The organism is Xanthomonas sp. LF06-19 (genome assembly GCF_034105425.1).
Lineage (GTDB): Bacteria > Pseudomonadota > Gammaproteobacteria > Xanthomonadales > Xanthomonadaceae > Xanthomonas_A > Xanthomonas_A sontii.
On the sequence record NZ_JAXGGH010000011.1, the window covers coordinates 1 to 56,555 of the forward strand.

At 67.3% G+C, this 56,555-nt stretch carries 50 protein-coding genes and 2 tRNA genes (1 of these 52 running past the window's edge); 34 read left to right on the plus strand and 18 right to left on the minus strand.

Annotated features, from left to right (window positions below):
- Nucleotides 1–530 precede the first annotated feature (530 nt).
- From SLW55_RS18635 to SLW55_RS18675, 9 genes are all read left to right on the plus strand, one after another.
- The gene (locus tag SLW55_RS18635; RefSeq protein ID WP_320745538.1) at nucleotides 531–1,895 is read left to right on the plus strand and encodes an aspartate aminotransferase family protein; all 1,365 of its coding nucleotides are present in this window, start codon (nucleotides 531–533) and stop codon (nucleotides 1,893–1,895) included.
- Between the two features lie 91 nt (nucleotides 1,896–1,986).
- Complete coding sequence (locus SLW55_RS18640; RefSeq protein WP_152236413.1) at nucleotides 1,987–3,108, plus strand: polyamine ABC transporter substrate-binding protein; 1,122 nt, start codon at nucleotides 1,987–1,989, stop codon at nucleotides 3,106–3,108.
- A 561-nt stretch (nucleotides 3,109–3,669) separates the two neighbouring features.
- On the plus strand, nucleotides 3,670–4,938 hold the full coding sequence (locus SLW55_RS18645) for an HlyD family secretion protein (protein ID WP_320745539.1): 1,269 nt from the start codon (nucleotides 3,670–3,672) through the stop codon (nucleotides 4,936–4,938).
- Nucleotides 4,935–6,512, plus strand: coding sequence for a DHA2 family efflux MFS transporter permease subunit (locus SLW55_RS18650; protein ID WP_152236415.1), 1,578 nt, complete (start codon nucleotides 4,935–4,937; stop codon nucleotides 6,510–6,512). The genes SLW55_RS18645 and SLW55_RS18650 overlap by 4 nt, the downstream gene beginning before the upstream one ends.
- A gap of 13 nt (nucleotides 6,513–6,525) precedes the next feature.
- Nucleotides 6,526–8,028: an efflux transporter outer membrane subunit gene (locus SLW55_RS18655; protein ID WP_295937872.1), complete on the plus strand. Its 1,503-nt coding sequence runs from the start codon at nucleotides 6,526–6,528 to the stop codon at nucleotides 8,026–8,028.
- 172 nt (nucleotides 8,029–8,200) lie between these two features.
- Nucleotides 8,201–9,343, plus strand: a complete 1,143-nt coding sequence (potA, locus tag SLW55_RS18660) for a polyamine ABC transporter ATP-binding protein (RefSeq protein WP_017912269.1) — start codon at nucleotides 8,201–8,203, stop codon at nucleotides 9,341–9,343.
- 83 nt (nucleotides 9,344–9,426) lie between these two features.
- A complete protein-coding gene (locus tag SLW55_RS18665; RefSeq protein ID WP_267103668.1) occupies nucleotides 9,427–10,302 on the plus strand; it encodes an ABC transporter permease subunit in 876 nt (291 codons plus the stop codon).
- A complete protein-coding gene (locus tag SLW55_RS18670; protein ID WP_150410992.1) occupies nucleotides 10,299–11,150 on the plus strand; it encodes an ABC transporter permease subunit in 852 nt (283 codons plus the stop codon). Before SLW55_RS18665 ends, SLW55_RS18670 begins: the two co-directional genes overlap by 4 nt.
- 302 nt (nucleotides 11,151–11,452) lie before the next feature.
- Entirely contained in the window at nucleotides 11,453–12,817 is a 1,365-nt protein-coding gene (locus SLW55_RS18675) for an NAD-dependent succinate-semialdehyde dehydrogenase (protein WP_295955165.1), read from the plus strand.
- Between the two features lie 173 nt (nucleotides 12,818–12,990).
- Here the strand turns inward: SLW55_RS18675 and SLW55_RS18680 are convergent, their stop codons facing one another.
- The 11 genes from SLW55_RS18680 to SLW55_RS18730 form a co-directional block, all read right to left on the minus strand.
- Nucleotides 12,991–13,986, minus strand: a complete 996-nt coding sequence (locus tag SLW55_RS18680) for a magnesium and cobalt transport protein CorA (protein ID WP_017908178.1) — start codon at nucleotides 13,984–13,986, stop codon at nucleotides 12,991–12,993.
- A 49-nt stretch (nucleotides 13,987–14,035) separates the two neighbouring features.
- On the minus strand, nucleotides 14,036–15,334 hold the full coding sequence (locus tag SLW55_RS18685) for a DUF4105 domain-containing protein (RefSeq protein WP_226980552.1): 1,299 nt from the start codon (nucleotides 15,332–15,334) through the stop codon (nucleotides 14,036–14,038).
- Nucleotides 15,331–16,212, minus strand: a complete 882-nt coding sequence (locus SLW55_RS18690) for a transporter associated domain-containing protein (protein WP_026144230.1) — start codon at nucleotides 16,210–16,212, stop codon at nucleotides 15,331–15,333. Before SLW55_RS18690 ends, SLW55_RS18685 begins: the two co-directional genes overlap by 4 nt.
- 110 nt (nucleotides 16,213–16,322) lie before the next feature.
- Nucleotides 16,323–16,919: a hypothetical protein gene (locus SLW55_RS18695; RefSeq protein ID WP_320740892.1), complete on the minus strand. Its 597-nt coding sequence runs from the start codon at nucleotides 16,917–16,919 to the stop codon at nucleotides 16,323–16,325.
- 192 nt (nucleotides 16,920–17,111) lie between these two features.
- Entirely contained in the window at nucleotides 17,112–17,597 is a 486-nt protein-coding gene (gene ybeY / locus SLW55_RS18700) for an rRNA maturation RNase YbeY (protein ID WP_017908182.1), read from the minus strand.
- A 53-nt stretch (nucleotides 17,598–17,650) separates the two neighbouring features.
- A complete protein-coding gene (locus tag SLW55_RS18705) occupies nucleotides 17,651–18,538 on the minus strand; it encodes a hypothetical protein (protein ID WP_267103466.1) in 888 nt (295 codons plus the stop codon).
- 104 nt (nucleotides 18,539–18,642) lie between these two features.
- On the minus strand, nucleotides 18,643–19,209 hold the full coding sequence (locus tag SLW55_RS18710) for a hypothetical protein (protein WP_267103465.1): 567 nt from the start codon (nucleotides 19,207–19,209) through the stop codon (nucleotides 18,643–18,645).
- Entirely contained in the window at nucleotides 19,206–20,192 is a 987-nt protein-coding gene (locus SLW55_RS18715; protein ID WP_150410997.1) for a PhoH family protein, read from the minus strand. Before SLW55_RS18715 ends, SLW55_RS18710 begins: the two co-directional genes overlap by 4 nt.
- A 400-nt stretch (nucleotides 20,193–20,592) precedes the next feature.
- Nucleotides 20,593–22,653 carry a hypothetical protein gene (locus SLW55_RS18720; RefSeq protein WP_320745540.1) on the minus strand — a complete coding sequence of 687 codons (2,061 nt, stop codon included), beginning with the start codon at nucleotides 22,651–22,653 and terminating at the stop codon, nucleotides 20,593–20,595.
- A gap of 156 nt (nucleotides 22,654–22,809) precedes the next feature.
- A complete protein-coding gene (gene miaB / locus SLW55_RS18725; RefSeq protein WP_320745541.1) occupies nucleotides 22,810–24,219 on the minus strand; it encodes a tRNA (N6-isopentenyl adenosine(37)-C2)-methylthiotransferase MiaB in 1,410 nt (469 codons plus the stop codon).
- 69 nt (nucleotides 24,220–24,288) lie between these two features.
- Nucleotides 24,289–24,906 (minus strand): glutathione S-transferase, encoded by a 618-nt coding sequence (locus tag SLW55_RS18730; protein ID WP_152236425.1) that lies wholly within the window; start codon nucleotides 24,904–24,906, stop codon nucleotides 24,289–24,291.
- Nucleotides 24,907–24,982: 76 nt separating this feature from the next.
- On the opposite strand from SLW55_RS18730, the gene SLW55_RS18735 reads away from it, so the two are divergent.
- From SLW55_RS18735 to SLW55_RS18765, 7 genes are all read left to right on the plus strand, one after another.
- A complete protein-coding gene (locus SLW55_RS18735; protein ID WP_320745542.1) occupies nucleotides 24,983–25,957 on the plus strand; it encodes a WYL domain-containing protein in 975 nt (324 codons plus the stop codon).
- 99 nt (nucleotides 25,958–26,056) lie between these two features.
- Nucleotides 26,057–27,013, plus strand: coding sequence for a lytic transglycosylase domain-containing protein (locus tag SLW55_RS18740; protein WP_152240071.1), 957 nt, complete (start codon nucleotides 26,057–26,059; stop codon nucleotides 27,011–27,013).
- 146 nt (nucleotides 27,014–27,159) lie between these two features.
- Nucleotides 27,160–27,789 carry a ubiquinol-cytochrome c reductase iron-sulfur subunit gene (gene petA / locus SLW55_RS18745; RefSeq protein WP_026143542.1) on the plus strand — a complete coding sequence of 210 codons (630 nt, stop codon included), beginning with the start codon at nucleotides 27,160–27,162 and terminating at the stop codon, nucleotides 27,787–27,789.
- Between the two features lie 3 nt (nucleotides 27,790–27,792).
- Nucleotides 27,793–29,055 carry a cytochrome bc complex cytochrome b subunit gene (locus tag SLW55_RS18750; protein WP_152236428.1) on the plus strand — a complete coding sequence of 421 codons (1,263 nt, stop codon included), beginning with the start codon at nucleotides 27,793–27,795 and terminating at the stop codon, nucleotides 29,053–29,055.
- On the plus strand, nucleotides 29,048–29,794 hold the full coding sequence (locus tag SLW55_RS18755) for a cytochrome c1 (protein WP_026143541.1): 747 nt from the start codon (nucleotides 29,048–29,050) through the stop codon (nucleotides 29,792–29,794). The genes SLW55_RS18750 and SLW55_RS18755 overlap by 8 nt, the downstream gene beginning before the upstream one ends.
- Before the next feature lie 170 nt (nucleotides 29,795–29,964).
- Nucleotides 29,965–30,600 (plus strand): glutathione S-transferase N-terminal domain-containing protein, encoded by a 636-nt coding sequence (locus SLW55_RS18760; protein WP_010342124.1) that lies wholly within the window; start codon nucleotides 29,965–29,967, stop codon nucleotides 30,598–30,600.
- Between the two features lie 73 nt (nucleotides 30,601–30,673).
- Complete coding sequence (locus tag SLW55_RS18765; protein ID WP_152236429.1) at nucleotides 30,674–31,105, plus strand: ClpXP protease specificity-enhancing factor; 432 nt, start codon at nucleotides 30,674–30,676, stop codon at nucleotides 31,103–31,105.
- Nucleotides 31,106–31,404: 299 nt separating this feature from the next.
- Here the strand turns inward: SLW55_RS18765 and SLW55_RS18770 are convergent, their stop codons facing one another.
- The 4 genes from SLW55_RS18770 to SLW55_RS18785 form a co-directional block, all read right to left on the minus strand.
- Nucleotides 31,405–31,749, minus strand: a complete 345-nt coding sequence (locus tag SLW55_RS18770; protein WP_017908204.1) for a DUF3301 domain-containing protein — start codon at nucleotides 31,747–31,749, stop codon at nucleotides 31,405–31,407.
- Nucleotides 31,750–32,028: 279 nt separating this feature from the next.
- Nucleotides 32,029–33,177, minus strand: coding sequence for a DUF2272 domain-containing protein (locus tag SLW55_RS18775; protein ID WP_320745543.1), 1,149 nt, complete (start codon nucleotides 33,175–33,177; stop codon nucleotides 32,029–32,031).
- Between the two features lie 296 nt (nucleotides 33,178–33,473).
- Nucleotides 33,474–34,352 carry a carboxylating nicotinate-nucleotide diphosphorylase gene (gene nadC, locus SLW55_RS18780; protein ID WP_152182725.1) on the minus strand — a complete coding sequence of 293 codons (879 nt, stop codon included), beginning with the start codon at nucleotides 34,350–34,352 and terminating at the stop codon, nucleotides 33,474–33,476.
- Nucleotides 34,349–34,618 (minus strand): Trm112 family protein, encoded by a 270-nt coding sequence (locus SLW55_RS18785; protein ID WP_010342118.1) that lies wholly within the window; start codon nucleotides 34,616–34,618, stop codon nucleotides 34,349–34,351. Before SLW55_RS18785 ends, nadC begins: the two co-directional genes overlap by 4 nt.
- Before the next feature lie 58 nt (nucleotides 34,619–34,676).
- On the opposite strand from SLW55_RS18785, the gene purE reads away from it, so the two are divergent.
- Both purE and SLW55_RS18795 read left to right on the plus strand, forming a co-directional pair.
- Nucleotides 34,677–35,180, plus strand: a complete 504-nt coding sequence (purE, locus tag SLW55_RS18790) for a 5-(carboxyamino)imidazole ribonucleotide mutase (protein WP_152182726.1) — start codon at nucleotides 34,677–34,679, stop codon at nucleotides 35,178–35,180.
- Nucleotides 35,177–36,325: a 5-(carboxyamino)imidazole ribonucleotide synthase gene (locus SLW55_RS18795; RefSeq protein ID WP_152235956.1), complete on the plus strand. Its 1,149-nt coding sequence runs from the start codon at nucleotides 35,177–35,179 to the stop codon at nucleotides 36,323–36,325. Before purE ends, SLW55_RS18795 begins: the two co-directional genes overlap by 4 nt.
- Before the next feature lie 97 nt (nucleotides 36,326–36,422).
- Here SLW55_RS18795 and SLW55_RS18800 read toward each other — a convergent pair whose 3' ends face one another.
- Nucleotides 36,423–37,001: a Fe-Mn family superoxide dismutase gene (locus SLW55_RS18800; RefSeq protein ID WP_152182728.1), complete on the minus strand. Its 579-nt coding sequence runs from the start codon at nucleotides 36,999–37,001 to the stop codon at nucleotides 36,423–36,425.
- Between the two features lie 125 nt (nucleotides 37,002–37,126).
- Here SLW55_RS18800 and grxD point away from each other — a divergent pair, with 125 nt between their 5' ends.
- The 5 genes from grxD (at nucleotide 37,127) to ppnN (ending at nucleotide 43,914) form a co-directional block, all read left to right on the plus strand.
- On the plus strand, nucleotides 37,127–37,447 hold the full coding sequence (gene grxD, locus SLW55_RS18805) for a Grx4 family monothiol glutaredoxin (protein ID WP_010342114.1): 321 nt from the start codon (nucleotides 37,127–37,129) through the stop codon (nucleotides 37,445–37,447).
- On the plus strand, nucleotides 37,444–38,184 hold the full coding sequence (locus SLW55_RS18810) for an SDR family NAD(P)-dependent oxidoreductase (protein ID WP_150409470.1): 741 nt from the start codon (nucleotides 37,444–37,446) through the stop codon (nucleotides 38,182–38,184). Before grxD ends, SLW55_RS18810 begins: the two co-directional genes overlap by 4 nt.
- On the plus strand, nucleotides 38,181–38,780 hold the full coding sequence (locus tag SLW55_RS18815; protein ID WP_017907241.1) for a MarC family protein: 600 nt from the start codon (nucleotides 38,181–38,183) through the stop codon (nucleotides 38,778–38,780). Before SLW55_RS18810 ends, SLW55_RS18815 begins: the two co-directional genes overlap by 4 nt.
- Nucleotides 38,781–39,187: 407 nt before the next feature.
- A complete protein-coding gene (locus SLW55_RS18820; RefSeq protein ID WP_267092471.1) occupies nucleotides 39,188–42,412 on the plus strand; it encodes a TonB-dependent receptor in 3,225 nt (1,074 codons plus the stop codon).
- Between the two features lie 113 nt (nucleotides 42,413–42,525).
- Nucleotides 42,526–43,914 carry a nucleotide 5'-monophosphate nucleosidase PpnN gene (ppnN, locus tag SLW55_RS18825; RefSeq protein ID WP_152182731.1) on the plus strand — a complete coding sequence of 463 codons (1,389 nt, stop codon included), beginning with the start codon at nucleotides 42,526–42,528 and terminating at the stop codon, nucleotides 43,912–43,914.
- Here the strand turns inward: ppnN and SLW55_RS18830 are convergent.
- A complete protein-coding gene (locus SLW55_RS18830; protein WP_193314145.1) occupies nucleotides 43,907–45,013 on the minus strand; it encodes a histidine kinase in 1,107 nt (368 codons plus the stop codon). The two genes, ppnN and SLW55_RS18830, sit on opposite strands and share 8 nt — an antisense overlap.
- 100 nt (nucleotides 45,014–45,113) lie before the next feature.
- Between SLW55_RS18830 and SLW55_RS18835 the strand changes: the two genes are divergently transcribed.
- From SLW55_RS18835 to SLW55_RS18865, 7 genes are all read left to right on the plus strand, one after another.
- Entirely contained in the window at nucleotides 45,114–45,647 is a 534-nt protein-coding gene (locus SLW55_RS18835) for a GspH/FimT family pseudopilin (RefSeq protein WP_226980654.1), read from the plus strand.
- An 11-nt stretch (nucleotides 45,648–45,658) separates the two neighbouring features.
- Nucleotides 45,659–46,153: a type IV pilus modification protein PilV gene (gene pilV, locus SLW55_RS18840; RefSeq protein WP_320745552.1), complete on the plus strand. Its 495-nt coding sequence runs from the start codon at nucleotides 45,659–45,661 to the stop codon at nucleotides 46,151–46,153.
- Nucleotides 46,150–47,106 carry a PilW family protein gene (locus SLW55_RS18845; protein WP_295915971.1) on the plus strand — a complete coding sequence of 319 codons (957 nt, stop codon included), beginning with the start codon at nucleotides 46,150–46,152 and terminating at the stop codon, nucleotides 47,104–47,106. Before pilV ends, SLW55_RS18845 begins: the two co-directional genes overlap by 4 nt.
- Nucleotides 47,103–47,663, plus strand: coding sequence for a PilX N-terminal domain-containing pilus assembly protein (locus SLW55_RS18850; protein WP_152182735.1), 561 nt, complete (start codon nucleotides 47,103–47,105; stop codon nucleotides 47,661–47,663). Before SLW55_RS18845 ends, SLW55_RS18850 begins: the two co-directional genes overlap by 4 nt.
- Nucleotides 47,660–51,337: a PilC/PilY family type IV pilus protein gene (locus SLW55_RS18855; RefSeq protein WP_320745544.1), complete on the plus strand. Its 3,678-nt coding sequence runs from the start codon at nucleotides 47,660–47,662 to the stop codon at nucleotides 51,335–51,337. The genes SLW55_RS18850 and SLW55_RS18855 overlap by 4 nt, the downstream gene beginning before the upstream one ends.
- The gene (locus SLW55_RS18860) at nucleotides 51,330–51,779 is read left to right on the plus strand and encodes a type IV pilin protein (RefSeq protein ID WP_320745545.1); all 450 of its coding nucleotides are present in this window, start codon (nucleotides 51,330–51,332) and stop codon (nucleotides 51,777–51,779) included. Before SLW55_RS18855 ends, SLW55_RS18860 begins: the two co-directional genes overlap by 8 nt.
- A 109-nt stretch (nucleotides 51,780–51,888) precedes the next feature.
- Nucleotides 51,889–51,965, plus strand: a tRNA-Asn gene (locus SLW55_RS18865).
- Between the two features lie 44 nt (nucleotides 51,966–52,009).
- On the opposite strand, the gene SLW55_RS18870 is transcribed toward SLW55_RS18865, so the two are convergent.
- Complete coding sequence (locus SLW55_RS18870) at nucleotides 52,010–52,546, minus strand: Tfp pilus assembly protein FimT/FimU (protein WP_320745546.1); 537 nt, start codon at nucleotides 52,544–52,546, stop codon at nucleotides 52,010–52,012.
- A gap of 147 nt (nucleotides 52,547–52,693) precedes the next feature.
- On the opposite strand from SLW55_RS18870, the gene uvrB reads away from it, so the two are divergent.
- From uvrB to SLW55_RS18890, 4 genes are all read left to right on the plus strand, one after another.
- Complete coding sequence (gene uvrB / locus SLW55_RS18875) at nucleotides 52,694–54,724, plus strand: excinuclease ABC subunit UvrB (RefSeq protein ID WP_017916129.1); 2,031 nt, start codon at nucleotides 52,694–52,696, stop codon at nucleotides 54,722–54,724.
- A gap of 98 nt (nucleotides 54,725–54,822) precedes the next feature.
- Nucleotides 54,823–54,897, plus strand: a tRNA-Val gene (locus SLW55_RS18880).
- 152 nt (nucleotides 54,898–55,049) lie between these two features.
- Nucleotides 55,050–55,307 carry a hypothetical protein gene (locus tag SLW55_RS18885; RefSeq protein ID WP_017907229.1) on the plus strand — a complete coding sequence of 86 codons (258 nt, stop codon included), beginning with the start codon at nucleotides 55,050–55,052 and terminating at the stop codon, nucleotides 55,305–55,307.
- Between the two features lie 254 nt (nucleotides 55,308–55,561).
- Nucleotides 55,562–56,555, plus strand: the 5' portion of a protein-coding gene (locus SLW55_RS18890) for a type IV secretory system conjugative DNA transfer family protein (RefSeq protein WP_026143628.1). It continues 680 nt past the right edge of the window; the window shows 994 of its 1,674 coding nt (coding positions 1–994); its start codon is at nucleotides 55,562–55,564; its stop codon lies beyond the right edge, outside the window.

A 56,555-nucleotide genomic window follows, 5' to 3' on the forward strand; every position in this document is an offset into this window, starting at 1 on the left:
AAAGGGCGAAAGCCTTTAAAGCTTTTGCTGTTGCTTCAAGCTTGAGTGTCAGACGAGAAGAACTGTAGGAGCGGCGTCAGCCGCGACAGACACGGCTGATCGCCTCGGTCGCGGCTGACGCCGCTCCTACAGTTCAGCCACGGCGGGAGCATCTTCAAGAGCAAAGCTTTCGCCTGGCGGCGAGTCACTTTTCTTTGCTTGTGCAAAGAAAAGTAACCAAAAGAAAGCACACCCTGCCTCGCGCCCTCCGCGCTAACGCGCTCCGGGTCCGCGTCCAACCCGGGGATTCGCGGAAGGGGCATCCTGCCCCTGCCGCGAACGGCGCACGTCCATGTGCGCCGCCCCTTCGGGGTTTTTCCCCGGGCCGGCCGCCGCTTCGGAAGGGAACCCGTTAAAGCAAAAGCAACGGCAAAAGCAAAGGCAAAGGCAAGGGCAGCAACAGCAAGCGCAACAGCAACAGCAACAGCAACAGCAACAGCAACAGCAAAGCCTGGCCGCGTTGCGGCCTTGGTACCGACATTGGAGTGGATATGGACCGGATCGACACGCGCGCCCTGCAGGACCTGGATGCCGCGCACCACCTGCACCCGTTCAACGACAACGGCGCCCTGGCGCAGAAAGGCACCCGCATCCTCACCCGCGGCGATGGCGCGTACGTCTGGGATGCCGACGGCAACCAGTTGCTGGACGCCTTCGCCGGCCTGTGGTGCGTCAACGTCGGCTACGGGCGCAAGGAACTCGGCCAGGCCGCCGCGCGGCAGATGGAACAGCTGGCGTACTACAACAGCTTCTTCCAGTGCACCACCGAACCCACCATCCGCCTGGCCGCCAAGCTCGCCGAACTGGCGCCGGGCGACCTCGATCATGCCTTCTTCACCAATTCCGGCTCCGAGGCCAACGACACCATCCTGCGCCTGGTGCGGCACTTCTGGGCCGTGCAGCACCAGCCGCAGAAGACCATCTTCATCGGTCGCCACGACGGCTACCACGGCACCACCATGGCCGGCGCCAGCCTCGGCGGGATGAAGGGCATGCACCGCCAGGGCGGCCTGCCGATCCCCGACATCCACCACATCGATCCGCCGTACTGGTTCGGTGACGGCGGCGACATGGATCCGGAGGAATACGGGCTGCTCGCCGCGCGGCGGCTGGAGGACAAGATCCTGGAACTGGGGCCGGAGCGGGTGGCCGCGTTCATCGGCGAGCCGATCATGGGCGCGATCGGCGTGTACATTCCGCCGCGCAGCTACTGGCCGGAGATCGAGCGCATCTGCCGCCGCTACGACGTGCTGCTGGTCGCCGACGAGGTGATCTGCGGCTTCGGCCGCACCGGCGAATGGTTCGGGTCGCAACACTTCGGCTTCCAGCCGGACGTGATGACCATCGCCAAGGGCATCACCTCCGGCTACATCCCGCTCGGCGCGGCGATGTTCGGCACGCGCGTGGCCACGGTGCTGAAGGAGCAGGGCGGCGAGTTGGCGCATGGCTGCACCTATTCCGGGCACCCGGTGTGCGCGGCGGTGGCGCTGGAGAACCTGCGCCTGCTGCAGGAAGAGGGCATCGTCGAACGCGCGCGCAACGAGATCGCGCCGTACCTGGCGCAACGCTGGGCCGAGCTGGGCGAGCACCGGCTGGTGGGCGAGGCGCGCATCGTCGGCATGATCGGCGCGCTGGAACTGGTGCCGGACAAGCCGCGCCGGCAGTACTTCCCCGAGCGCGGCAAGGTCGGCGCATTGTGCCGCGACAATGCGCTGCGCCGCGGCCTGATCCTGCGCGCCACCAACGACGCGATGCTGCTGTCGCCGCCGCTGATCCTCAGCCGTGCCCAGGTCGACGAACTGTTCGACAAGGCCTGGCTGGCGCTGGAGGATACGGCCCAGGCGCTGGGCAAATAGCCCGGCGCTGGGTAGTCTGGAACGTCCACCCCGGATCCGGCGCGCGGCGCCGATCTTCCCCCTCTTGCCCATGGACCTGCGGAGACCTGCCATGACCTTGCGACTGCTCACTCTTTCCCTGGCCACGGCGCTGCTCGCCGGCTGCGGCGGCTCCGGCGGCGATGCGGACAAGGCAGGGCAGGGCGAGGCGAAGGTGCTCAACGTGTACAACTACTCGGACTACATCGCCGAGAACACGATTCCCGACTTCGAGAAGCAGAGCGGGATCAAGGTCACCTACGACGTCTTCGACAGCGACGAGATGGTGGAGACCAAGCTGCTGGCCGGCGGCAGCGGCTACGACGTGGTGGTGCCGACGCTGAACTTCTTCGGCCGGCAGATCCAGGCCGGCGTGTTCCTGCCGCTGGACAAGAGCAAGATCCCGAACCTGGCCAATCTCGATCCGCAGATCATGCAGCGCATCGCGCAGCAGGATCCGGGCAACAAGTACGGCGTGCCGTACATGGTCGGCACCACCGGCATCGGCTACAACGTGGACAAGGTCAAGGCCGCGTTCGGCAGCACCGACATCGCCAACAGCTGGGACCTGGTGTTCAAGCCGGAGAACCTGTCCAAGCTCAAGGACTGCGGCGTGACCCTGCTGGATACGCCCTCGGACCTGATCCCGATCGCGCTGCACTACCTGGGCGAGGATCCGCACAGCACCGACCCGGCCAAGATCGAGCAGGCCGCGGCGCTGATCAAGCGCATCCGCCCGTACGTGCAGAACTTCCACTCCTCGCAGTACGTGACCTCGCTGGCCAACGGCAGTACCTGCCTGGCGGTGGGCTGGTCCGGCGACATCATCCAGGCGCGCGACCGCGCCGAGGAAGCCAAGAACGGCGTGCACGTGGCCTATTCGATTCCCAAGGAAGGCGCGCCGCAGTGGTTCGACATGCTGGCCATTCCCAAGGACGCCAAGCATCCGGAGAACGCCTACGCGTTCATCAACTACCTGCTGACGCCCAAGGTGGCCGCGGCCAATACCGACTTCATCCACTACGCCAACCCGGTGCCGCAGGCGACCCCGCTGGTGGACGCGGCGATCCGCAACGATCCCACCATCTATCCGCCGCCGGACGTGGCCGCGAAGATGTTCACCTATTCGATCAACCCGCCCGAAGTTGACAAGCTGTACACCCGCCTGTGGACGGAGATCAAGACCGGCCGTTGAGCCGGTGGCGTTGCGGTCCGGGTAAGGCTTTGCCGGTTGCCCAGGACCGCTATCGCGCTGCGCTTGCCCGAGCGGCCAGGGTGAGCGTAAGCGGCTGTTGTGGGAGGGACTTCAGTCCCGACGCGATGCTGCCTGGGACGCATCGCGTCTTCGCCCGCCGCGGCTGAAGCCGCTCTTACCTCTTTGCGGGTGCACGCAGGCACCGCGCCGGCACGCTCTCCCGGTTGAGATCGGAGTCGGCAACACCCTCTCCCGCAGGAGCGGCTTCAGCCGCGACGGGCCGTCCCGATAGCACCTCGTCGCGCGAGTGAAGGTCGCCCCCGACACATCGCTCCCCCCATCGGGATGAGAGACCGGGGACATCGCTCCCTCGGCCAAGCGGCCGGGTCGGGCGCCGCACAGCGTCCGCCATCGCGGCGACGCCGCAGCGCCACCGCCACGCCGCGCTCACGCACTCTGTACTCACCGGTACAAATAATGCGCCGGCTGGCGTACGCTACCGTTTGGTGGCGTCGCCGTTCCGACCCGGCGACGTTCTTCCTCTCCCCAGGAATCAGCGACTTGAGCAACCACGACCCAGACTCCTCACAGGCGCCGCGGCAGGCCGCCGCGCGCGATGCCCACGCCGGCCAGGGCCAGTCCGGCTCGCCCCGGGACGACACGGGCCATGACGGCAAGGGCCAAGACGACGACGGCAAGTCCGACACGCCGTCGCCGCTGAAGAACCCCAAGGTCAAATGGACCCTGCTGCTGATCGGCCTGCTGGTGGTGATCGGCCTGGTAGTGTGGCTGATCTATTACCTCACCACCGGCCGCTACCTGCAGGAGACCAACAACGCCTATCTGCAGGCCGATACGGTGGCGGTGGCGCCGCGGGTCAACGGCTACGTGACCGCGGTGTATGTGCGCGACAACCAGAGCGTGGCCGCCGGGCAGCCGCTGCTGGAGATCGACCCGCGCACCTACCGCGCCACCCTGGAGCAGGCGCAGGCGGCGATCGCGGTGCGCCAGGCCGACATCGCCGCCGCCGAGGCCGGGCTGCAGGCGCAGCGCGCCAGCCTGCTGCAGGCGCGCACCCAGGTCACTGCCGCCGCCGCCAGCCTGCGCTTCGCCCAGGGCGAGGCCAAGCGCTTCGGGCCGTTGGCCGCCTCCGGCGCCGACACCCACGAACATTACGAAAGCATCCTCCACGACCGCGATCGCGCGCAGGCGCAGTTCGACGCGGCCAAGGCCCAGGTCGTCGCTGCGGAGAGCCAGGTGCAGGGCACCAGCGCCAAGCTCGACCAGGCCCGTGCTGGACTGGTGCAGGCGCAGGCCGACGCCGCGCAGGCGGAAGTGGCGGTGGAGGACACCCGCCTGACCGCGCGCATCGCCGGCCGCATCGGCGACAAGACCGTGCAGGTCGGCCAGTTCGTCGCGGCCGGCACCCGGTTGATGAGCGTGGTGCCGGTGGACGCGCTGTACCTGAGCGCCAACTTCAAGGAAACCCAGGTCGGGCTGATGCGGCCGGGGCAGCCGGCGCGGATCGAGGTCGATGCGCTGTCCGGGGTGGAACTGGACGGCGTGGTCGAGAGCATCGCCCCGGGCACCGGGTCTCAGTTCGCGCTGCTGCCGCCGGAGAACGCCACCGGCAACTTCACCAAGGTGGTGCAGCGGGTGCCGGTGCGGATCCGCCTCAAGGCCGGCGCCGAGGCGCGCAAGGTGCTGGTGCCGGGCATGTCGGTGACGGTGACCGTCGATACGCGCAGCGCCAAGGATGCCAAGGAGCGCGTGGAGGAAGAGGACGCGCAGGGCCAGGATGCGGTCGCCCCGCGCGGGCGCACCCCGTGAGCGAAGCGGCCGCGGCGGCTGGCGCGCAGGCGCCGGGCAAGGCCGACACCGGGGCCTGGCTGGCGGTGGCCGCCGGCACCATCGGTTCGTTCATGGCGACGCTGGACATCTCCATCGTCAACGCCGCACTGCCGACCATCCAGGGCGAGGTCGGGGCCAGCGGCACCGAAGGCACCTGGATCTCGACCTCCTACCTGGTCGCCGAGATCGTGATGATCCCGCTGACCGGCTGGTTCGTGCGCACCCTGGGGCTGCGCAACTTCCTGCTGATCTGCGCGCTGCTGTTCACCTTCTTCTCGGTGGTGTGCGGGCTGTCCAGCAGCCTGACCATGATGATCCTCGGCCGGGTCGGCCAGGGCTTCGCCGGCGGCGCGCTGATCCCCACCGCGCTGACCATCGTCGCCACGCGCCTGCCGCCGGCGCAGCAGACTCTGGGCACGGCGCTGTTCGGCATGACCGTGATCCTGGGCCCGGTGATCGGGCCGCTGCTGGGCGGCTGGCTCACCGAGAACGTGAGCTGGCACTACGCGTTCTTCCTCAACGTGCCGGTCTGTGCCGGCCTGGTGGCGCTGCTGCTGCTCGGGCTGCCGCACGAGCGCATGTATCTGCGCGGTCTGCTCGACGCCGACTGGCTCGGCATCTTCGGCCTGACCGCCGGACTGGGCGCGCTCACCGTGGTGCTGGAAGAAGGCCAGCGCGAGCGCTGGTTCGAATCCACCGAGATCGTGCTGCTGAGCGTGGTGTCGCTGGTCGGCTTCATCGCCCTGGTGGGCTCGCAATTCCTCAGCCGGCAGCCGGTGATCCGCCTGTCGATCCTGCTGCAGCGCAGTTTCGGCGCGGTGTTCGTGATGGTGATGGCGGTAGGCATGATCCTGTTCGGGGTCATGTACATGATCCCGCAGTTCCTGGCGGTGATCTCCGGCTACAACACCGAGCAGTCCGGCTACGTGGTGCTGCTGTCGGGCGTCCCCACGGTGCTGCTGATGCCGATGATGCCCAAGCTGCTGACCACGGTGGATGTGCGCGTGCTGGTGCTCGGCGGGTTGAGCTGCTTCGCCGCGGCCTGCTTCGTCAACATGCACCTCACCGCCGAGTCGGTCGGCATGCATTTCGTCGCCGGGCAGCTGCTGCAGGGCTGCGGGCTGGCGCTGGCGATGATGTCGCTCAACCAGGCGGCGATCTCCTCGGTGCCGCCGGACCTGGCCGGCGACGCCTCGGGCCTGTTCAATGCCGCGCGCAACATGGGCGGCTCGATCGGCCTGGCGCTGATCTCCACCTTCCAGGAGCGGCGCATGGTGTTCCATACGCAGATGCTCGGCAGCGGCACCACCGCCAATTCGCCGCTGGCGCAGGACTACCTGCACGGCATCGCCGCGCAACTGCAGTCGGTGTCCGGCGCCGGCGCGGCGATGCAGTCGCTGGCGCAACTGGCGCGGCTGGTGCAGCAGCAGGCCCTGGTGATGACCTACAACGATCTGTTCTGGATCTTCGGGGTGATCGTGGTCTGCACGATCCCGCTGGCGTTCCTGCTCAAGCCGCTGCCCAAGGGCGGCGCTCCGCTCGCGATGCATTGAGGATTCCATGGCCCTGCGTTTCTCCCGCGTTCTCGTCGCCGCCGCGCTGCCCTCGCTGCTGTCGGCCTGCATGCTCGGCCCGGACTACGTGAAGCCGCCGCCGGTGGCCGAGGCGGCGCTGGCGCAGCCGCGGCTGCACCGCGCCGATGCCACGGCCGCGGCCGCCGGCGTGGTGCCGGCACCGCCGCCGCAGCGCTGGTGGGACACCCTGCAGGATCCGCAATTGACCATGCTGGTCGAGCAGGCCCTGCAGCACAGCCCCAACCTGCGGGTGGCGCAGGCGCGCCTGCGCGCCTCGCGCGCGCTGGTCGACCAGCGCCACGCCGAGCAGTTGCCCAGCGTTGGCGCCAACGCGGCCTATCTCAACGCGCGCGCGCCGGATGCGCTGACCGACCGCCTGGGCAGCATCGCCGCCGGCACCGGCCAGCCGGTGGAGATCGATCCGCGCGCGCAGCTCTACAGCGTCGGCATCGATGCCAGCTGGGAACTGGATTTCTTCGGCCGCCGCCGCCGCGCCAGCGAGGGCGCACTGGCCGATGCCCAGGCCGACGAGGCCGACCTCGCCGACACCCAGGTGCAGATTGCCGCCGAAGTGGGGCAGGCCTACCTGGGCTACCGCAGCACGCGTGCGCGCATGGCCGTGGCCCAGCGCAACCTGGAGGCTGCCCGGCAGACCCTGCAGCTGACCCGGCAGCGCCGCGAGCGCGGCGCCGACGCCGACCTGCAGGTGGAACGCGCGCAGGCGCAACTGCAGCAACAGGAAGCGGTACTCCCGGACCTGCAGGCGCAGGCGCAGGTGGCGCTGGACCAGTTGGCGCTGATGATCGGCCGCGAGCCCGGCGCGCTCGATGCCGAACTGGCCGCCGACCGGCCGTTGCCGACGCTGCCGGCGACGGTGCCGGTGGACGACGCCGGCGCGCTGATCCGCCGGCGCCCGGACGTGCGCCGCGCCGAGCGCCAGCTGGCCGCCTCGTCGGCGAAGATCGGCGAAGCGCTGACCGCGTACTTCCCGCAGGTCACGCTGCTGGGCAACATCGGCATGGCCGCGACCTCGCCGGGCGATCTCGGTCGCGACGCCGTCAACAGCGTGGTGGCGCCGTTCCTGCGCTGGTCGATCTTCGATTTCGGCGGCACCCGCGCCAAGGTCGAGCAGGCCCGCGCCGGCAACGCCGCGCGGCTGGCCGCCTACGAAGGCACGGTGCTGGCCGCGCTGCAGGATGCCAACGGCGCCCTGGCGCGGTTCGGCGCCGCGCGCCAGCAGGCGCTGGCCGCGGACAAGGCCGCCGCCTCGGCCGATCGTTCCGCTGCGTTGCTGCAGCAACGCTATGCCGCCGGCGCCTCGTCGCTGATCGATGCGCTGGATGTGCAGCGCCAGCAGGCCTCCGCCCAGGACAGTGCGCTGCAGGCGCATACCCAGGTGCTGCTGCGCTACGTGGCCCTGCAGAAGAGCCTGGGCCTGGGCTGGGGAGAACCGCAGGCATCGGCGTCCGCGCCAGCGCCAGCCACGGCGCAGTAAGCGCGCCGCTTCTGCGAATCCCCAATCCCGACTCCCGAATCCCGCGCCGCCGCGCGGCGTGGCCGCCGCGGTATCGCCGACGCGGTGCCCACGGCTACACTGAGGCTCACCGCGCCGCGGTCGCCGCCGCAGCGGCGCTCCGCACGACGGCGTGCTTCACGGGGAATCACCGATGGCGTTGAGCGAAGCGAGAACCGACCATCTGCCGGCACCGCCGCCGGCCAAGGGCGCCGGCTATGTGTCCATCGCCGGCCTGCGCAAGGAATTCGACGGGTTCGTCGCGCTGGACGACATCGATCTGGACATCGGCCAGGGCGAGATCTTCGCGCTGCTCGGCGGTTCCGGCAGCGGCAAGTCGACGCTGCTGCGCTGCCTGGGCGGGTTCGAGCAGCCCAGCCGCGGCCGCATCGTGCTCGACGGCCAGCCGCTGGATGGGCTGCCGCCGTACCAGCGCCCGCTCAACATGATGTTCCAGTCCTACGCGCTGTTCCCGCACATGAGCGTGGAGCAGAACATCGCCTTCGGGCTGAAGCAGGACGGCCTGTCGCGCAGCGCCATCGCCAGCCGTGTCGGCGAGATGCTGGAGCTGGTGCGGCTGGGCACGCTCGGCAAGCGCAAGCCGCACCAGCTCTCCGGCGGCCAGCAGCAGCGCGTGGCGCTGGCGCGCTCGCTGGCCAAGCGGCCGAAACTGCTGCTGCTGGACGAGCCGATGGGCGCGCTGGACAAGAAGCTGCGCTCGCAGATGCAGCTGGAACTGGTCTCGATCATCGAGACCTCGGGGGTGACCTGCGTGATGGTCACCCACGACCAGGAGGAGGCGATGACCATGGCCACGCGCATCGCGCTGATGGAGCAGGGCCGCATCCGCCAGGTCGGCACGCCGGGCGACATCTACGAGTCGCCGAATAGCCGTTTCGTCGCCGAGTTCATCGGCTCGGTGAACATGTTCGAGGGCCGCATCGGCGAGGACCATCCCGACCACGTGACCGTGCTCTGCCCGCAGTTCCCGGTGCCGATCTACATCAGCCACGGCATCACCGGCGTGGAAGGGCAGGAGGTGGCGTTCGCGGTGCGTCCGGAAAAGGTCTGGATCACCAAGGGCGAACCGGAGCAGACCTACAACAAGGCGCGCGGCACCATCGAGGACATCGCCTATTTCGGCAGCCACTCGATCTTCCACGTGCGCCTGCCCAGCGGCATCCGCGTGCAATCCAACTTCGCCAACCAGAAGCGCTGGGACAGCGAAGGCATGACCTGGGGCGACACGGTGTGGGTGTCGTGGGACGACAACGACGGCGTGGTGCTGACCGCATGAGCGCGCCCGTCGTCCCGGTGCCGCCCGAGCCGACGCCGCGGCTGCGCCTGCGGCAGCGCCTGCGCCTGCACTCGCTGCCGGCCATGCGCTGGCTGGTGATCGCCGCGCCGTACCTGTGGTTGCTGCTGTTCTTCGCGATCCCCTTCCTGATCGTGCTGCGCATCTCCTTCGCCGAGCAGGCCATCCGCAGCCCGCCGTACAGCGAACTGCTCGAAGTCCGCGATGGCGTGCTGACGCTGAAGCTGACCCTGCAGAACTACCTGGCGCTGCTGCGCGACCACCAGTACATCGAGGCCTACTGGGGCTCGATCAAGATCGCCGGCATCTCCACCGTGCTGACCCTGCTGATCGGCTACCCGATGGCCTACGCGATCGCGCGGCTGTCGCCGTCGGCGCGCAACATCGCGATGATGCTGGTGGTGCTGCCGTCGTGGACCTCGTTCCTGATCCGCGTCTACGCCTGGATCGGCATCCTCGACAGCAACGGCGTGCTCAACCGGGCGCTGCTGGCGCTGGGCCTGATCGATGCGCCGCTGCACATCCTCTACACCCCGGTTGCCGCCTACATCGGCATCGTCTACTGCTATCTGCCGTTCATGGTGCTGCCGCTGTACGCGACCCTGGTCAAGCTCGACCAGCGCCTGCTCGAGGCCGCCTACGATCTCGGCGCGCCGCCGTGGAAGGCGTTCCTGACCGTGACCCTGCCGCTGTCGCGGCCGGGCATCGTCGCCGGCTGCATGCTGGTGATGATCCCGGCGGTGGGCGAGTTCGTGATCCCGGAGATGCTCGGCGGCCCGGACACGCTGATGATCGGCCGGGTGCTGTGGGGCGAGTTCTTCAACAACCGCGACTGGCCGACCGCCTCGGCGGTGGCGATCGCGATGCTGGCGCTGCTGATGGTGCCGATCCTGATCTTCAACCGCTACCAGCAGCGCCAGCTCGAAGGCGGTCAGGCATGAGCGGCGCGCGCGGCGGCATGGGCAGGGTATTGCGCTGGACGGTGCTGGGCGCCGGCTTCGCCTTCCTGTACCTGCCGATCCTGCTGTTGATGGTGTATTCGTTCAACGCCTCCAAGCTGGCGACGGTGTGGGCCGGCTTCTCCACCAAGTGGTACGGCGAACTGCTGCGCGACCGGCAGATCCTGCAGGCGGCGTGGATCAGCCTGAAGGTGGCGTTCTGGACCGCCACCGCGTCGATGGTGCTCGGCACGCTGGCGGCGATGGCGATGACCCGCTTCCGCCGCTTCCCCAGCAAGAGCCTGTTCGGCGCGCTGGTGACCGCGCCGCTGGTGATGCCGGAGGTGATCATCGGCCTGTCGATCATGATGATGCTGGTATCGATGGGCGGCGTGCTCGGCATCCCGCCCAAGGGGGTGATGGCGATCTGGGCCGCGCATGTCACCTTCACCCTGTCCTTCGTCACCGTGGTGGTGTCCTCGCGCCTGCAGGAACTGGACCGCTCGCTGGAAGAGGCGGCGATGGACCTTGGCGCCAACCGGCTCAAGGTGTTCTTCCTGATCACCGTGCCGATCATCGCCCCGGCGCTGGTGTCGGGCTGGCTGCTGGCGTTCACCCTGTCGCTGGACGACGTGGTGATCGCCAACTTCGTCGCCGGCCCGGATTCGACCACGCTGCCGATGACCGTGTTCTCCTCGGTGCGCATGGGCCTGAAGCCCAAGATCAACGCGCTGGCCACGCTGATGGTGCTGGCGGTCTCGATCGCCGCGTTTGTTGGCTGGTGGCTGATGGCGCGCAGCGAGAAGCGCCGCCAGCGCGACATGCAGTTGGCGCAACAGCAGGGGGGATGATGTGCGCTGCTTTTCCGTGGAGCGGCGTCAGCCGCGACACGCATTGCCGGTAAGGCCTGTCGCGGCTTAAGCAGCTCCCACGGGATCTTGCGGCGAGCTTGCCTGGTGCACTGTGGGAGGGACTTCAGTCCCGACGCATTGCGCCATCGGAAAGCACGGAGCGTCGCTCCTGGCTGCTGCATGACAGTCGACTCATACAGGCCACGCGGAACACTGTGAGCCATCGCGCTCTCTGGCATCGCCACGTCGCCGCAACGTCCACGGCGCTAGGCTGGCCGGACACTTTTCCAGGAGTCCGCGCGATGCCTTACGACACCGTCAATCCGGCCAACGGCCAGGTCGAATACAGTCTTGAGCTGATGGATGCCGCCGCCGTCGAACAGCGCCTGGCCGCTGCGGCGCAGGCGTTTCCGGGCTGGGCGGCGACGCCGCTGGAGCAGCGCGGCGCGCTGCTGCGCAAGGTCGGTGCGCAACTGCGCGAACAGCGCGACGCGATCCAGCGGGTGATGACCGCGGAAATGGGCAAGCTGCGCAAGGAGGCCCTGGCCGAACTCGACAAGTGCGCCGCGGCCTGCGACTACTACGCCGAGCACGCGGCCGAGTACCTGCGCGAGCAGGCGGTGGTCACCGATGCGCAGCGCAGCTACGTGCGCTACGAACCGCTGGGCTGCGTGCTGGCGGTGATGCCGTGGAACTTCCCGATCTGGCAGGTGTTCCGCTTCCTGGCGCCGGCGCTGATGGCCGGCAACGTCGCCCTGCTCAAGCACGCCAGCAACGTGCCGCGCTGCGCCGACGCCATCCGCAAGGTGCTGGCCGATGCCGGCGTGCCGGACGGGGTGTTCGACGTGCTGCACATCGACAACGACCAGGCCGCCGAGGTGCTGCGCGATGCGCGCGTGGCCGCGGTCACCCTGACCGGCAGCGAGCGCGCCGGCCGCTCCATCGCCGCCAACGCCGGTGGGCAGCTGAAGAAGTGCGTGATGGAACTGGGCGGCAGCGACGCCTTCGTGGTGCTGGACGACGCCGACCTGGACGCTACCGTCGCCGCGGCGGTGAAGTCGCGCTTCGACAACGCCGGGCAGACCTGCATCGCGGCCAAGCGTTTCGTGGTGGTGGAGGCGATCGCCGACGAATTCGTAAGCCGCTTCGCCGCCGCCGCGGCCGAGCGTCGCCTCGGCGACCCGCAGGACGAGGCGACCACGCTGGCGCCGATGGCGCGCCAGGACCTGCGCGACGAACTGCACAAGCAGGTGCAGGCCAGCATCGCCAAGGGCGCAAAGCCATTGCTCGGTTGCGAACCCGAGCGCGGCAGCCACGCCGGCTATCCGGCGTCGATCCTCGACCGCGTGACGCCGGGCATGCCGGCCTACGACGAAGAACTGTTCGGCCCGGTCGCGGCGATCCTGCGCGTGGCCGACGAAGCCGAAGCCGTGCGCGTGGCCAACGACACCACCTTCGGCCTGGGCGGCAGCGTCTGGACCCGTGACCGCGCCCGCGGCGAGCGCGTGGCCTGCCAGCTGCAATGTGGCGCCGCCTTCGTCAACGCCATCGTCAAGAGCGACGTGCGCCTGCCGTTCGGCGGCATCAAGCGCTCCGGCTTCGGCCGCGAACTGGCCGAGCATGGCATCCATGAGTTCATGAACATCAAGTCGGTGTATGTGGCGTAAGGCAGGGAATTGGGAGTAGGGAATGGGGAATGGGAAAAGCGGCGGCGCCCGATGGGCGCCGTCTGTCACGGATGATTGCTGCACGCCGATGGTTACAGCACTGCCTCACGTGAGCGGCGCGCTGTCCATTCCCGATTCCCGTTTCCCCATTCCCGCCGCCGCGACGCGGCGGCTCACAACCACCTCGCCCGCTTGAACGCCACATACAGCGCCACGCATACCGCGGCGACGCCACCGACCATCAGCGGGTAGGCCCAGGGCCATTCCAGTTCCGGCATCTGCTTGAAGTTCATGCCGTACCAGCTGGTGATCAGGGTCGGAGCGGCGAGCAGGGCGGCCCACGCGCCGAGGCGCTTGACCGTCTCGCCCTGGGCCAGGGTGACCAGCGACAGGTTCACGCTCAGCGCGGTGCCCAGCATTTCGCGCAGGGTGTCGATGGCGTCGTTGGTGCGCACCGCATGGTCGAGCACGTCGCGCACGTACAGCCGCACTTCCTCGGCGATCAGCGGGCCGGGGTGGCGCTTGAGGTGCGCCAGCACGTCCTGCAGCGGCGCCACCGCCAGGCGCATCTGGTTGAGTTCGCGCTTGAGTTCGTACAGGCGGATCGCGGTGTCGCGGCGGTACGACTCGGCGAAGATGTCGGCCTCCAGCCGCTCCAGGCTCTGCCGGAAGGCGTCGAGGATCGGCTGGTAGTTGTCCACCACGTAGTCCAGCACCGCGTACAGCGCGTACGAGGGGCCCAGTTTCATCAGCGAGGCCTCGCGTTCCAGCCGCTCGCGCACCGGCGCGTAGGGCAGCGAGGCGCCGTGGCGTACGGTCAGCAGGAAGCGCGCGCCGAGGAAGGCGTGGGTTTCGCCGTAGACGATGCGTTCGTCGATCACCTGCGCGGTGTGCACCGCCAGGAAAAGCGAGTTGCCGAAGGCCTCGACCTTCGGCCGCTGGTGCGCCTTGCGGGTGTCCTCGATCGCCAGTTCGTGCAGCTGGAATTCCTCCTTGAGCTGCTGCAGTACCGCGTCGCCGGGCTCGTACATGCCGACCCAGACGAAGCCGTCGTCGTGGCCGGCCAGCACGTCGCTGATCTGCTCCAGGGCGATGTCGTGGCGGCGGCCATGGCCGTCGTAGTGCACGCAGTTGATGACGCAGGCGGGATTGGCGGTCGCGGAGGCCATGGCGGGAGTGGGTTCGGCGGAGGCGCGCGTGGCGAGTGGCGCGACGGTATCAGGGCTGCGGGCGAGGGCGGGTGAGCGCCCAGGCCAGCGCCGCGTGCACCGGCAGCAGCAATGCGATCCATTGCAGGTTGAATTGCGGCTGCAGCATCGACAGCCAGTGGATCAGCAGCGCGGCACCGGCCAGCGCCACCACCAGCCACAGCAGCACGTCGAACCAGCGTCCGGGGCGGCGCCCGCGCAGCACGGCAATGCCGCCGAACAGCAGCGGCAGGCACAGCGGATCCAGCAGCAACAGGTTGCGGTTGCCCCAGGCGGCACGATGCTCGCTGAAGCCCCACAGGTACAGCAGGACCGTGCCGCCGAGCGCGCATAGCAGCCAGAATGGCAGCGCCAGCGCGGCCAGCCAGCGCGGGCGGCGGCCCAGCGCCAGCACCCCCGCCGCCGCGACCAGCCCGACCAGCAGCCACGGCCACCAGTGCCGCAGCTGTTCCGGCGGTTCCGGCGGCAGCCGCTGCGGCAGCAACTGCTGGCGCGCCTGCACCAGCGGGCGGCCTTCGCTGTTGCGCACCTCGTTCAGGCTCTCGGCCAGGCGCATCGGCACGAACGCCTCTTCCCAGCGCGACAGCGGTTTGTCGGCGTACGGGCCCAGGCCCAGGTCGAAGCCCAGCCACATCCACGGTGCCGGCGAGGCTAGGCGGACCGATTCGCTGCGGTAGGTATTGCCGCGCGAGCGGCCCGACAGCTGCGCGTGCAGCGCGCCGCCCATGGCCCGGTCCAGCGCGTCGCGGACCATCGTGGCGCAGTTGGCGGTGTAGTAGTCGTAGCGGTAGCGCGCGTTTTCCGGGCGCGCGCGCCAAGCCAGCGCCTGCTGCAGCGCGCGTGCCTGCGCCGGGGCCAGGTCCAGCCACTGGATGTCGACGCCGCGGCCGGCTTCGCGGTATTGCTCCAGGTCCTCCTGCAGCGGCAGGGCGACCAGGTAGTAGCGCATGTCGCCGGCGGCGAAGCGGCCGACGAAGCCCGGTTCGCTGGGGTCGAAGAAACCGAAGTTGTACGAGGTGGCCTGGCCCGTGCGCGTGTCGAGCACCACGATGGCGTCGTGGCCGAAGCGCTCGAAGAACACTTCGCCGGGCTGCATCGTCGCCACGCCGATGCGCGGTGCGGGGTCGCTGCTGGCGCTGGCGGCAGTGGTCGCAGCCGCGTCGGGCGCTGCGGGCGCCGCTGCGGCCAGCGGCGGCGGTGCCGCCGGATCCGCAGGCGCGGTCTGCGCGAAGGCCAGCCCGGTCCACAGGGCCAGCAGCATTCCCAGCCAGCAGGCCGCGCGCAAGCGCGGCACGCGGTGCGTGCTCAAGCCCCGTCCTGCGCGGGAGGCGGCAGGATGGTGACGTGGAACGCCTGCACCCGGCGCGCGTCGGCCTTTGCCACGCGGAACGCGAACCGCCCCAGGGTCAGTTCCTCGCCGGTCTCGGGCAGGTGGCCGATCGCCTCGGTGACCAATCCACCGACGGTGTCGTAGTCGTCGTCGGGGAAGTCGGCGCCGAAGCGCTCGTTGAAATCCTCGATCGGGGTCAGCGCATCCACCACGTACTGGCCGTCGGCCTGCGCGGCGATCAGCGAGGCCTCGTCCTCGGCGTCGTCGTGCTCGTCGTCGATGTCGCCGACGATCTGCTCCAGCACGTCCTCGATGGTCACCAGCCCGGCCACGCCGCCGTACTCGTCGACCACGATCGCCATGTGGTTGCGCGAGAGCCGGAACTCCTTGAGCAGCACGTTGAGCTTCTTCGACTCCGGAATCAGCACCGCCGGGCGCAGCAGTTCGCGCACCGTGCCGGGACCGTGGTCGGCGACCACGCCGCGCAGCAGATCCTTGGCCAGCAGGATGCCGAGGATGTCGTCCTTGTTCTCGCCATGCACCGGGAAGCGCGAGTGGCCGGATTCGACCACCTGCTTCATCAGGTCGAGGAAGCGCGACTCCACCGGCAGCGACACCATCTGCGCGCGCGAGACCATCACGTCGCCGACGGTGAGTTCGGAGACCGACAGCGCGCCCTCCATCATGCGCAGCGTGTCGGCGGCGATCAGGCCGTCGTGCTGCGCGTCGCGCAGCACCTCGACCAGATCGTCGCGGGTGTGCGGGTCGCCGGAGAACACCGAGGTCAGGCGTTCCAGCCAGCCGCGACGTTTTTCGTGGGATTCCGGGGAGGTACTACTCGGTCCGTCTTCTGACATGTTCTGTGGGTAGGCGCCCGGTCGAACGGGCGGTAACCGCAAGTCTAGCAGGGCGCTCGCGACAGCATCGCGACGTCGGCGGCCGGTACCGGCGGCCCGCCGGCGCGGGTTCAGCCGCCCTTGGCCGGCGTGTGCAGCGCGTCCGGTGCCGGTTCCGCGCCCGGCTCCTCGGGCAGGTCCAGGCTGTAGCTGCAGCCGGCCAGGGTCTTGCCGGGGTGCGATTTCACCGTGGACACGCTGAGGATGATCGACTCGATCATCGGCTCGCCGGTCTTGGGATCGTGGACGTCGCGGCTGAGCACTTCGCGGCCGAACATGGCCTTCTCCGGGGTGTCCACCGCCGCTTCCAGATTCAGGCGCTTGGCCAGCGGCCGCGGGTCGGGCAGGTCCAGGATCGCCATCACGCTGGCGCCGGAGAAGGCGATGCGCTCGCTGCTGTAGCCGAACACCTGGATCGGCCGGGTCAGCGCGTACTCGGTCATGAACAGGTTGGACTGCGGCAGCGGCCGCCAGCCGTGCGCCACCGCCTTCAGCGGATCGGCCAGCAGCGGCGCCAGTGCAGTGAAGTCGGCCACGTGCTGGCGGCATTCCAGCAGCGCTGGCAGGTCGATGGCCGGATCGGCGGTTGCGGTGGCGGCAGGCGCTGCAGTCGGTGGTGCGGGAGGCGCGGCGACAGCGGCGGGGACGACACAGGCGAGCGCGAGCAGGACGAGCGAGGGACGGATCAACGCACGGAACCTCGAAGGAAAACGGGGCTGCGGCGATCGCCGCGCGGCCACGTTACCGCCGGCGCCCGCGCTTGACCAGCGTGGGATGGTGGGGAACACATTAAGCCCCTCTCCCCCCGGGAGAGGGGTTGGGGTGAGGGTCGGTCGCGACAGCGGGTGTGGGATCTCGGATCAACGCTCGCCGGCGTAGGGGTCGGAGACGCCGAGGTCGGCCAGGATCTCGCGCTCCAGTTGCTCCATCGCCTCGGCTTCCTTGTCGTCCTCGTGGTCCCAGCCGAGCAGGTGCAGCACGCCGTGCACGGTCAGGTGCGCGTAGTGCGCGTTGAGCGGCTTGTCCTGTTCGGCGGCCTCGCGCGCCACCACCGGTGCGCAGATCACGAGATCGCCGAGTAGCGGCAGCTTGACGCCCTTCGGCAACCCCTCGGGCAGTTCGGCCGGGAAGCTGAGCACGTTGGTGGCGTAGTCCTTGCCGCGGTAGTGCTGGTTGAGGGCGCGGCCTTCGCGGTCGTCGACCAGACGGATCGCCAGGTCGGCCTCGCGGATGCGGCCCTTCAGTGCCGCGGCGACCCACTTGCGGAAGCTCGGCGCCGCCGGCAGCCCGGCGCGGGGCAGGGCGTAGCTGACGCCGACATCGAGGCGGACGGGACCTTTGGTCATGGCGGAACGGCCGGGTGCTGCGGTGGGAGCCACAGTATCGCGCTAACGCGCGCTCAGGGCGACGCCCAGTCGCCGGCGTCGTAGGCGATCTCGATCACGGCGGCATTGCCTGCCGCGCGGTCGATGCCAGCGTCTGCGGCGGATTTGCTGCAGTTGAAGCCCTGGTAGAGGGTGCTCTGGCGGACCAGTTGCAGTGCCGCCTGTTCCGGCTTGCCGTTCGGGTCGATCTGGATGGTCGGTGTCGCGCAGCCGCCGACATTGGTCACCTGGATGGCGGGCACGAGCGCGCGCGCCGCCTGGTCGGCGAGGGTGTCGAAGGCATCCGGTCCGATGTCCTGCGCAGCGGCCGACACGCGCACCTTGAAGTAGTAGAGCTGTTTGTAGAACAGATAGCCGTTGGAGCGGGCCGGTGCATCCTCCGGGTCGAGGCGCAGTTCCATCCGCAGCTTTTCTCCGGGCACACGTTGGGCCTCGGCGATCGCCGCGACCAGCGCCTTGTCCAGGGCGCTGGCGGCCTTCGGCGCCGGTTCGACGACGATGCCCAGCTCGAACCGTTGCGCGCCCAGTTCGTGCAGTTCCGCGTAGGTGCCGCCGGAGACCGCTGCGGCCAGATCGGCGCGGAAGCCCGTCATGCCGTCGGCGATGGCCCGCGCCGATTCCTTTTGTCCGGCGGGATAGACGAACACGTTGATGGTCAGTTCCGGATGACCTTTCAGCACGTAGAGGAAGCCGGCGCCGGCGGCCTTGGCGGCCGGGTCGTACTTGCTGCCGCGCAGGCTGAAGTCGCCCACGGTGTCGGGAGCGACCACGTAGCTGGTTTCGACGAAGGGGCGCGCCGGTGTTGCTGCGGGCGGCGCGGCCGTGGCGGCAGCCACTGGCGCGGCGCAAGTGGCCAGGATCGGCCAGAGCAGACAGGCGAACGACGACGATCGCTGGAACATGGCACCTCCCCGTGCACGGCAGCAGCATCGCAGTGTACGTCGGTCACTGCCGCGTGGTGCATGCGGTCGCTACGGAGTGCCGCGACAGGCGCGCAGCAGCAGGTTCAAGTCACGCATGCGACCAGGAACAGCAGCGGGGTCTTTTCGTCGTCGACGCGGTAGGCCAGGCTGCCCATCGGACCTCGCTGGCACTGCGGATTGTCGCGCCGGATGTCCACCGTGGCGGCAAAGCGCCCCGACGTGGGCAGCCACACCGAGGCCTGGCCGTGTTCGAGCAGTTGGCCGACGAGGTAGAAACTGTCCGCTGGCACCTTTGTGTAGGCCAGCGCATTGCAGCCGAAGCGGTCGCGCGTCACGCCGGCGCCTTCGGCCGCATCCAGCAGCGCCTGCGCCCTGGTGCCGGCGATCCAGGCCAGGCGTTGCGCTTCGTTGCCGTGCGGCGCAGTCGGCGAAGTACGGGCGATCGCCGCGGCGCGCTCGAGCACATCGCGCTGCAGGCCGATGCTGGCGGTGTCCTGCACGATCGACACGCACGGCGCGGTCAGCGATTGCGCCAGGGCGACGCGCTGCGGCGCCGGGTCCTGCGCTGGCGGCGGATCCTGCGGCTGGCCGTTGGCGCCGCCGGCCACGCAAAGCAGCGCTGCCAGCAGGCCTGGCCAGGGCCGGATCATGCGGACGGGCCGCTGGCGCGGTCGACCACGTCGCGCTTCTCGTAGGCGTTGACGATGCGCGCCACCAGCGGATGCCGGACCACGTCGCGCGCCTCGAAGAAGGTGAAGCTGACTCCGTCCACCTCGTGCAGCACTTCGACGGCATCGCGCAGGCCGGACTTGACGTGCTTGGGCAGGTCGATCTGGGTCAGGTCGCCGGTGACCACGGCGGTGCTGCCGAAGCCGAGCCGGGTCAGGAACATCTTCATCTGCTCGATGGTGGTGTTCTGCGCTTCGTCCAGGATCACGTAGGCGTCGTTGAGGGTGCGTCCGCGCATGTACGCCAGCGGCGCGATCTCGATGACGTTCTTCTCCAGCAGCTTGACCACCTTCTCCACGCCCAGCATCTCGTACAGCGCGTCGTACAGCGGGCGCAGGTAGGGGTCGACCTTCTGGGTGAGGTCGCCCGGCAGAAAGCCCAGCTTCTCGCCGGCCTCCACTGCCGGGCGCACCAGGATCAGCCGCTGTACCCGCGATTCGTTCAGCGCTTCCACCGCGCTGGCCACGGCCAGGAAGGTCTTGCCGGTGCCGGCCGGGCCGATGCCGAAGTTGATGTCGTGGGTGGCGATCTGGTGCAGGTACTTGGCCTGGTTGGCGCCGCGGCCGCGCACGGTGCCGCGCCTGACCTTGATCGCCACGTCCTGCGGCTGGTACGCGCGCTGCGTCACCTGGTCGACGTTGGACTGGTTGAGCCGCAGGTGGATTTCCTGGTCGTCGAAGGCGACGTGGTCGGCCTCGGCGTACAGCGCCTGCAGCAGGCGCTCGGCCGCCGCCACCGCCTGCTCCGGCCCGGTCACCCGGTACACGTTGCCGCGGTTGGAGATCTCCACGCCCAGGCGCAGTTCGATCTGCCGCAGGTGCGCATCGAACGGGCCGGCCAGGTTGGCCAGGCGTTCGGTGTCGGCGGGATCCAGGGTGAAGTCGCGTTGCGCGGGGGTGGTCATGGCGGGCGCGCGCCGCCGGCGGCGACGTCGAAAAAAAGAGGGGCGCAAAGGGTAGCGCGCGGCGCGTAGCCGGGCCAGTGAAGGGCGCGCGGCGGCGGTGTGGGCGTGTGCACGCCGAAGTCGCCGCCGTGCACCTCGGGGAGCAGCGCCAAGCGCGCCCCGCCACTTGTGCAGTCATCGCGGCTGCAGGGATGGCAACGTTGTCCACAATGAATGTGGATCGATTGTCCAAAAGCCTGTGGACAACTGCGCGGACGCCTTGCAGCGCAAGACACTAGACTATTGTGGCGAAAAAATCGCAGATGCGCACCCTCTGGACAAGAGTTCTTCACGCAAATCGCTCTTCAGCGTTGACCAAGAGGCTGGATAGTCAACTGCATCTTTGCAACATTTCAAAATCTCAAAGGTCGCGGTGCAACCAGTCTTTTTGCCAAAAGAACTCATGCAACTGACCATCGTTCCCCACGTACGCGATTCGAGGCGTGCCGTAGGCGTCCGTGTATCCGGCTGGATCGGAAGCGAGGGATACCGCGCCATCTACAAGACTCATGTCTTCCGACACCCATTGTCCGTCCACTAGCACAACACGATAGAGGTGATGATCGACTCCTTGGTACAGTAGGTTCGTACTGCCATTCATTAAGAATCCTGACGGCGAGCCAAGTGCCGGGACGAACCCAGGCATGTGCTCAAAGTCGGTGTCATGCCATCCAGTGCTCGCTGCGCTCAACATATGGAGCGCACCGTTGATGTCGCGATAGGTCACTCTAGCCGATCCTTCGGAGTCGACGAAAGCAGTTGGATCGGCTGCTGCCGGCACCGCCTCAGGCGTTGTTGTCATGTTCCACGCTTGCCAATTGCCATTCCAAAGGAACAGCTCAATGAGCTGATTTCCCACGCCTCGATAAACGACTCTATCGGCGCCGTCAGCTTGGTAGCCAATCGGGCTTCCCAAGGCTGCTGGAAGATTTGTCGCTTGTGTAGCGGTCGTAAGATCGCGCGTTGTCCAGCCTGTTGAAGTCAAGCGAACTTCGTGAACATGGCCGGAAACATCGCGAAAGTAAACGCGAGTCATGCCGTCGCTTGGCGTGTATGCACGTGGAGGACTGTAGGCATCTGCGAGGCCGAACGCTGCGCTCATGTCCCAGAGTTGCCAGGATGCGTTGGTGCGGAAAGCTTCGAAGATGTGACGGTTGCCGTCCAGAAAGTAGACTCTCTGCACTCCATTGGCATGTGTCGCCGAAGGGTCGGCTGTAGTCAGTTGGGTGCCAATTCTGTCCAGCATAGGCCCTTCTGGGCCTAGCTCTGCGGAGAAGTCCAACAGCTCGCCGGCATCGTTTCGGAAGACGATGAGTGGTTCTTCTCCTGCCAGGGTGGCAGGTGTTCCAGTCGCTTGGTGAGGTATCACGCTTGTGACGCGGATGTTGCCGACACTCATGCCGAGTTGACTGGGTGATGTGCCGGTGCAACTGCCTGCATTGGCTTTGCATGGGTCATAAACTTCGCCGTTCACATTGAGAAGCGTCAAGGCGTAGTCCAGCGGATTCAGCGAAAGCTTTTGATAGGCGCCGAAGGTACGGGCGACATCGTTTCGCATCAGTATCAGTTGGCTGGGGGATAGGCGGAAATGGACTCGCGCTGGCGCAAATGTCCCGGTTCGGAAATGCATCGAATCGGACATCCTGCTAATCCATCTTGGCGCATCCAGGCCTGCATTTACTAGAGGGAGGGTGGTCGTGCCGGTGTCGTCACGGATAGTGACTTCCTGCATTGCCCCGGTCATGTCGGGACCCGCGTATCCGACAGAAATACTGAAAGCGCATTTGTCGTCGCAGCGACCGCCTGTGTCCGTCACGATTGCTTGAAAATAGGCTTGTGAATGCGCTCCCCCGCTTGCGGAAACGTGCTCAATGCCCGTGTCAAATGCGACGTCCAAGACTTGTGCGATATTCGAGAATAGTCTCGCGTAAGGCGGTGATTGATACCAGCACCCTACATTCGTGGAAAGCGATCCATTGGCGAGCGGGGTGGGGTCATTTTGGGTGTTCATCCAAAAGCCTGCCCATCGACCGATCATCTGTTCTCCCGATTTGCCATAGGAGTCTAGGTGGGCCCGTTGTGTGCCTGCCAGATCGGCTGTAGCCAAGCCGGTGTACTCTGACATGCGCCAGTGAGTAATCGGGATCAGCGGTGATTTCGGCGACGAATGATCCTGTAGTGTGTAACGATTGCTTTCCGGAAACGCTATGTCGGTTACCACTAGGTCTATCGAGCTGCTATCGACATGCGGCTGGTAAAAAGGAAGTGTAAGGAAGCCCGGCGAGGTGGGTGATGTTGGATCCTGTCGTAGATTCAGGCATTGGATGCCGCTAACGCCACCATTGTTCTCCGCGTGCGCAGCGATCGGTCCAAGTAAGACTATTCCCAGGCAGATCCCTGATATGCGTTTAATGGCTGGCATTGGTGTGCTCAAGGCTTGAATTTGGGCCTGTCAGCAGTCTCAATTTCGCCCTGGCTTTGCAGCGCGGCTGTGGAGGCTGCCCGTATGGAGTGGTCTTAATGATCCTGAGCGCCGCTCTATATGTTTATTCGGCCATCGTGATCAAGAGGTAACAGCTTATTGTGCTGCCGATACGCGGCCGCGCAGCGAATTGCTCAGCGCCTCGGTGATCGTCACCTCGACGAACTGGCCGATCAGGCGCGGATGGCCGGGGAAGTTCACCGAGCGCATGTTCTCGGTCTTGCCGGTCAGCTCGGCCGGGTTCTTCTTCGACGGCCCTTCCACCAGCACGGTCTGCACGCTGCCGATCATGCTCTGCGAGATCTGCTGCGCATGCGCGTTGATGTGCGCCTGCAGCCGCGCCAGCCGCGCATGCTTGACCGCCTCGGGCGTGTCGTCTTCCAGGTCGGCGGCGGGCGTGCCCGGGCGCCGCGAATAGATGAAGGAAAAGCTCTGGTCGAAACCCACGTCCTCGATCAGCTTCATGGTCTTGTCGAAGTCGGCGTCGCTCTCGCCGGGGAAGCCGACGATGAAGTCGGAGCTGATCGAGATGTCCGGGCGTACCGCGCGCAGCTTGCGGATCTTCTGCTTGAACTCCAGCGCGGTGTAGCCGCGCTTCATCGCGCTGAGGATGCGGTCGCTGCCGGCCTGCACCGGCAGGTGCAGGTAGTTGGCCAGCTGCGGCACGTCGCGGTAGGCCTCCACCAGCGAGTCGCTGAATTCCAGCGGATGCGAGGTGGTGAAGCGGATGCGGCCGATGCCCTCGATCTGCGCGATGCTGCGGATCAGCAGGCCCAGGTCGGCGACCTGCGCTTCCTCGCCGGCCTCGGCGTCGGCGTAGGGGCCGCGGTAGGCGTTGACGTTCTGGCCGAGCAGGTTGATCTCGCGCACGCCCTGGGCGGCCAGTTGCGCCACTTCCACCAGCACGTCCTCGAACGGGCGGCTGATCTCCTCGCCGCGGGTGTAGGGCACCACGCAGAACGAGCAGTATTTGGAGCAGCCTTCCATGATCGACACGAAGGCCGAGGGGCCTTCGGCGCGCGGCTCCGGCAGGCGATCGAACTTCTCGACCTCGGGGAAGCTGATGTCCACCTGCGACTTGCCCGATTCGCGCCGCGCGCGGATCAGCTCCGGCAGCCGGTGCAGGGTCTGCGGGCCGAACACCAGGTCCACGTAGGGCGCGCGCTTGACGATCGCCTCGCCTTCCTGCGAGGCCACGCAGCCGCCGACGCCGATGATCACCGGCTTGCCGCCGGCCTTCAGCGCCTTCCAGCGGCCGAGCTGGCTGAACACCTTTTCCTGCGCCTTCTCGCGGATCGAGCAGGTGTTGACCAGGACCACGTCCGCTTCTTCGGGGTTGTCGGTCAGCTCCAGGCCTTCGGACGCGGCGAGCACGTCGGCCATCTTGGCCGAGTCGTACTCGTTCATCTGGCAACCGTGGGTCTTGATGTAGAGCTTGCCGCGCACCGGCGCGGGTGCGGCGGCGGTGCCGGCGGAGGGCAGGGGATGCAGGACGGTCCCGGGCATGGCGCTTAATCCAGGCGGGTGGAAAGGAAGCCGGCTAGTTTACCCCTGCCTGCGCGCCAGCGCAGGACGCTAGCCCGCTGCGGCATCCACCGCCAGCGCGCGCTGCACCGCCGGCCGCGCCGCCATGCGCGCGGCGTAGGCGCGGGTCGGCGCCGGCGGGTCGAGCAGGCCGAACGCCAGCATCCAGCCCAGCGCGCTGCCCCACAGCACGTCGGCGGCGCTGCAGCGCGCGCCGAGCAGGTAATCGCCGCGCGCCAGTTGCGCGTCCACCACCGCCAGCACGGTATCGCAGTCGGCATAGGGCGACATCGCCCGCGGTGGCGGCTCGCGCTTGAGCGCGCGGTCGACCAGGGCCGGCTCGAAGCAGGCGCCGTAGAACGCCAGCCAACGCAGGTAGGGGCCGCGCAGCGGGTCGCCGATCGGCGGTGCCAGCCCGGCCTCGGGATACAGGTCGGCCAGGTAGGGGTAGATCGCGCCCTGCTCGGTCACCACCGCGCCGGCGTGCACGATCGCCGGCACCTTGCCCATCGGGTTGATCGCCAGGTAGTCCGGCGCCAGTTGCGCCTGCCGGTCGAAGTCGATGCGCTCGATGGCGTAGTCGGCGCCCAGCTCCTCGAGCAGGATCAGCACGCCGCGCGAGCGCGAATGCGGGTTGTGGAACAGGGTGATGTGGCGGTCGCTGGTCATGGGCGGCTCCTGGCTGGTCGGTGCGAACACCCTAGACCCCATTGCGGACAGATCCTGTCCGCAATAGCGTGCGCCGATGTCATCGCCCGCCGCCCGCCTGTTGCGCCTGGTCGCCCTGCTGCAGACCCGCCGGCTGTGGTCCGGCGCCGAGCTGGCCGCGCGGCTCGGCGTGGACCGGCGCAGCCTGCGCCGCGACGTGGAGCGGCTGCGCGCGCTGGGCTACGCCGTGGAGGCCACGGCCGGGATCGGCGGCGGGTACCGGCTGGCGGCCGGCGCACAGATGCTGCCGCTGCTGTTCGAGGAGGACGAGGCGGTGGCGGTCGCGGTGGCATTACGCGCCGCCTGCGCCAGCATGGCCGGCCTGGAGGACACCGCGGTGCGGGTGCTGGCCAAGCTCGAACCGCTGCTGCCGACGCGGGTGCGCCAGCGCGCCGAGGCCTTGCAGAGCGCGACCCTGGCGCTGGGCCAGGACCCGCTACGGCCGGACACGCGGGTGCTGATCGGGGTCGCCAGCGCTTGCCGCGACCGGCGCCTGCTCGGTTTCGCCTACCGCGACCATTCCGGGCGCGCCAGCGAGCGGCTGGTCGAGCCCTTGCGCCTGGTCAACGCCGGCCGCCGCTGGTACCTGCTGGCCTGGGACCGCGATCGTGCCGACTGGCGCACCTTCCGCGCCGAACGCATCGTGCCGCCCTTGCAGCTCGGCGCGGCGGTGGCGTTGCGCCTGCCGCCGCAGGAACCGGCGGCCATGGTCGACGCGGCGATCCGCTACAGCCCGCAGGCGATGGGTTTCGCCCTCAGTGTGCGGCTGCGTGGCAGCGCCGCCGAGCTGGGGGCGCGCATTCCACTGTGGTGCGGCACCCTGCAGGACGAGGCCGACGGCCACTGCCGGCTGTCGCTGCTGGCCGACGCGGTGCCGTGGCTGGCGGCGCAATTGCTGACCATCGGCGTGCCGTTCGCCGGGCTGGAGGCCACGGCCGAGGTGCGGACGGCGCTGCGCGGGGTGCTGAACGCGTTGCTGGAGCAGGTGGCGGAGCCGGCACCGGTAGAGTAGGTGATACGGACGGGGAGGGCGCACTGGCCGCCCGGCGCTGCTCCGGCCCCGGGCGGTGCGGACTTGGCAAGCGGCGGGGAAGTTGGGACACTCGCCGCCATGAAGGGGATGCTGTGGCTCCTGGGGCTGGGACTCGCCACGTTGACGGCTGCGCCGGCCAGCGCCGGCACCCTGTACAAGTGCACCGGCAACGACGGCGTGCCCAGCTACGGCAGCAAGCGCGTGTCCGGCGCCAGTTGCAGTGTGATCGGCCGCTACACCCCCGACCGCCGCGCCGCGCGGACCGCCCCGGCGCCGGCGCCGGCCAGGGCCAGCACCGAGCGGCCGCCCAGCCGCGGCGTCATCGCCAGCGCCGGCACCGTGGCGCCGGCCACCCTGATCAGCGCGCCGGTCGCCGCCCCGGCCCCGGTGACCGCCAACGCCGTGCCCAACCGGGTCGCCCCGGTGTCGCCCAGCAGCAGTGGCGCGCCACGGCGTCTGGTCAGCGGTCAGCTGTATTCGTACATGAAGGACGGCGTGCGCCACTACACCAGTGCGCGTCCGACCCAGGTCGCCAATCTCGGCGCGGTGCGCACGATCCGCTACAGCTTCATGGAAACCTGCTATGCCTGCGCCAACCCGGGGGTCAACTTCGGTGCGGTGCGCCTGAACACCACCGCCTACCAGAGCGAGATCGCCGCCGCCGCGCGCGAGTACGGTGTCGACGAAGCGGTGGTGCGCGCCATCATCCACGCCGAGTCCGCTTACAACCCGACGGCCCTCAGCCGCGCCGGTGCGCAGGGGCTGATGCAGCTGATGCCGCCGACCGCGCGCCGCTTCGGCGTCAGCGATTCGTTTGATGCAGCGCAAAACATTCGCGGCGGCGTGCAGTACCTGGCGTGGCTGCTGAAGCGCTTCAACGGCAACCTCAGCCTGGCCGCGGCCGGCTACAACGCCGGCGAAGGCGCGGTAGACAAACACGGCGGGGTGCCGCCGTACAGCGAGACCCAACGCTATGTGCAGCGGGTGGGCGTGCTCGCCGAGCGCTACCGCGGCGTGCTGGCGACCGCGCATTGAGCCGTCGCCGCGGCCCGGCAGGAGGCGTTGCGCGTCCATTGTCGGCGCGTTAAGGGTTCCGCTACACTGCAGTGGATTCAGTGCGGCTCGACCCCCACCGAGCTGCTGGCAGCCTCACGCTACCCAATCACAGATCGGAGTGCCGGATGGCCAACGATGGGGTCAACGATTCTGTAAATGTAGGACGCCGCCGCTTTCTCACCGCCACCACGTCCGTCGTGGGCGCGGTTGGTGCGGGGTTCGTCGCGGTTCCTTTCATCAAGTCCTGGAATCCGAGCGCAAAGGCCAAGCTGGCCGGCGCGCCGGTCACCGCCGACATCAGCGCCCTGCAGGAAGGGCAGCGCCTGATCCTGGAATGGCGCGGCCAGCCGATCTGGATCGTCAAGCGCTCCAAGGCGATGCTCGATGCGTTGCCGTCGCTGGACAGCAGGCTCAAGGATCCGGAGTCCACCAACAAGGACCAGCAGCCGGACTACGTGCTGAAGAATCCGGAGTACCGCTCGATCAAGCCCGACGTCTCGGTGCTGGTCGGCCTGTGCACCCATCTGGGCTGCTCGCCGGAAATGGTCGCCGAGATCCGCCCCGAACCCTACGACCCCGACTGGAAGGGCGGCTATTTCTGCCCCTGCCACAAGTCGCGCTTCGACATGTCCGGCCGCGTGTTCCAGGGCGTGCCGGCGCCGATCAACCTGCTGGTGCCGCCGCACCACTACCAGGACGACAACACGCTGGTGATCGGCGTGGACCCGAGCGCGTCCGCGAAGGGAGGGGCGTAAGTCATGGCCGACAACATCCTCACCCGCACCGCGGGCAACGTGTTCGACTGGGTCAACGAGCGCGCTCCCGGGCTGATGCCGTTCTACCGCAAGCACGTCACCGAGTACTACGCGCCGAAGAACTTCAACCTCTGGTACTACTTCGGCTCGCTGGCGATGGTGGTGCTGGTCAACCAGATCGTCACCGGCATCTTCCTGACGATGCACTACAAGACCAGCGCGGCCGAGGCGTTCAACTCGGTCGAGTACATCATGCGCGACGTCGAGTGGGGCTGGCTGATCCGCTACATGCACTCCACCGGCGCCTCGCTGTTCTTCATCGTGGTGTACCTGCACATGTTCCGCGGGCTGATGTACGGCAGCTACAAGAAGCCGCGCGAGCTGGTGTGGATCCTGGGCATGCTGATCTACCTGGTGCTGATGGCCGAAGCCTTCATGGGCTACGTGCTGCCCTGGGGGCAGATGTCGTTCTGGGGCGCGAAGGTGATCATCTCGCTGTTCGGCGCCATCCCGGTGATCGGCAACGGCCTGACCGAGTGGATCATGGGCGATTATCTGCCGTCCGACGCCACCCTCAACCGCTTCTTCGCCCTGCACGTGATCGCCCTGCCGCTGGTGCTGCTGCTGCTGGTGGTGCTGCACCTGGGCGCGCTGCACGAGGTCGGTTCCAACAACCCCGACGGCGTGGAGATCAAGAAGGGGCCCAAGGGCAACCGCTGGAGCCCGATCAAGCCGGCCGACGGCATCCCGTTCCATCCGTACTACACGGTCAAGGACCTGGTCGGCGTCGGTTTCCTGCTGATGATCGGCGCCTTCATCATCTTCTTTGCGCCCGGCTTCGGCGGCCTGTTCCTGGAGCACGACAACTTCACCGAGGCCAACCGCCTGGTGACGCCGGAGCACATCAAGCCGGTCTGGTACTACACCCCGTACTACGCGATGTTGCGGGTGGTGCCGAACAAGCTCGGCGGCGTGCTGGTGATGTTCTCGGCCATCGCGATCCTGTTCCTGGTGCCGTGGCTGGATCGCGCCAAGGTCAAGTCGATCCGCTACCGCGGCTGGATCTCGCGGGTGATGCTGGGGATTCTTGCGGTGTGCTTCGTCTGGCTCGGCGTGATCGGTTCCGGCCCCGGCACCGAGATCATCGAGACCTACATCGGCCGCGTGCTGACCGTGCTGTATTTCGCCTTCTTCCTGACGATGCCGATATGGACCTCGCTGGATCGAACCAAGCCGGTGCCGGAGCGGGTGAGCAGCCATGACTAAGCGCCTGATCGCTGTGCTCGCCGGCGTCGCGTCGGCCTTGCTGCTGTCCGCCTCGGCCATGGCCGCCGAGGGTGCCGCCACCCTGCAGGCCGGCAACGACCTGGGTGACCGCGCCTCGCTGCAGCGCGGCGCCAAGCTGTTCATGAACTACTGTTCCGGCTGCCATTCGCTGAAGTACCTGCGCTACCAGCGCATGGCCGAGGATCTGGGCCTGAGCGAGGACGAGGTGATGCACAACCTCAACTTCACCGGCGCCAAGATCGGCGAACACATCGAGACGGCGATGCCGCACGATGCGGCGACCAAATGGTTCGGCAAGGCGCCGCCGGACCTGAGCCTGATCGCCCGCGTGCGCGGCACCGACTGGGTCTACACCTACCTCAAGTCGTTCTATCTCGACCAGTCGCGGCCGCTGGGCTGGAACAACAAGCTGTTCGCCAACGCCTCCATGCCCAATCCGCTGTGGGACCTGCAGGGCCTGCAGCAGCCGGTCTACGGCAAGGCCGAGCAGCCGGGCGTGGACAAGCCGGTGGAGCGGCTGCAACTGGCGACGCCGGGCAAGCAGAGCCCGGCCGAGTTCGACCAGACGGTGCGTGACATCAGCAATTTCCTCGAATACGCCGGCGAGCCGGCGGCGCTGAAGCGGCAGAACCTGGGCGTGTGGGTGGTGCTGTTCCTGGCGCTGCTGACCTTCCTGGCCTATCTGCTGAAGAAGGAATACTGGAAGGACGTGCATTGAGTCGCGGCCGTTTCGGCCGCGTCCCGGCTGCACCGTTGCTGAGCCGATCCCCTGTTCATCCTATTGGCTTTTGTGAGCGAGGGTTGCACACTCAGGGGCCGTGACGACCGTCCGCAATGTGCGGGCGGCGTCGATGCGGCCGGCGGATTCCGGCCGTCGGAGAGCCTTGAATGGCGGCGAGTTTGCGCATGCGAAATACCTTGACGTTGTTTTCCTCCACGGATGATGTCCTGTGCCACCGCGTCCGCCTGGTGCTCGCGGCCAAGGGCGTGACCTACGATTTCGTGGCGGTGGATCCGCAGAATCCGCCGGAAGACCTGATCGACCTGAATCCCTACCACTCGGTGCCGACCCTGGTCGAGCGCGAGCTGGTGCTGTACGCCGCCTCGGTGGTCAGCGAGTACCTGGACGAGCGCTATCCGCATCCGCCGCTGATGCCGGTCGATCCGCTTTCGCGCGCGCGCCTGCGCCTGGCGATGCTGCGCATCGAGCACGACTGGGTGCCGCAGGTGCAGGCGATCCAGCTCGGCAACAAGGCCCAGGCCGAAGCTGGGCGCAAGCGCCTGAAGGAGCTGCTGACCGCGTCGGTGCCGCTGTTCAAGGCCAGCAAGTTCTTCCTCAATCCGGAGATGAGCCTGGCCGACTGCGCGATGGCGCCGATCATCTGGCGCCTGCAGGCACTGGACATCCCGCTGCCGAAGGACGGCAAGGCGATCGAGGATTACGGCAACCGCATCTTCCGCAATCCGGGGTTCATCCGCAGCCTGACCGATCAGGAAAAGAAACTGCGCGACCTGCCGGCATGATGCTGTCCGCCGCGCCGTTTCCATTGTCTTCCGAGCTGTACCGGCATTGCGCGCCGGCACGTAGAATGGGCGCATGAGCGACGACACTTCCCGCATGACCAGCCATCGCCCGTACCTGCTGCGGGCGCTGGTGGAATGGATCAACGACAACGGCATGACCCCGCACATCCTGGTGGATGCGGGCCTGCCCGGCGTCCAGGTGCCGCCGAGCGCGGTCAAGGACGGGCGGGTGGTGCTGAACATCGCCGAGCGTGCGGTGGTGCGGCTGCAGATCGACAACGAGGGGGTCAGCTTCACCGCCCGCTTCGGTGGCGTCAGCTACCCGGTGCAGGTGCCGATGTCCGCGGTGCTGGCGGTCTATGCACGCGAAACCGGGCAGGGCATGGCGCTGCCGGACGACATCCACGGCGCCAGCGAGCCGCCGGGCGACGACACCCCGCCACCGCCGCGGCCGGGCGGTTCCGACGACGCCGGCAAGCGGCCGCGCCTGCGCGTGGTCAAGTAAGTCGTCGATGCGCGGCCTCGGTGGCTGCGCTTCACCCACCCAAGCGTTGGCGTTTTCGGTAATCGCGCGCCGCGCACCGCGTTGTTCCGTCGCAGGAGCGGCTTCAGCCGCGGCGGGCTTACCGGTAACGCCCATCGCGGCTGAAGCCGCTCCTGCATTCGCCGTCCATTCCATGTGGCATGCGCATCGCCCGCGCACTCAGCTTCGCTGTCGCCCGACACGACACGCCGCACGCCATCGGTATCGGTATCGGTATCGGTATCGGTGCGCGGCCGTGGTGCACGGCCGTGGTGCACGGCTCAGTCGCGCTGCGCGCGGGCTTCCTGCAGGCTGCTCACGCTGGCGACCGACGGCCCGGTGAAGGCGATCAACTGGTCGCCGAGCAGCACCAGGCGGCCGCTGTGGCGGTCGGTGCCGTCGTAGGAATAATCGAAGCGGAAGCTGCGCTCGAAGCCGAGCCAGCCGTTGGGCAGGCGCCGCAGGCGCAGGCCGGTGCCGTGCACGCTCTGGTCCAGCCACTGCACGTCGGCGGCCTTGCAGGCATTGCGGCCGAGGATTTCGGCGCGTTCGGCGGCGGCGCGCGAGGCGTTCCAGAACGCGAACACCGCCGCGCCGGCGATCATCAACAGGATCAGGCTGGGCATGGCGTCACTGTAGCGAGGTGCCGGTAGGCGGGCAATCTTGCTTGGGGCGGGGATTGGGGATTGGGGATTCGGGAATGGGGATTGGCAAGGGCCGCACCCTTGGTGGCGGCGCGCGCTGCTCGTAGATGTCTTGGAGCGAGGTGCAGCGGCTGACGGACGCCTCCGGTCCCCGCCATGGTCCTGAGCGAGGCACCTGCGTGCATTGATGACGCGCGGTGTGCGTCCACCGGACTCCCGGTGTTGAGAGGCGCCCTGGCGTTGCGATTGGACGAATACGCCTTAGCGCTGTGGCTGTGACTGCGGTTCGGTCTTGGGTGCCTGGTTGCCGGTGGGTACGGTGGGGTGCGGCGCTGCTGGTGTCGCGCTGGGTATGGGGGATGCCGCCGCCGGCGTGTTCGGGCCGGTGGGTGGTGCGGGCGGTGCCGGCGGGGCGGCGGGCGTGCCGGGGACCGCACTGGCCGCGGGCGCGGCTGGCGTCGTCATCGGCGCGGCGGCGGGATCGGTCGGGGCGGGCGGCAGCAGCACCTGCGCCTGCGGTTGCAGCTTCAGCAGGGCGGACCAGTCCTGGCGATTGAAGTCGCACAGTTCCTCGTGGCCGGGCGTGCATTCGAGCGCGGCGCCTTCGTCGTTCTGGTCCTGCGCCAGCGGCGCATCCAGTTGCAGGCGCCCGCTGCGGTCCAGCTTGAGCTTGCGCATGGTCACTGCGTTGAACACGTTGCCGCCGATCAGGTACAGGGTCTGGTCGCCGCCGACATTGGCTGCGACCACGATGTCGCAATGCGATTCCCACGGCAGCGGGCGGCCGCGCGCCAGCGCCTCGCGCAGGCCGGCGGTGCCGACCGGCTGCCGGCGTCCGCGCAGGAAGCACAGCAGATCGCCGGGGGCAGGCTTTTCCTGCTGCGGGTCGGCGAAGCGATAGGGCAGGCCGTCGGCGCCGGCCTGGTAGGCGGCGCGGATGTAGTCGATATGCCGGATCGAGGTGTGGAAGCCGGCCACGCCGGCGCGCACCATCACGTAGGACACGAAGGCTGCCGACCACGGGTTGTCGACGATGAAGGCGCGGCAGTCGTTCTCGCGGTAGCGCGACCCGTCCAACTGCTGGCAGCTCTCGGCACCGTCGAAGCGGCCCATTGCGCCCAGCGTGCCGCTGTCGCGCCAGTAGGTGGCGACGCGCTGCCAGGCTTCGATGCCGTCGTCGGCAAGGTCGGCGCGCTCGGCCTCGGTGACGCGCAGGCCGGCCAGGCGGCCGTCGCGATCGATGAACGGGCGCCACCACAGCCGGTGCTCGTTGCAGGCGGTGCGCACGATCGCCACCGCCGCCGGGGTCAGGCCGAAGCGCGGCGGCAGATCGCAGACTTCCGCGGCCGCGGCGCGGCCGGCGGGAAACAGGGCGGCGACACACAGCAGCGCGAACCAGGGGCGGAACATCGGCGGACTCGGTGGGGACGGGGAAGCGCGCAGCGTCGCAGAGCGGCGTTGGCGAGGCCGTGAAGTGTAGGGCGTGCCGCGCGATCCAGGCAGATCGCGCCGTGCTGGCTAGCGCGTTTGCCGGCGGATCAGGCACTTCGCGATTTGCCCTTGGGGGTGGTGGGACTCACCCAGCGGGGTGGAAACGATCAACGTCGCGACTGGGCCATGCGTGCGGACATGCACGCATGGGATGTATCCGCATTCGCCGCGGGTGTGGAATGGGCGCGCGGTCGCCTCGTCGCGGCTCTGGCCGCCTACTGCGGCGGCGTTCCGAGTTTCAGCGACAGATCCACGGCCTGCACATGCTTGGTGAGTGCGCCGATGGAGATGCAGTCGACGCCGTCCTGCGCGATCGCGCGCACCGCCTCCAGGTCGACGCCGCCGGAGACTTCCAGCGGAATCGCGCGATTGAACGGTGCGGCCGCGGCGATCGCCACCGCGTCGCGGCGCTGTTCCGCAGTGAAGTCGTCGATCAGGATGCGATCGCAGCCGGCCTGCAGCGCTTCGCGCAGTTGCTCCAGAGTTTCCACCTCGACCACCAGCGGCAGCGCCGGCCACTGCGCGCGCGCGGCGGCCACCGCCGCAGGCAGCGAACCGGCGGCGTGGATGTGGTTCTCCTTGAGCATCACCGTGTCGTACAGGCCGATGCGGTGGTTGCTGCCGCCGCCGCAGCGCACCGCGTACTTCTGCGCCAGGCGCAGGCCGGGTAGGGTCTTGCGCGTGTCCAGGATACGCGCGCCGGTGCCGGCGACCGCGGCCACGTAGGCGGCGGTGGCGGTGGCGGTGGCCGACAGGGTCTGCAGGAAGTTCAACGAGGCGCGCTCGGCGCTGACCAGGGCGCGACTGCGCCCGTGCAGCAACGCCAGCACCGTGCCGGCGGCCACGCGCTGGCCTTCGCTCACCTGCCAGTCGATGCGGACCTGCGGATCCAGCGCCTGGTGGCAGGCGTCGAACCAGGGGCGGCCGGCGATCACGGCGTCCTGCTTGCACAGCAGGTAGGCGCTGTCGGCGCGGTCGGGCAGCAGCGCGGCGGTGACGTCGCCGCTGCCGAGATCCTCGGCCAGCGCACGCGCGACGTCGGCGGCGATCAGCTCCGCGGCGGGCGCCTGCGGCGGCGCCATGTCGCGGCTCATTTGGCCGGGAAGTCGGCGAGCTGGGCGGTGCCGATGGCCTCTTCGGCCAGCAGCACCGGAATGCCGTCGTCGACGCGGAACACCTGCTTGCGGTCGCGGGTGATCAGGGCTTCGCGCAGCGGTTGCGCCTGCGCACTGCCATCGGCGCGCTGCACGCCGCCGGCGGCGATGGCGCGGTTCAATGCCTCCAGGCCGCGCGCCTCCAGCAGCGCCAGCGGTTGGCGGGTGTCGGGCGAGCACAGCAGGTCGAGCAGTTTGCGGTCCATCCGGTCTTCGTCTTGCGTGGAAGACGGCTAGAATACGTCTTTAAGGCAGGGGACGGCCATGACCTCCAAGCAAACCGCGCCGCTCGTCGGCATCGTGATGGGTTCCCGCTCCGACTGGGAGACCATGCAGCATGCGGCGCAGAAACTCGATGCGCTGGGTGTGCCCTATGAAGTGAAGGTGGTGTCGGCGCACCGCACCCCCGACGTGTTGTTCTCCTATGCCGAGCAAGCGTCTGGGCGCGGCCTGCGCGCGATCGTGGCCGGCGCTGGCGGCGCCGCGCACCTGCCGGGCATGCTCGCGGCCAAGACCGCAGTGCCGGTGCTGGGCGTGCCGGTGCAGTCCAAGGCGCTCAACGGCATGGACTCGCTGCTGTCGATCGTGCAGATGCCGGCGGGTATCCCGGTGGCCACCTTCGCGATCGGCAATGCCGGCGCGGCCAACGCCGCGCTGTTCGCCGCGGCGATGCTGGCCCACGATCACGCTGAGATCGGTGCCGCGCTGGGCGAGTTCCGTCAGCGCCAGACCGACGACGTGATGGCCAAGGACGATCCGCGCCAATGACCACCGTCGGCATCCTGGGAGCGGGGCAGTTGGCACGCATGATGGCGGTGGCCGGCGTGCCGCTGGGCCTGCGCTTCGCGCTGCTGGATCCGGCGGCCGATGCCTGCGCCGGGCAGATCGCGCCGCTGCGGGTCGGCGACTATGCCGACGAGACCGCGCTGGCCGCGTTCGCCGACGCGGTCGACGTGGCGACCTTCGATTTCGAGAACGTGCCTGCGGCCAGCGCCGGTTGGCTGGCCGGGCAGGTGCCGGTGTTCCCGAGCCCGGATGCGCTGGCCGTGGCGCAGGATCGCCTGGCCGAGAAGACCCTGTTCCGTGAACTCGGCATTCCCGTGCCGGCGTTCGCCGCGATCGACACCCGCGCCGATCTGGACGCGGCGCTGGCGCAGGTCGGCACGCCGTGCATCCTCAAGACCCGCCGGCTCGGCTACGACGGCAAGGGCCAGTTCCGCATCGCCTCCGCCGCCGACGCCGATGCGGCCTGGGCGGCGCTGGGCGCGCAGGCGGCCAGCGTCGGCCTGATCGCCGAGGCGTTCGTGCCGTTCCAGCGCGAGGTCAGCGTGGTGGCGGTGCGCGGCCGCGACGGCGAGTTCCGCACCTGGCCGCTGACCGAGAACTGGCATGTGCACGGCGTGCTGTCGGCCAGCCTGGCGCCGGCGCAGGCCGATGCCGCGCTTGAGCAGGCGGCGGTGGCGCATGCGCGTGCCCTGGCCGAACGCCTGCAGTACGTCGGCGTGTTCGCGCTGGAACTGTTCTGCCGCGACGGCGAACTGCTGGCCAACGAGATGGCCCCGCGCGTGCACAACTCCGGCCACTGGACCATCGAAGGCGCGGAGACCTCGCAGTTCGAGAACCACCTGCGCGCGGTACTGGGGCTGCCCTTGGGATCCACCCGCATGCGCGGCCACGCCTGCATGCTCAACTGGATCGGCGCGATGCCCGACGCCGCACCGGTCCTGGCGCAGCCCGGCGGGCATTGGCACGACTACGGCAAGCAGCCGCGCGAAGGCCGCAAGGTCGGCCACGCCACCCTGCGCGAGGACACGCCGGAGGCGCTGGCGCTGGCCCTGCAGACCGTGGGCGCGCAACTGCAGCGCGAGGCCCAGGTCGCCCCGGTGATCGCCGCGTTGCGCGGCGAGCGCTGAACCAGCAGCAGGAGCGCCCAGGCCACGCCTGGGCCAGGAACCGGCAGCCACGGCCGCCGCTCCTGCGAATCTCCAATCCCGACTCCCCAATCCCCGCTCACCGCAGATTGGACGCCGCGAACTCCCAATTGACCAGTTTCCAGAACGCCTGCAGATAGCGCGCGCGGTCGCCGGGATGGTCGATGTAGTAAGCGTGTTCCCAGACGTCGCAGCCGAGCAGCGGCGTGTCGTCGCCGGTCAGCGGGGTGCCGGCGTTGGCGGTGCTGACCACGGCCAGGTTGCCGTCGGGACGCTGCACCAGCCAGACCCAGCCCGAACCGAACAGCGCCAGGGCCATGCGCTCGAACTCGGCCTTGAACCGCGCCACGTCGCCGAAACTCCTGGTCAGGCGCTCGCCGAGCGCGCCGCCCGGTTCGCCGCCGCCGCGCGGGCGCAGGCCGCGCCAGTAGAACTCGTGATTCCAGACCTCGGCCGCCTCCTGGAACAGCCGGCCCTGCGCGCGCCGCAGCAGGTCCGGCAGCGCCAGCTCGGCCAGGTCGCTGCCGGCGAGCCGAGCATTGAGCCGTTCCACCAACGCGCGCTGGTGCTGGCCGTGGTGCTGTTCCACCGCGGCGGCGGACAGGTGCGGGGCCAGCGCCGCGGCGGCGTAGGGCAGGGGAGCGAGTTCGATGGGCATGGATCCTCTGGCGGTTTCGGGCGCGCGTCGCGGTACTGCCGCGCGCAGGGCTTACACTATGCGGCTACGCGAGAGTCTAGCCGACCGCCAAGGTCGTTCTTTCGCCCCAGCAGGAGAGAACCCGCATGCAGGTGATGGAGCGCATCCAGGCCGACGTCGAACGCCATCCCATCGTGTTGTTCATGAAGGGCACGCCGCAGTACCCGATGTGCGGCTTTTCCAGCCGCGCGTTGCAGGCGTTGCTGGCCGCCGGCGCCGACCGCCTGCACACCGTCAACGTGCTCGACGAGCCGGAGATTCGTGCCAATCTGCCGCGCTATTCGAACTGGCCGACGTTCCCGCAGCTGTTCATCCATGGCGAGCTGATCGGTGGCTGCGACATCACCATGGAGCTGTTCGAGTCCGGCGAGTTGCAGCGCATCGTGACCGAGGCCTACCAGTCGTGAGTGCGCCTGCGTCGCCGCAGGCCGGCGCGCTGGCGCAGCGGGTGGTCCTGGTCAGCGGCGCCGCCGGCGGGCTCGGCAGCGCTGCGGCGCTGGCCTGCGCCCAGGCGGGGGCCACCGTGGTCCTGCTCGGGCACAAGCCGGCACGCTTGAACCGCGTCTACGACGCGATCGCCGCGGTCGGCGCCGCGCCGCTGCTGTACCCGCTGGACCTGCTCGGCGCCACTCCGCCGGACTACGCGACCCTGGCCGAGCGCCTGCAGGGCGAGCTCGGCCGCCTGGACGGGCTGCTGCACTGCGCCGCCGACTTTGCCGGGCTGACCCCGTTCGAGCATGCCGATCCGGCCCAGTTCGCGCGCGCGATCCACGTCAACCTGACCGCCGCGGCCTGGCTGACCCAGGCCTGCCTGCCGTTGCTGCGACAGGCCGAGGATGCCGCGATCGTGTTCGCGGTGGACGATCCGGCGCGGGTCGGCCAGGCCTACTGGGGCGGCTACGGCGCGGCCCAGCACGGCCGCCGCGGCCTGCTGGCGAGCCTGCACGGCGAGCTGGCCGCCTCGCGCGTGCGCGTGTCCGGCCTGCAGCCGGGGCCGATGCGCACCGCCTTGCGCGCCCGCGCCTACACCCATCAAGAAGACCGCGACGCGGTCGATCCGGCGCGCTACGCCGGCGCCTGCGTCGACCTGCTGTCGCCCGCCGGCGCCGCGTACCGCGGCGCAATCTGGAATCCCCTGGCATGACCATCCTGTCGGCAGCGCTGCTGCTGTTCCTGATCCTCGACCCGCTGGGCAACATCCCGGTGTTCCTCAGCGTGCTCAAGCCGCTGCCGGCGCGGCGCCAGCGCGTCGTGCTGGCGCGCGAACTGCTGATCGCGCTGGGCGTGCTGATGGGCTTCCTGTGGGGCGGCAAGTACGCGCTGGAAGTGATGCACCTGCGCCAGGAGTCGGTGGCGATCGCCGGTGGCATCGTGCTGTTCCTGATCGGCATCCGCATGATCTTCCCGCGCCCGGAAGGGCTGATGGGCGAGATTCCCGACGGCGAGCCGTTCATCGTGCCGCTGGCCATCCCGCTGGTCGCCGGCCCTTCCGGCATGGCCGCGGTGATGCTGATGGGCAGCAACGAGCCGACCCGGCTGGGCGAGTGGAGCCTGGCGCTGATCCTGGCCTGGCTGGCGACCTCGGCCCTGCTGTTCTCCGGCACGCTGCTGTACAAGCTGCTCGGCATGCGCGTGCTGACCGCGGTCGAGCGGCTGATGGGCATGCTGCTGGTGGCGATCTCGGTGCAGATGTTCCTGGACGGGCTCAGCGCCTATCTGAAGCTGCCGGTCGCCGGCTGAGGTTGCATCGCGGCCGAGTCGGGGGCGCCGTGGGGACGGCGCTGGCCCCGGGCGGGCCTCGCTTCGAGCACGCCAGGCTGCTTGCTGCGGCCCCTTCAGGCGGCACGGGGAGGGGGGGGGCGTGGCCGGCGGCGGTCCCGGGCGGCCTTCCGTGCCTGTCCCGGCGTTGTCGCCGAAGCCCGCCAGGACTGGGATCGACGTCTTCTGATGTCCGCTTGTGCCGCGCTGTCACGGTTTGGCAACAAATTGGCCCTATGGTGTTAAACTCATGTTAACCCTTGCGGGGAATCGGCAAGGGTGACCAGCCCCCTCATTCCGCGGTCGTGCGTCCGTACCCCGCACGGCCTGCCATGCGCATTTCGTCAAACTCCATCGAGGCTATTGCAATGATTCAACCCCGTCTGCGGATGTCCAAGCTCACTCTGGGCCTCGTTGCGGCGCTGGCCGCGGCGCCGGTGTTCGCCCAGAGCACCTCCGCCGGTGTCGGCGGTGTGGTGACCCACGGCGGCCAGCCGGTCGCCGGCGCCGAGGTGACCATCACCCACGTCGAGTCGGGCACGGTCAGCCGCGCCACCACCGATGCCGCCGGTCGCTACAACGCGCGCGGCCTGCGCGTCGGCGGTCCGTACAGCATCACCATCACCAAGTCGGGTGACGGCACCAAGACTGAAGACGGCGTGTACCTGAGCGTCAACCAGAACGCCACCATCAACGCCGACCTGACCGGCGACATGGCCGCGCCGACCACGCTGGAGACGGTCAACGCGGTCGCCATCGCCTCCGGCTCGGAAGTGTTCAGCGCCACCAAGACGGGCTCGGGCACCAACATCGGTCGCGAGCAGATCGAAGCGCTGCCGTCGATCAACGGCAACATCCAGGACTACATGCGTCTGGATCCGCGCGTGGCCTTCGTCGATCGCGCCTCGGGCACGATCAGCGCCGGCGGCCTGAATCCGCGCTACAACTCGATCAACATCGACGGCGTCTCGGCCAGCGACACCTTCGGCCTGGAAGGCAACAACATGACCACCCGGCGTCAGCCGGTGTCGATGGAAGCGATCGAAGCCATCGACGTCAACCTGTCCAACTACGACGTCAGCATCGCCAGCGCCGCCGGCGCCACCGTCAACGCGGTGACCAAGTCCGGTACCAACGAGTTCCACGGTTCGGTGTACGGCAGCTATCGCGATGGCGACTGGTTCGGCGACAACCCGGACGGCAGCAAGTTCAACGGCTTCACCAAGGAGAAGACCTACGGCGCGACCTTCGGCGGCCCGATCGTCAAGGACAAGCTGTTCTTCTTCGCCAACTACGAGAAGTTCCAGCAGGATGCGCCGGGCGTCGACCTGGGCAGCACCGCGCTGGGCAAGGCCAACGCCAAGTACGGCATGGCCGACGTGACCCGTGCCCAGCAGATCGCCAAGAACTACGGCTTCGATGCCGGCGGCCTGGACAGCGACGGCAACACCGACCTGAAGGAATACGCGCTCAAGCTGGACTGGAACATCAGCGACAACCACCGCGCCAGCTTCCGCTACAGCAAGCTCGACCAGAGCAAGCTGCGCATCAACGGCGCCGGCAGTTCCACCCAGGCCTCGCTGAGCTCGTACTGGTACCAGCACGAGAAGTCGGTCGAGAGCTACGTCGGCCAGTTGTTCAGCGACTGGTCCGAGAACTTCTCCACCGAGTTCAAGGTGTCCTACCGCGACTATTCCGCGATCCGCGTGGTGCCGACCAATGCGCCCAGCATCGCCGTGTACTTCGATGGTTCGGCAGCGAAACCAAGTGGCGACGTGCTGTTCCTGGGCACCGAGACCAACTCGCAGGGCAACATCCTCACCACCAAGACCTGGAACTACTACGGTGCGGGCACCCTGACGCTGGACAACCACAACCTGAAGTTCGGCGTCGACTACAGCACCAACGACATCTACAATTTGTACGGTGCCAACACCTGGGGCGTGTACACCTTCTTCGGCCTGGACAACTTCGCCAGCGGCCGCTGGAGCACGTACCAGCTCAGCCAGGAGCGTAGCCCGGGTTCGATCGCCGCCAACTACAAGAACAGCAACCTTGGCCTGTTCGTGCAGGACACCTGGTACGTCAACAACAACCTGACCCTGACCCTGGGCCTGCGCGGCGATCGCGCGAGCGTGAGCCCGGATCCGACCTACAACGCCGCGGCGCAGGCCTACTTCGGCTACGACAACAGCAAGATCTTCAACGGCGATTTCCTGATCCAGCCGCGCGTCGGCTTCAACTACACCTTCGACACCGACCGTCCGACCCAGCTGCGCGGTGGCGTGGGCCTGTTCCAGGGCGATGCGCCGCAGGTGTGGATCGGCAACAGCTACTCCAACACCGGCTTCAACTACAACGCTTATAGCCTGACCACGTACGATCCGACGGTGCCGTTCAGCGCCAACAAGGATACCCAGCCGGTCCCGAATCGTCCCGGTTCGGCGACCCAGAGCGTGAGCTTCGTCGGCAACGATTTCAAGCTGCCGTCGCTGTACAAGGCGAATCTGGCGCTGGATCATGAACTGCCTTGGTACGGGATCGTCGCCTCGGCCGAACTGCTGGTGACCAAAGTCAAGGACGGGTTTTATTACAAAAACCTGAACATTGGTCGTGTCGGTACTCCGGGTCAGGATCCGGTTCCGGCCTACACTGGTCCTGATGGTCGTGCGCTTTACTGGAACCCGGCTCGCACAGGGCGAGCTTGGGCAAAAGGAGATGAGCGTTTCTTTGCTAATCCTGCCTACAGTAGCGACGTCTACCTGATCGACAACACCGACAAGGGCAAGACCCAGCAGTTCACTGTGTCGCTGTCCAAGCCGTTCAGCGAAGGCGGCGACTGGTCCTGGACCCTGGGCTACACCTACACCCACGCCACCGAAGTCGGTCCCCTGACCAGTTCCACCGCCAGATCGGGCTGGGGCTACCAGTACGCCTTCAATGCCAACTCGGAAACCGAGAACACCTCGCGCTACGAGATCAAGGACCGGATCTCCGGCTCGCTGGACTGGAAGCACATGTTCTTCGGCGACTACGAGACCCGCGTGGGCCTGGTCTACGAAGGCCGCAGCGGCCGTCCGTACAGCTACGTGTTCAACGGCGACGCCAACGGCGATGGCCGTTCGACCAACGACCTGTTCTACGTGCCGAAGGGGCCGGGCGACGTGCTGTTCGGTACGCTGAGCAACACCGGTGCGTTCACCGCCAACCCGGCGCTGCAGCAGCAGTTCTTCGACTGGCTGGCCAAGAACCCGCAGCTGGCCAAGTACGCCGGCAGCTACGCCCCGGCCAACGGCTTCCGTTCCGGCTGGATCAACACCTTCGACGTGCGCATCACCCAGCAGCTGCCGGGCTTCTTCAAGGGCCACAAGTCCGAAATCTGGCTGGATATCCAGAACGTGGGCAACCTGTTGAACAAGAAGTGGGGCCGGATCGAAGACTACGGCTTCTACGCCGATGCTCGCGTCGCTAACCTGCAGGGCATCTACCAGGGCAAGTACGTGTACAACACCCTGTACACCGACCAGCCGACGGCCGCCAATGCCGACGCCGACGGCTTCAACATCGGTGTGTCGCAGTGGTCCATGCAGTTGGGCTTCCGCTATCAGTTCTGATCGCGGCGCACGCTAGCTGAAGCGTTGGAAACGGCCGGGGCGACCCGGCCGTTTTCTTTTTATGGGGGCTGACGTTAAAGTCGCCGGCTGACGACACCGACAAGACATTCGATATGACGACCAGCAATACGGCGGCGCGCGCGCTGCCGGTAGTGGATGCGCGGATCTACCCGCGCGGCGGCCTGGACATCCTCTCGCGCGTGGAAGTGGCGCGCTTGCGCGATGCCTCCAGCGGCGGTCTGCACGAACTGCTGCGGCGCTGCGCGCTGGCGGTGCTGACCAGCGGCAGCGCCTCGGACGATCCGCGCGCGGCGCGCGATCTGTATCCCGACTTCGACATCCAGGTGGTGCAGCGCGACCGTGGCGTGCGCATCGACCTGCTCAATGCGCCGGCGATGGCCTTCGTCGACGGCGAGATCATCAATGGCGTGGCCGAGCTGCTGTTCGCCGTGGTCCGCGACCTGGCCTACATGGCCATCGAGCTGGGCCCCGAATCCAGCACCGACCTGCAGTCCAGCGAAGGCATCACCAATGCGGTGTTCGGCCAGTTGCGTAATGCGCGCATCCTGCAGCCGACCGATCCCAAGCTGGTGGTGTGCTGGGGCGGCCATTCGATCTCGCGCGACGAGTACCTGTACACCAAGCAGGTCGGCTACGAGCTTGGCCTGCGCGGGCTGGACATCTGCACCGGTTGCGGCCCGGGCGCGATGAAGGGGCCGATGAAGGGCGCCACCATCGCCCATGCCAAGCAGCGCAAGCACGACAACCGCTACATCGGCGTGACCGAGCCGGGCATCATCGCCGCCGAGTCGCCGAACCCGATCGTCAACCACCTGGTGATCATGCCGGACATCGAGAAGCGCCTGGAGGCCTTCGTCCGCATCGGCCACGGCATCATCGTGTTCCCCGGCGGTGTCGGCACCGCCGAGGAGATCCTGTATCTGCTCGGCATCCTGCTGCGCGAGGAGAACCGCGACCTGCCGTTCCCGCTGATCCTCACCGGCCCGACCATCGCCGCGCCGTATTTCGAGCAGATCGACCGCTTCCTGCGCCTGACCCTGGGCGAAGTGGCCACCTCGCGCTACGAGATCGTGGTCGGCGATCCGGTGGCGGTGGCGCGCAAGATGGCCGCCGGCATCCAGCACGTGCGCACGCACCGCAAGGAGCAGAAGGACGCGTTCTACTTCAACTGGTCGGTGGACATCCCGCTGGAGTATCAGCGTCCGTTCGAGCCGACCCACGAGGCGATGGCCGCGCTGGATCTGCACCATGGCCGTCCGCCGCATGCGCTGGCCGCGGACCTGCGTCGCGCCTTCTCCGGCATCGTCGCCGGCAACGTCAAGGAAGACGGCATGCGCCGGATCGAGCAGCATGGCCCGTTCGAGATCCACGGCGATGCGGACATGATGCAGGCCCTGGACGAGTTGCTGCGCGCCTTCGTCGAACAGCGCCGCATGAAGATCTCCGGCGAGTATCGGCCCTGCTACCGGGTCGTCACTTGATGCGAAGCGGGCGCCAACGGCGTGTGCTCGGAGCGACTTTGGCCTGGAGCGGGATGTCGATGGTCACCGTATAGCGTTCGTCGCAATCATCGATGTGCAGGTGCGAGCAGGGGTGCACGTCCGAGATCCTCCTGCGGATCGAGGACTGCCCGATGCCATGACCGCGGCTGTCCGGCCGTACTTGGCGCGGCAGCGTATCGTTGCTGACCGCGATCCGCACTCCGTCGGCGTACCGGGCGATCTCAATGACCACCTTGCTGGCTGCGGTGCGTGGTTCCACACCATGCCGGATGGCGTTCTCCACCAACGCTTGCAGGCAGAGCGTCGGCAGGCGCAGCGATGGCAGCGCAGGCTCGATGCGCCACTCCATGTCGAGCCTTGGGCCCAGCCGCAACTGCTCGATCGCCAAGTAGCGGCGTGCGAGCTCGATCTCTTCCTCAAGTGGCATTTCGTGTTGGCCCTGGAGGCTCGCTCGGAACAGATCGGCCAGGTCGAGCAGCAGTCGCTCAGTTGCATCGGGCTGCCTGTGCACGAGCGCCGCGCCCACGTTGAGGGTGTTGAACAGGAAATGCGGGTGCGTACGCGCCTGTAGTGCCTCCAGCTCGGCGCGCAGGGCGCGCACCGACAGCGCCTGGACACGCAGATGGTTGCGGATTGCCACCAGGCCTAGCAGCCCGGCGATGAAGGCGATGCCCATCGTATTCAGGATCCCTGGCAAGGCGCCGGCCAGGGAGGGGTAGGGGGCCACGCTGCCGAACAGCAGCATGAAGCAGATCTGCGCCAGTCCGGTCGAGGCGACCATCGTCAGCAGCGCGACGCCGAGCTGCACGCCGACGGGCCATCTTTGCAGCCATCGCCGCCCCAGATGCATGGCAAGCAGTGTGAATAGCGCGACCCATTGGATCAGTAGCGAGGCGATGCCGAATACAATCAGCCGCTCGCCCGCGTTTCCAGGTGCCAGCGCAAGGATGCACGCGAGGGCCTCGCCGGTGATCCATATTCCGATGATCACTGCCGGCTGTTGCAGTCCCTCCAATAAGGACGGCGCATAGGGTTCTGACTGTGGCATCGTGTGATAGAAGCAGGTCGAGTCCTTCATCATGCCACTCGTGCGGCGCATCATGCCGCTTGTCGCCAAGTGTTTGCCGGCCTTCGGTCGCACCATCTACGGTGGCGAGGGTAATGGAGGGGAAGGGGTAATGGGCGAGGCAGGCTTGCTTCCGGACGGTTGCGCACACCGTCGCGGGGGATTCACCTTGGTGGAGCTGATGGTCACGCTGGCGGTGCTGGCGGTGCTGTCTGCGATCGCCATCCCTTCGTTCACCTCCCTGATCAACAGCAACCGGCTGTCGGCGGCTTCTGACGACATCCTTTATGCGCTGCAGTTCGCCCGCAGCGAGGCGATCAAGCGCAACGCGCCGGTGAGCGTCTGCGGCAGCAGCGATGGCGCTACCTGCGGCAGCGCGTCCACCTGGCAAGGCTGGCTGGTCGTGACCGGCAGCGCCGATAGCGTATTGCAGTCCTACAAGGCGCGCTCGCCGCTGGGTGTCACCGGGCCAGTCACGCGCATCACCTATGGCGCCAACGGGACCCTGAAGACCAGCAGCGCCGTGTCGGTCATCGCTTGCATCGCGACAAACCGCCCTGCGGAGAATCAGCGTGCGGTAGCGCCGACCTCCGCCACCCGGGTCGCGGTGAGCAGTGTCAATGGTAGCGGAGCATGCCCGTCATGACTGTTCGCGCGATGGCAAACCGCCGGCGGCAGGCAGGCGTGAGCCTGCTCGAGGTGCTGATCTCCGTCCTGATCCTGGGAGTGACCCTGCTCGGTATAGCCGCGATGCAGGCACGCGCGTTGAACAACGGCCAGAGTTCGTTCGAGAACAGCCAGATGGTCATCCATACCTACTCGATCCTTGAGGCCATGCGTGCCAACCGCAGCGCGGCCACGAGCGGCGCCTACAACCTGGCGATGACCTGTAGCCTGCCCGCGGTCGGTGGCACGCTGGCGTCCGCGGACATACGCGCGTGGCTCGAAAGCATGAAGACCGGGCTCAGCGGCGCCGCCAACGTGTCCACCGATACCACGACATGCGGTTCGATCGCCTGTAACAGCTCGACCTGCACGGTAACCGTGCAGTGGGACGATAGCCGGGGGCGCGCGGTGAATACGTCCACTGCCGGGTCGGCCACAGGCACCGGCAGCAGCACCCGCCAGCTGGTGACGGTGGCCCGGCTATGACTAGTGCCGTCCCGCGCCGCCCTGCTGCCATGCACGGCCTGTCGCTGATCGAGTTGATGATTGCGATGGTGCTGGGCCTGATGCTGGTGGGAGCAGCGATCAGCATCTTCCTGTCCAACCAGCGGGTGTTCCGTACGGTCGAGGGCATGGGCTGGGCCCAGGATGGCATGCAGACCACTTTCGAACTGATGGCACGCGATCTGCGCGAAGCCGGCGGCAACCCGTGCGACGGAACCCTGCCAGTGGCCAATGTCATCAACAACGCCAGCAGCAATTGGTGGACGAATTGGAACTTTCCCGTCGTCGGCTATGAAAACGGCGCATTGAGCGGAAGCGCGAGCGGGACCGACGCCATCCAGGTGCTCACGCTCGATCCCCATCTTGCCAACGTCACCACTGCACAGAGCTCGACCAACATCACCGTGGACGATGCGAGTGGCCTGAGCGCTGGCAACACGGTCATGATCTGCGACAACACCCAGCTGGCGTTGTTCGTGGCTGGCAGCGTGACCGGCAACGTGATAAGCCATGCCAGCAGCGCGAACTGTAGCAACAACAGTCTGAGCGTGCTGCCGGCGGTCTGTTCCAACAGTGCGGTGGCTTACTCCTATGGCGTTAATTCGGTGGTGAGTCGGCTGCGCGGCATCCGCTGGTACGTGGCGAGCAACGCCGCCGGTGGGCGCTCGCTGTATCGCAAGATCGACAATGGTGCGGCTGAGGAGATGGTCGAGGGGGTACAGGACATGCAGATCACCTACCTGACCGCGGGGAGCACTGCCTACCAGGCCGCATCCTCGATCGGCGCCGCCTCTCCCCCAGACGCCGCGTGGGGCAACGTCATCGCCGCGAAGCTGGTGCTGACCGTGCGTGGCGGCAACAAGACCGGTTTCGGTGGTCAGCAACTCGACCGCACCGTCCAGTATGTGGTCAACCTGAGGAATCGCACGCTATGAGGGCGATCGCGCGATCGCACGCCATCGGCCGCCGCCCGCGCGGTATCTCGCTGATCGTGGTGCTGATCCTGATGTTGGTGATGATCGTGGTGGGTCTGGCGGTGATTCGTGGTGTCACGCTGCGCGAGAAAATGAGCTCGAACATGCTCGACCGCAGCCTGGCATTCCAGTCCGCGGAAGCGGCGCTACGGGCGGGCGAGGAAGCGATCAAGACAGCGGTGGCCTCCGGCGGAAGCATCGGGGTCGATTGCAGCGGCGGCGCGTCCTGTCCAATCCCTCCGGCGGGCACCTACACCGACACGGGAACCGGCTGGGTCAATGCAAGTCCTATCCAGTCGATCGGTGCGACGACGCCGCAATACTACGTACAGTACCTGGGCCAACGCACGAGTCGTCAGCAGTTGTCGCTGGGCTACAGCGCCAACTCCAACCAATACGGATCCGGCAGCAGCGCCGTGCTGCAGTCGGTGTATCGGGTGATCGCGCGTAGCCAGGATCCCACGCTGGCCGATGGCCGGTCGGTGGTGGTGCTGCAGTCGAACGTGACTGTCCAATGAGCAAGTCATTTCCCGCGATGGAATCCCGCGATATGAAACCAGGCGATAGCATGCGTCTTGGCGTGGCCAGATCCGAAATAGTGCAGCGCCGGCGGACGCGTTGGCTGGCGTTCGCGACCGGAGTCTTCGCGGCGGTGTGTTCGGGGAACGGCGCTTCGATCGATCTGGGTACGCGCCCGATCTCGCTGCCGACAGACATTCCTGGCGCGCTTACGTTGGTGCCTTCGGTCGAATATCCGACCATCATCAGTCAGGCCAATCTGGGGAGCTACACCAACGCTTCGGAGTATGCGGGCTACTTCGATCCGGTCAAGTGCTACGGCTACAGCTACGACCTCCTCAACGGAATGGCTTACTTCGTGCCGACATCAAAGAACAGTGCGGGCGGACATACCTGCAGTGGTTCGTGGAGCGGCAACTACCTGAACTGGGCGGCCACTCAGACCATCGACCCGTTCCGCTCCGCCCTGACCGGTGGCTATCGCATCATCGACCAGGTCGGGCTGACCGTGCTGCAGAAGGCCCGCCACGACCGCGACAGTGACTTCGCCGACCGCACGATCTCCAGCGCGGTCTCCTCGCTGACGCCGTTGCCGTCGGGCTGGTCCAGCGTCAGGACCCGGGTCAGTGGCCTGGGCCGCGAAATGTGGTTCACCGGCTCGGGCGACCTTCGCACAAACGCCAATAACGTGATCGACTACAACCCGACGTCGCTCATCAAGCCTGATCCGACCAAGGTGTACCGGGTCTTCGTGCGGGTGAAGGTCTGCGATCCGAACATCGGCCTGGAGTCCAACTGCACCAAGTACTCCAGCACCAACTACAAGCCGGAAGGGCTGATCCAGGAGTATTCCAACAAGATCCGCTACAGCATCTTTGGCTACCTCAACGATTCGGACATGAAGCGTGATGGCGGCGTTTTGCGCGCACGCATGAAGTTCGTCGGTCCCAATGCCTATTACCCTGAGATCGACAGCTACAGCAACCCGCGCATGGAGTGGGATCCTGCCACCGGGGTGCTCTACAAGGACCCGGACAGCAAGGCAGACCCCAAAATCGGCGTGGGCGATGTCCATAGCGGCGCACAGATCGACACCAGCGACAGCAACGGCAGCCGCAACAGCGGCGTCATCAACTACCTCAACAAGTTCGAGGAATTGACCACCAGCCCGGCCAAGTCGTTCGATCCGGTCAGCGAGCTCTACTACGCCGCGATCCGCTACTTCAAGAACCTGGGTAACGTCGCTTCCTATTCCACGTTGAGTTCGAACTTGGGCACGGCGAAGGTCCAGGCGGACTATTTCCCGGTGATCACCAATTGGGACGATCCGATCCGTTACAACTGTCAGGTCAATGCCATCCTGGGCATTGGCGACGTGAACACGCACCGGGACAAGAATCTGCCTGGAAATACCGCCTATCGCGACGATGAACCTTCCATGCCTCCCGAGGTCGCCGCCGACACCAGCGTGAACGTCATCACCAGCACGCAGAAGGTGCTGGCCATGGAGGGGCTGAGCACGACGATTTCAAATAGCTGGACTGGCCGAAACAACTCGGCCTTCATCGCCGGTCTGGCCTACGATTCGCACACGGTGGACATGCGTCCGGACGTCCAAGGCAAGACCAACACCACCGGAAGCCAGACCGTGAGCACCTACTGGGTAGATGTGCGCGAGGCGCAATACCTGTACGGCCCTTCCAAGAACATGTACTGGCTCGCTTCCAAGTACGGCGGCTTCGCCGTGCCCTCGGGGTTTTCCCCTTATGCTGCGACCACCACCGGATTAGAGCCTGGCTGGTGGCACACGAATAGCGACACGTTGTCCCCCGACAGTGGCGGCACCTATCCGCGACCGGATAATTTCTACGTGGCCAGCGACGCCAAAAACATGGTCGCCAGCCTGAGGAACGCGTTCTCGCAGATCCTCAAGGACGCCACCGGGTCGGCCGCGGCGCTGGGATCGAATGCGACCGCCCTGGATACCGGTTCGGTGTTCTACCAGGCTCAATACACCGTAGGCAATGCCAATCAGTGGAAAGGCGAGCTGACCGCGTACAAGGTCGATGAAGCCGCCGGTACGCAGACCGCGATCTGGAGCGCCAACGCCAAGCTGCCCGCATATGCGAGCCGCAAAGTGCTGTATGCCAGCAATGGCAGCCTGGTGAGTTTCACAGGAACTGTGGGTAGCCTGAGCAGCGACCAGGTCGACTACATCCGCGGCAGGCGCGACCGGGAAGCGAGTGCGGGCGGCAGCTTTCGCAATCGCCTCGCCGTGCTTGGCGACATCGTCAATTCGCAGCCGCTCTACGTCGGTTCGCCCAACCCGTCGCTCTACAGCGGCAAGAGTTTCTCTGGTGCCGGCGTGTACCCGCAGTTCGCGGCCAGCAACGCCGGGCGGACCCCGGTGGTGTACGTTGGCGGAAACGATGGCATGCTGCATGCCTTCAACGCCAATACTGGCGTGGAACTCTTTGCGTTCGTGCCGACCGAGGCGATCTCCAAGCTCTCTTCCTCCGGCTTTACGTCTCCGACCTATACCCATGCCTATACGGTCGATGGGTTGCTCACGGCGGCTGACGTCTACGTCGGTGGCGCGTGGAAGAGCGTCCTGGTCGGTACGATGGGGCGAGGGGGCAAGAGCGTGTTCGCGCTTGACGTGACCAACCCGGCGTCGCCGAGCTTGCTGTGGGAAGTGAACGACGGCGCCCTGGGCAACGTGCTGGGACAGCCCGTCATCGCCCAGGTCGCCGACGGCTCCTGGAGCGTGCTGCTCGGCAACGGCCCGAACAGTACCTCGCAGAACGCGCAACTGGTGCGGATCGACATCGCCACCGGTACAGTGGCCTCGGTGGACACCAGGGTAGGTGGCGACAACGGTCTGAGCGGTGTCAATGCCTGGTCCTCCGATGGCAGTGGCATCGTCGACAAGGTGTACGCGGGTGATCTGAAGGGCAACCTGTGGCGATTCAGCAAGACCGTTAGCGGTTGGAGCGCCGGCCAGCTCTTCGTGGCAGGCAACAGCAAGCCGATCACTGCCACGCCGCTGGTGGCACGCAACCCTACGACGCTCGACACCTGGGTGTTCGTCGGAACCGGGCGTTACCTCACCAGCGCGGACCTGGCCAATACCGACCAGCAGACCTGGTATGGTCTGATCGACAAGGGCAACACGATCAGCGCGTCCAATCTCAAGCAGATCCGGATCCTGTCCGATACCACCCTCAACGGCTACAATGTGCGTACGATCGAGTCGTCCACCGGTGCCGGCACCAGCGGTTGGTACATGGATTTCTACGAGACAGGCGAGCGCATGGTGGTGGCGAACTACTTCCAGGGGCTTTATCTGGTAGGCAGCACGCGCATCCCGGATTCGAGCGATGTATGCAGCCCGAGCGGCAAGGGATACACGATGGTGATCGATCCCTTCACCGGCGGACGCCTGTCGTCGTCGTTCTTCGACGTGAACGGCGATGGCGTATTCGACAGCAATGATGCCTTGAACGGCGTTCCGGTCTCCGGTATCGGCACCGGCAAGGGATCGAGCGGGTCGACCTTCATCGGTAGCAAGATGATCACCAATCTGGACAACGCCTCGACGGCGTCGATCTCGACCAACGCGTCATCCGGTAAGGTGACGCGGGTGCAATGGAGAGAGCTGATCAATGACTGAATCCTATGATCGCCGTCGGATGGTGGCACCTCCTGGCGTGGCCGGGCGCGGCAATGGCTTCACTTTGGTCGAGCTGATGATCGTGGTGGCGGTGATCGCGATCCTTGCTGCTATCGCGTATCCGAGCTATGTGGCGCATATCGTGAAGGCGCGCCGTGCGACTGCCGCTTCCTGTTTGATGGAACGCGGGCAGGACATGGAGCGCTACTACACCACGAATCTGAGCTACGCATCGGCACCCGACCCGATCCAGTGCGAGGGCGTGACCGATTTCTACACGCTGTCCTTCAATGGTTCGGTCAGCGCCAAGGCCTACAGCCTTCGGGCCGTGCCCAAGGGCGCCCAGCTGGCGCGCGATACCCAATGCGGCACACTCTATCTGAACCAGAAGGGCGAGCGCACCGTGAGCGTGTCGGGTACCGATCCGATGTCCTGCTGGTGAGTGGCGGGTCGCTGCCCGCTGCGGTCTCGGCCAGGGGGCAAGCAGGATGTGGCAGGGCGTGTTGGGGGTGTTGATCTTTGTGCAGTTGCATAGCTACAATGCGCACCCCGCCCGAATAGCTCAGCCGGTTAGAGCACTTGACTGTTAATCAGGGGGTCGTTGGTTCGAGTCCAACTTCGGGCGCCAAATCCGCAAAGGCCGCGAGCGATCGCGGCCTTTGCTTTTGCGCGTCAGTCCGGCGTCCGGCAGGGCATCGATTCGGTCGCTTTTCGCGTGCGGATGCGTCCGGTGTTGTTGACCACCACCGCTGCGCGTAACCGGCCGCGCTCGCAGATGTTGACGGTCAGGTTGCTGCCGGCGCTGCGTCCATCGGGCAGGAAGCGGATCGAGGGGCGGCCTTGGTTGGAGCGCAGTACCAGTTCGCCGGCGCCCGGCGCGCTGCCTTCGCTGAGGATGCTGTCCGGCGCGATCGGCTGGCCTTGCCGTTCCGGGTCGCGGAACACCAGCCAGCCCTGGCTCCAGTCGCTGTCGCCGCGGCAACTGCCGTCACCGTTGGACGGGCAGGCGCTGACCGGGACGCCGAAGCTGATCGCGCTGCTGCGTGCCAGGGCGAAGTGCGCGCTCAGCTGGTGCGTGGCCGCCGTCAAGCGCTGGTTCGCCAGTAGCTCCCGGAATGCCGGCAGGCCGATGCCGGCGAGCAGGCAGATCACCGCCATCACGATCATGGCCTCGAGCAATGTGTAGCCTTTGGCTGCAGCGTTCCGCATGTCCGTCGTCTCCCGGTGCGAGGTCGCCAGTCTCGCGGCCGGGCGGCAGGGCTTGAATGAGGGGGTTGTGCGTTCCCATGTAGGAAATCTCCCCGGCGCGGGGTCGGCCGACACTGTCGGCCTCGCTCTTCACCTTGAGGCTTGTGCATGTCCGACCGTTTCCAACTCGTATCGCCGTATTCGCCGGCCGGCGACCAGCCGCAGGCGATCGAGAAGCTGGTGGCCGGCTTCGAGGCCGGCCTGGCCAAGCAGACCCTGCTCGGCGTGACCGGGTCGGGCAAGACCTACACCATTGCCAACGTGGTCCAGGCGATCCAGAAGCCGACTCTGGTGATGGCGCCGAACAAGACGCTGGCGGCGCAGTTGTACGGCGAATTCAAGGCGTTCTTCCCCAACAACGCGGTCGAGTACTTCGTCAGCTACTACGACTATTACCAGCCCGAGGCCTACGTGCCGTCCTCGGACACCTTCATCGAGAAGGACAGTTCGATCAACGAGCACATCGAGCAGATGCGCCTGGCCGCGACCAAGACCCTGCTGTCGCGGCGCGATGCGCTGGTGGTGGCGACGGTCTCGGCGATCTACGGCCTGGGCGCGCCGGAGGACTACCTGTCGCTGCGGCTGATCCTGTCGATCGGCGAGCACGTGGAGCAGCGCCAGTTGATCCGTCACCTGACCGATCTGCAGTACACCCGCAACGAGTACGAATTGCACCGCGGCAGTTTCCGCGTACGCGGCGAGGTCATCGATGTGTTCCCGGCCGAATCCGACAGCGAGGCCTTGCGCATCGAACTGTTCGACGGCGACGTGGAGCAGCTGACCCTATTCGATCCGCTGACCGGCGAGACGCTGCGCAAGCTGCAGCGCTACACGATCTACCCCAAGACCCACTACGCCACCACCCGCGAGCGTACGCTCAGCGCGGTGGACACGATCAAGCTGGAGCTGAAGGATCGGCTTGAGCAACTGTACGCGCAGAACAAGCTGGTGGAGGCGCAGCGGCTGGCGCAGCGTACCCAGTTCGACCTGGAGATGATGGCCGAGGTCGGCTTCTGCAACGGCATCGAGAACTACTCGCGGCATCTGACCGGCAAGGCGCCGGGCGAACCGCCGCCGACCCTGTTCGACTACCTGCCGCCGGACGCCTTGCTGGTGGTGGACGAGTCGCACGTCACCGTGCCGCAGATCGGCGCGATGTACAAAGGCGACCGCTCGCGCAAGGAAACCCTGGTGGAATTCGGTTTCCGCCTGCCATCGGCCCTGGACAACCGGCCGCTGCGCTTCGAGGAATGGGAGGCGCGCTCGCCGCGCAGTATCTACGTCTCGGCCACGCCGGGGCCCTACGAGTTGCGCGAGTCGGCCGGCGAGATCACCGAACTGGTGGTGCGCCCGACCGGGCTGATCGATCCGGAAGTGGAGATCCGGCCGGTGGCGACCCAGGTCGACGATCTGCTGTCGGAGATCAACCTGCGCGTGGCCGATGGCGACCGCGTCCTGGTCACCACGCTGACCAAACGCATGGCCGAGAATCTCACCGAGTACCTTGGCGAGCACGGGGTGAAGGTGCGCTATCTGCACTCGGACATCGACACGGTGGAGCGCGTGGAGATCATCCGCGACCTGCGCCTGGGCAAGTTCGACGTGCTGGTCGGCATCAACCTGCTGCGCGAGGGCCTGGACATGCCGGAGGTCTCTTTGGTCGCGATCCTCGATGCCGACAAGGAAGGCTTCCTGCGCTCCACCGGCTCGTTGATCCAGACCATCGGCCGTGCCGCGCGCAACCTGCGCGGCAAGGCCATCCTCTACGCGGACAAGATGACGCGTTCGATGCAGGCCGCGATCGACGAAACCGGCCGCCGCCGCGAGAAGCAGGTGGAGTACAACCTGGAACACGGGATCGTCCCGAAGTCGGTGGCGCGCCCGATCGTGGACATCCTGGAGGGCGCGCGCGAGGACGCGACCGAGGCCAAGTCGGGCAAGGGCAAAGGCAAGGGCAAGGCGCGCCGGGTCGCGGAAGAGCCGGCCGACTACCGGGCGCTGGCGCCAGCGGAGATCGCCGCGCGGCTCAAGGCGCTGGAGCAGGAGATGTACCAGCACGCGCGGGACCTGGAGTTCGAGGATGCGGCGCGGGTGCGCGACCAGATCAAGAAGCTGCGCGACGCCAGTCTGGTCGGCTAGGCGGGCCGCAGCGGCGCCCGATCGGAAGGTGGGTATTGTTCTTGTCCGCCAGGTGGGCTAAGATTCGCGCCCCTGCAGCGGTGCGCCGCGGCAGAGAAGGGCGGTTAGCTCAGCGGTAGAGCACTACCTTGACATGGTAGGGGTCACAGGTTCGAACCCTGTACCGCCCACCACGACGCGAAGAAGCGAACGTGGAAACGACAAAGCCGGCAGACGCCGGCTTTTTTGTGTCTGCGCTCACGCCACCGGGTGCGTTCGGATGCTGGCCGCGCGGCCGGGCTTGCTTTAGCATCCGAGCGGACGATCAGGCGAGGAGGCCAGGCGCATGGTGGAATACCATCATACGGTGCAAGTCAAAGGACGCTACCAGCTCGTGGCGTTGACCCGGGAGCCGGACTACAGCCCGGCCAACGTGGTGGGCTATACGGTCACCACCGACGGCGGTGCGCGGGTGGATCCGCACGACATGTCGTGGGACGAGGCGCGTGTCTTCCTGGACACTCTGGTCGAGCGCGATCGGGACGCGGTCAGCGCGGAAAAGAAGCCCTCGCGGAACAAGCCGAGCACGCGGCAGCGTCGCTAGCGCGCCTGCACGTCTGGGCGGTCGCAAGCCCACCAGCAGTACTCGCCGGGCAGGACGTGCCGGAGTCCCGGGCATTGCGCAGGCGCCATTTGGGGTCTGGCGCTTGTGACGGGCCGACCTCCCTGGCCAAGCGCCGTTTCCGGTCGATGCCGTGCTTGCAGGTCCCCCCGACGCGCACACCACCGACGCAACTCCTCTCAAAGCGCGGAACTCGCTCTAGAATGTCGGCCAGGATGGATCAGGGAGGATAGGGCTTGTCGAATCGTAAACTCGTTGCGGCGGCGCTCGTCGTCGTGCTCACCGCCGTCTGTGGCTATTTCCTGTCCGGCTACCTGGTCCTGCTGCTGCTGAAGCTGGACACGCGGATGTTCGGGCTTGGCACCTACTACCAGTACGTTCACGCCATCGGCTTGCCGGAGGTGGCTCCGTACGTCGGCAAGATCAAATGGGCCGGCTACCTCGGCTTCGGCTTGCCCGGCCTGGTGGCCCTGCTGATCCTGGTACTGATGTTCAGGCCGCCCAAGCGCAGCCTGCATGGCGACGCGCGCTTCGCCGGCGCGGCCGACCTGTCCAAGCATGGGCTGTTCAAGACCAGCGGCGACGGCATCGTGGTCGGCAAGTTCCGCGGCAAGCTGGTGCGCCTCAGTGGCCAGCAGTTCGTGATCCTGGCGGCCCCGACCCGGTCGGGCAAGGGTGTGGGCGTGGTCATTCCGAACCTGCTGGAGTACCAGGAATCGGTGGTCGTCCTGGACATCAAGCAGGAGAACTTCGATCTGACCAGCGGCTGGCGCGCCAGCCAGGGCCAGGAGGTGTTCCTGTTCAATCCGTTCGCCGAGGATCGTCGCACCCATCGCTGGAATCCGCTCAGCTATGTCTCCGACGATCCGGCGTTCCGCGTCTCGGACCTGATGAGCATCGCCGCCATGTTGTATCCGGATGGCTCCGACGACCAGAAGTTCTGGGTCAGCCAGGCGCGCAATGCGTTCATGGCGTTCTCGCTGTACCTGTTCGAGAACTGGGACGACGAGCGCAACATCGGCTTCCCCGGCGGTCTCGGCACGCCGACGCTGGGCGCGATCTACCGTCTGTCGTCCGGCGACGGCACCGACCTGAAGAAGTACCTGAAGTCGCTGTCGGAGCGGCGCTTCCTCAGCGGCAACGCCAAGTCGGCGTTCTCCAACCTGCTGTCGCAGGCGGACGAGACCTTCGCCTCGATCATGGGCACGCTCAAGGAGCCGCTCAACGCCT

Excerpts from the sequence above, each read along its gene's own strand:
- SLW55_RS18635 (WP_320745538.1), top strand. The coding sequence starts at position 531 with ATGGACCGGATCGACACGCGCGCCCTGCAGGACCTGGATGCCGCGCAC.
- SLW55_RS18640 (WP_152236413.1), top strand. The coding sequence starts at position 1,987 with ATGACCTTGCGACTGCTCACTCTTTCCCTGGCCACGGCGCTGCTCGCC.
- potA (WP_017912269.1), top strand. The coding sequence starts at position 8,201 with ATGGCGTTGAGCGAAGCGAGAACCGACCATCTGCCGGCACCGCCGCCG.
- SLW55_RS18665 (WP_267103668.1), top strand. The coding sequence starts at position 9,427 with ATGCGCTGGCTGGTGATCGCCGCGCCGTACCTGTGGTTGCTGCTGTTC.
- SLW55_RS18670 (WP_150410992.1), top strand. The coding sequence starts at position 10,299 with ATGAGCGGCGCGCGCGGCGGCATGGGCAGGGTATTGCGCTGGACGGTG.
- SLW55_RS18675 (WP_295955165.1), top strand. The coding sequence starts at position 11,453 with ATGCCTTACGACACCGTCAATCCGGCCAACGGCCAGGTCGAATACAGT.
- SLW55_RS18680 (WP_017908178.1), bottom strand. The coding sequence starts at position 13,986 with ATGGCCTCCGCGACCGCCAATCCCGCCTGCGTCATCAACTGCGTGCAC.
- SLW55_RS18690 (WP_026144230.1), bottom strand. The coding sequence starts at position 16,212 with ATGTCAGAAGACGGACCGAGTAGTACCTCCCCGGAATCCCACGAAAAA.
- ybeY (WP_017908182.1), bottom strand. The coding sequence starts at position 17,597 with ATGACCAAAGGTCCCGTCCGCCTCGATGTCGGCGTCAGCTACGCCCTG.
- SLW55_RS18705 (WP_267103466.1), bottom strand. The coding sequence starts at position 18,538 with ATGTTCCAGCGATCGTCGTCGTTCGCCTGTCTGCTCTGGCCGATCCTG.
- SLW55_RS18710 (WP_267103465.1), bottom strand. The coding sequence starts at position 19,209 with ATGATCCGGCCCTGGCCAGGCCTGCTGGCAGCGCTGCTTTGCGTGGCC.
- SLW55_RS18715 (WP_150410997.1), bottom strand. The coding sequence starts at position 20,192 with ATGACCACCCCCGCGCAACGCGACTTCACCCTGGATCCCGCCGACACC.
- SLW55_RS18720 (WP_320745540.1), bottom strand. The coding sequence starts at position 22,653 with ATGCCAGCCATTAAACGCATATCAGGGATCTGCCTGGGAATAGTCTTA.
- miaB (WP_320745541.1), bottom strand. The coding sequence starts at position 24,219 with ATGCCCGGGACCGTCCTGCATCCCCTGCCCTCCGCCGGCACCGCCGCC.
- SLW55_RS18730 (WP_152236425.1), bottom strand. The coding sequence starts at position 24,906 with ATGACCAGCGACCGCCACATCACCCTGTTCCACAACCCGCATTCGCGC.
- SLW55_RS18735 (WP_320745542.1), top strand. The coding sequence starts at position 24,983 with ATGTCATCGCCCGCCGCCCGCCTGTTGCGCCTGGTCGCCCTGCTGCAG.
- SLW55_RS18740 (WP_152240071.1), top strand. The coding sequence starts at position 26,057 with ATGAAGGGGATGCTGTGGCTCCTGGGGCTGGGACTCGCCACGTTGACG.
- petA (WP_026143542.1), top strand. The coding sequence starts at position 27,160 with ATGGCCAACGATGGGGTCAACGATTCTGTAAATGTAGGACGCCGCCGC.
- SLW55_RS18750 (WP_152236428.1), top strand. The coding sequence starts at position 27,793 with ATGGCCGACAACATCCTCACCCGCACCGCGGGCAACGTGTTCGACTGG.
- SLW55_RS18755 (WP_026143541.1), top strand. The coding sequence starts at position 29,048 with ATGACTAAGCGCCTGATCGCTGTGCTCGCCGGCGTCGCGTCGGCCTTG.
- SLW55_RS18760 (WP_010342124.1), top strand. The coding sequence starts at position 29,965 with ATGGCGGCGAGTTTGCGCATGCGAAATACCTTGACGTTGTTTTCCTCC.
- SLW55_RS18765 (WP_152236429.1), top strand. The coding sequence starts at position 30,674 with ATGAGCGACGACACTTCCCGCATGACCAGCCATCGCCCGTACCTGCTG.
- SLW55_RS18770 (WP_017908204.1), bottom strand. The coding sequence starts at position 31,749 with ATGCCCAGCCTGATCCTGTTGATGATCGCCGGCGCGGCGGTGTTCGCG.
- SLW55_RS18775 (WP_320745543.1), bottom strand. The coding sequence starts at position 33,177 with ATGTTCCGCCCCTGGTTCGCGCTGCTGTGTGTCGCCGCCCTGTTTCCC.
- nadC (WP_152182725.1), bottom strand. The coding sequence starts at position 34,352 with ATGAGCCGCGACATGGCGCCGCCGCAGGCGCCCGCCGCGGAGCTGATC.
- SLW55_RS18785 (WP_010342118.1), bottom strand. The coding sequence starts at position 34,618 with ATGGACCGCAAACTGCTCGACCTGCTGTGCTCGCCCGACACCCGCCAA.
- purE (WP_152182726.1), top strand. The coding sequence starts at position 34,677 with ATGACCTCCAAGCAAACCGCGCCGCTCGTCGGCATCGTGATGGGTTCC.
- SLW55_RS18795 (WP_152235956.1), top strand. The coding sequence starts at position 35,177 with ATGACCACCGTCGGCATCCTGGGAGCGGGGCAGTTGGCACGCATGATG.
- SLW55_RS18800 (WP_152182728.1), bottom strand. The coding sequence starts at position 37,001 with ATGCCCATCGAACTCGCTCCCCTGCCCTACGCCGCCGCGGCGCTGGCC.
- grxD (WP_010342114.1), top strand. The coding sequence starts at position 37,127 with ATGCAGGTGATGGAGCGCATCCAGGCCGACGTCGAACGCCATCCCATC.
- SLW55_RS18815 (WP_017907241.1), top strand. The coding sequence starts at position 38,181 with ATGACCATCCTGTCGGCAGCGCTGCTGCTGTTCCTGATCCTCGACCCG.
- SLW55_RS18820 (WP_267092471.1), top strand. The coding sequence starts at position 39,188 with ATGTCCAAGCTCACTCTGGGCCTCGTTGCGGCGCTGGCCGCGGCGCCG.
- ppnN (WP_152182731.1), top strand. The coding sequence starts at position 42,526 with ATGACGACCAGCAATACGGCGGCGCGCGCGCTGCCGGTAGTGGATGCG.
- SLW55_RS18830 (WP_193314145.1), bottom strand. The coding sequence starts at position 45,013 with ATGAAGGACTCGACCTGCTTCTATCACACGATGCCACAGTCAGAACCC.
- SLW55_RS18835 (WP_226980654.1), top strand. The coding sequence starts at position 45,114 with ATGGGCGAGGCAGGCTTGCTTCCGGACGGTTGCGCACACCGTCGCGGG.
- pilV (WP_320745552.1), top strand. The coding sequence starts at position 45,659 with ATGGCAAACCGCCGGCGGCAGGCAGGCGTGAGCCTGCTCGAGGTGCTG.
- SLW55_RS18845 (WP_295915971.1), top strand. The coding sequence starts at position 46,150 with ATGACTAGTGCCGTCCCGCGCCGCCCTGCTGCCATGCACGGCCTGTCG.
- SLW55_RS18850 (WP_152182735.1), top strand. The coding sequence starts at position 47,103 with ATGAGGGCGATCGCGCGATCGCACGCCATCGGCCGCCGCCCGCGCGGT.
- SLW55_RS18855 (WP_320745544.1), top strand. The coding sequence starts at position 47,660 with ATGAGCAAGTCATTTCCCGCGATGGAATCCCGCGATATGAAACCAGGC.
- SLW55_RS18860 (WP_320745545.1), top strand. The coding sequence starts at position 51,330 with ATGACTGAATCCTATGATCGCCGTCGGATGGTGGCACCTCCTGGCGTG.
- SLW55_RS18870 (WP_320745546.1), bottom strand. The coding sequence starts at position 52,546 with ATGCGGAACGCTGCAGCCAAAGGCTACACATTGCTCGAGGCCATGATC.
- uvrB (WP_017916129.1), top strand. The coding sequence starts at position 52,694 with ATGTCCGACCGTTTCCAACTCGTATCGCCGTATTCGCCGGCCGGCGAC.
- SLW55_RS18885 (WP_017907229.1), top strand. The coding sequence starts at position 55,050 with ATGGTGGAATACCATCATACGGTGCAAGTCAAAGGACGCTACCAGCTC.